Origin of the sequence: Clostridium ljungdahlii, from assembly GCF_001636845.1 — a bacterium.
Classification (GTDB): Bacteria; Bacillota; Clostridia; order Clostridiales; family Clostridiaceae; genus Clostridium_B; species Clostridium_B ljungdahlii_A.
Genome location: NZ_LITT01000064.1, coordinates 57,672 through 115,342 on the forward strand (window position 1 = coordinate 57,672; position 57,671 = coordinate 115,342).

Genomic DNA, 57,671 nt, shown 5'->3' on the forward strand with positions numbered 1-57,671 from the left:
ATTTAATATGAAGTTTTCCCCTTTTTCCGCTTCCGTTGGCAGAGTAACCTTATATATTACTTGTCCCATGAAATTTACAACAGCAGCACAAATTTTGGTACCACCTAAATCAACTCCAACTACATATTTATCTTTCAAGTTATCTTATCTCCTCTCCATATAATATTTCCATTAAAATATAATATATCACATATTTATATCATTAACTAATTTTTATAAAAAGGTATATATCTACATAAAGTTACTCAAAATAACTTAAATTAGAGTTATTAAGTTAGATTAATATACACATATTATAGATATGTATCTTTTATATATTTTGGAGGCAGTATTATGTTAGAAAAATTTGTAGATGTTTTAATTGGTAAACCACTGCCAAATGAACAAACGTCACATGAAAAATATAACATTTTGTTCGGATTAGCAATTATGGCTAGTGATGCTATTTCATCAGTTGCATATGCAGCAGAAGAAATTTTAGTCGTATTAATAGGCGTATTAGGTTTAGCCGCCTATAACTGGCTTGGATGGGTTTCATTAATGATTATAGGCTTATTGTTTATTCTCACCATATCATATGTTCAAATTATCAGGGCATACCCACAAGGTGGAGGTGCTTATATAGTTGCCAAAGAAAATTTAGGTATAAGACCAGGATTAGTTGCTGCATCTGCATTATTAATAGATTATATATTGACGGTTGCAGTAAGTGCTAGTGCTGGAGTTGCAGCAATAATCTCAGCTTTTCCTGCTTTAGAAATTCATAAGATTTCACTAGTAGTGGGATTAATTATCATACTTACTATCTTAAATCTAAGAGGTGTTAGTGAATCATCTAAAATATTTAGTATACCTACTTATTTATTTATATTGGGTATGATAACTATGATTATATATGGTTTTATAAAATACTCTATATATGGTGCAACTGCACCTATGATAAATACTCCTATTAAGGCAACGGGAGCATTAAGTATATTTTTAATTCTTAGAGCTTTTTCTTCTGGATGTTCAGCATTAACGGGATTAGAAGCAGTAAGTAATGCAGTCCCTAACTTTAAAAAGCCTAGTCAAAAAAATGCCAAAATAGTTATGATATTATTATCAAGTTTAATATTGTTTATCTTTGGTGGTACTTCACTACTTGCTAGATTTTACCATGCTATACCAACAAAAAATGTTACAGTTCTATCTCAAATAGCATTTGGTGTATTTGGCAGAAACTTTATGTACTATTTTATACAGATTACTACATCCATAATATTAATAATGGCATGTAATACAGCTTTTACAGGGTTTCCCATGCTAATGTACGTTGTTGCTAGAGATGGATTTGCACCAAGACAATTTACTATGAAAGGTAAGAGGCTAAGTTTCTCCATAGGTATTGAAGTATTATCCCTTATTGCAGGGGTATTAGTACTTATATTTAAAGCAGATGTTCACAGCCTAATTCCTCTGTATTCAGTAGGTGTTTTCTTGTCCTTTACTTTAGCACAAACGGGAATGGTGCTGCATTGGAAGAGTAGTACTGAAACTGGATGGAAAAAGCGTGCTTTAATTAATGGTATAGGTGCCATAGTAACTATAATTACAACACTTATAATTATATATGAAAAAGCATTAGCTGGTGCATGGATAGTTATTGCTTTAATTCCTATACTGGTTATTATTATGGCATCTATAAAGAGACATTATAATAAAGTGGCAGAACAGCTGAGGGCATCAAAAGAAGATATATCAAATATAGAGTTAGGTAAAAAATTTACACATATTTGTATAATTCCTATTGCAAGTTTAAATAAAGCAACGTTAAACGCTTTACAATATGCTAGGAGCATAACACCAGATGTAATAGCTTTAAATGTATCCATTGATAAAACTTCTATAGAAAAACTAAAAACTAAATGGGCTGAGTTAAATACAGATATATTACTAGTAACTAAGTATTCTCCTTATAGACAAATAATAACTCCATTGCTCAAGTATATAGAGATCATATCAAATGCAGCTTCTGAGAATGAGAAAGTAACTATAATATTGCCACAATTTATAACACATAAGTGGTGGGGAAATTTTCTTCATAATCATACAGGATTTTTGCTTAGAGAAAATTTACTGAGGAATAAAAATATTGTAGTATCAACTTATCCTTATCATTTAAATGATGAAGAACTTTAGGTGCCTGGCACCTAATGGGAATATTTTTGTCCCACTCGGTGCCAGGCACCATTATGTAAAAAGTGCTTTCACGGTTTCGTGAAAGCACTTTTTGCAAAGACTATATATGACAACTACGCCTCTACACTTTTTAATTTATCTTCATGATCTTTATGATCTATAATGGATTGGTAATACTTTTCACCCTTTTCCTTGTCATATACATGTTCCCAGTTAGCAACAAATATACTAGCTAAAGAATTTCCAACAACATTTACTACTGTTCTTCCCATATCTAAAAGACGATCAATTCCAGCTATAAAAGCAAGACCTTCTATTGGAATACCACAAGTTCCAAGTGTAGCTAACAATACTACAAAAGAGGCTCCTGGGACACCTGCTATTCCCTTTGAAGTTATCATAAGTACTATTACTAAGCTTATTTGAGCTCCAATGGAAAGATGTATACCATATAACTGTGCTATAAATATAGCTGCCATAGATTCATAAAGCGTGGAACCATCAAGGTTAAAAGTATAACCTGTAGGAACTACAAAAGATACAGTAGCACTTGGGCATCCGTACTTCTCCATTTTTGTCATCAACCTTGGAAGTACTGTTTCTGAACTAGCTGTACTAAAAGCAAGCAAAAGCTCATCTTTTAATATTCTTATTATTCTAAATATGCTATTTCCAACCAACTTTGCTGCTATTCCCATAAATACAAGTATAAAGAAAATCATACCCGCATAAACTAATATCATTAGCTTTCCTAATGGAATGAGAGATTTAAGGCCAAAATTGCATACAGTGCAGCCAATTAATGCAAATACACCTATAGGTGCAGTTTTCATAATCTGATTAGTTACCCAGAACATTGTATCTGCTACACCCTGGAAAAAGTTCAATATAGGTTTTCCTTTTTCTCCAATAGATGCAACTCCGAGTCCAAACATAACAGAGAAGAATATAATTGGAAGCATATCTCCTTTACTTAAAGAATCCATAATATTTGTAGGGAAAATATTTATTATAGTATCTACAAATCCCTTATTAGTAGCCTTTTTTGCAGTATCAACGTAACTAGCGATGTTTGTCTTAGTCAAGCTGCTCATATTTACACCTGTACCCGGATGGAATATGTTTGAAAATAAAAGTCCAACAATTAATGCTATAGTAGTCATTATTTCAAAATATATTATAGTCTTTAATGCAAGAGCTCCTACTTTCTTCATATCACCTACTCCTGCAACACCTACTATAAGACATGATACTACAATAGGTATAACTATCATTTTAATCAGCCTTAAAAAGATAGTTCCAAAAGGTTGAAGATATTTAGGTAAATTTGGATTACCATAAAAAATAGCACCAACTATAACTCCAAGTATAAGACCAATTAAAATTTGAGTGGCTAGTCCACCTTTAAGTTTTCTTTTTTTCTTTTCCATTCTAATCCCCTTCCCATCTTTTAAATAATTATATCGTTTGCTTTGTAAACGATTAATGTATGTACATATTTCCAACACCTCAATATTACAACTTGACATACAAAAAACTATATTATTATACTGAAATATATAAAAAAATTTTATCAATTTTATAAATAAAGAATATATTTGCATATACTAATTTAAATTTCAAACTAATTAAAATATATAATTAATAATATTTTTGTAGAAGTTTGTCAATCTTATTTATTTAATTTATAATATATGGGGTCTTATTTTTATATAATTAAAATGAGGTGTGTTTACTTGAGAAATACTGTATCTGCCTTAAAAGAAGATTTATTTATTTTAATATTAATAATAGTTTCAATACCAATAGTTGGAGAATTTAAATTTTTCCCATTAAATAGTACTTTTCGTGTTAGCTTCAGTCCTGTATTATTTTTATTCTTCCTATTTTGGGTTAAAAAGCTTCCCATACCTCTATATGGAATTGTAGCTGGTATATTTACTGTTATATTTAGAGTTGTTCTCGACTGCGTACTTCAAAGTGGATTTGAATTTCATCAAGCTTTTTTGATAAATTCTCCTGCATTTTTTTACTATTTAGTTTTTTCGTGTTTATTTTATTTAACAAAAATAAATAACTTACACAATAATCCTCTTTTGATGGGTGCTTTAGCTGCCTGTATAGACATACTTTCCTCAACTTGTGAACTTGTAGTGAGGTTTTTAGTACTTAGAAATTCTATTTCAGTTTATGCCTTTGGGTTGGTTTCCATAGTAGCAATTATACGATCTTTTTTTGTACTCGGGTTTTTCAACATAATAAAATTAAATGAAATGAGAACAGCCGCTAACCAGCAAAAAGAGCAAAATAGATATATGCTGCTGCTTATTTCAAACTTATATGCAGAATCTGTACAATTAAAAAAATCCCTAACCTTTGCAGAAAATATTACAAGAGACTGTTACACTTTATATGAATCTTTCAAAACCAATTATTCAAAATTGAATAGAGATGAATTGTCACAAAGCTTATTAAAAATTGCAGGTCAAGTGCATGAAATTAAAAAGGACAACCAAAGAATATATTCTGGACTTTCTAAAATGATTTTATCCGAAAATTCTAAGGACTATATGAATCTTGAAGAAATCGGCAATATAATAGTAGATACAAATAAAAAATATTCTATTGCTCTTGGAAAAAACATTGATTTTTCAATAAATATAACATCTAGCGGCATCCCTGATCTTCATATTTATACTGTACTGTCACTTATAAATAACTTAGTATCAAATTCTGTAGAGTCCATAGAAAATACAGGTACTGTAAAAATCTATATAAGCAAAATAGAAGACTTAATTAAATTTCAAGTCTCTGATAATGGCGTAGGAATACCTGAAAAGAAAAAGGATCTCATTTTTAAGCCCGGCTATACAACAAAATATAATAAGCTAGGAAAACCATCAACAGGAATAGGTCTTTCTTATGTAAAACAAACAGTTACAAATTTGAAAGGAAGAATCATGCTGGAAAGCACATATAGTTCAGGTGAAACTACTTTTACTATTGAGCTTCCAATTAAAAGTCTGATAAAGGAAGGATGATACAAACATGAGATTTTTTATTGTAGACGATGATGAAGCTATTCGTTCAATGTTATCTGAAATAATTGAAGATTACAATTTAGGAGAAGTTGTTGGTGAGGCATCAAATGGCGTCCCCATATCAAGCAGCTTTCTATGTACTAAAAAAATAGACATACTTATAATCGATCTTTTAATGCCAGTTAAAGATGGTCTTCAAACTATAAGTGAACTTGACCCTTCTTTCAAAGGTAAATCAATAATGCTATCCCAAGTAGAAAACAAAGAAATGATAGGAAAGGCTTATTCTTTAGGCGTACAATACTATATTACAAAGCCAATAAATAGGCTTGAGGTAATTGGCGTTATAAAAAAAGTAATTGAACAAATAAAAATTGAAAAATCCATAAATTATATTCAAGATACCTTAAACTTTTTAAAAATGGATACACGGGATGATAAAAACAGTTCAAAATCAAATAAAGGTATTTTAGAATACAGTGAATTTATATTAAATCAATTAGGTATAATTGCTGAAAGCGGCAGTAAAGATCTACTATCCATTGTAGAATATTTATATACCCGTGAGAACGAAAAAACTATTGAAAAGGATTTCCCATCTTTAAAAGAAATATTCACTAAAACCTCTGAAAAGAAACTTGGACAAAGTTCTTCTTCAATTGATATAAAAAAAGAGGTAAAAGCATCAGAACAAAGAGTTAGAAGGGCCGTACTTCAGTCACTAAATTATATATCCTCTCTTGGGCTTACAGACTATTCCAACCCAAAATTTGAAGAATATGCTGCTGAATTTTTCGATTTTACAGAAGTGAGAAAAAAAATGCTGGAACTAAAAAATAATACTCCCCTTAGTCAACCTATACATATAAATGTTAAAAAGTTTATCAAAGTTTTATATATAAAATCAAAAAACTACAAAAACAATGATATATAAACAGAGTTCTTGGCATCAGGTTGAGTTTTGACTCCACCTGATGCTTATTAACAGGCTTCTTAGTGCTTCAGCAGTTAGAAGGCGTTATCCTTTAGGAAAAATCGTTATCCAGGCGCGTAGCAGTGCTTATCCCCCACTTTGGTAGAAGATGGGGGTGTTAGCAATGGTAGCGATCGGATAAAAAAATAGTATCAGAATTTTTACTAAAATTCTGATACTATTGTTCTATTTTTACTAAGTACTCTATTTCTTGGGGGCTAAAATCATAAACATATTATTCCCTTCCAATTTAGGTGCTCTTTCCACTACTGAGCTTTCATCTAATTTACTTAAAAATGTGTCGAAAACTTTCCTACCTAAACTTGTATAATTATTTTGTCTCCCCCTAAACCTTATAGAAACCTTTACTTTATTTCCTTTGGTCAAAAATTTTCTCGCATTGTTTGCCTTGATTTCTATATCATTTTCCTCAATAGTAGCACTTAATCTAACTTCCTTTAACTCTACAATTTTTTGATTCTTTTTAGCTTGTTTTGCTTTTTTAGATTGCTCATAAAGAAATTTACTATAATTCATTATCTTACATACAGGTGGTTTAGCCTGCGGCGAAACTGCTACTAAATCCATACCCTGCTCTCTTGCCATATTTAAAGCATCTTTAGTATTTACAATCTCACTTTCTTTTTCTCCTACCAATCTAATCTTGTCTGCCCTAATTTCTTCATTTAAGTTATTTTTTTTATTAATAGTATACACCTCCACAAATTAAAGTTTACCTATTTACTATTATATATAAGCATTCAGTCTTGTGCAACCACAAAATATGGTTATTCATCTCATTTTCTCAATATTTTTCAATTGTAATAATAAATATGATCTTTAGTTTTCCTAATCTATATATTTTCTATTATTGCTTTAATTAGTTTTGTAAACTTTTCACTGGCATAGAGGGAATTTTTTATAACTTCTTCATGATTTAGGGCTTGTTTCAATATTCCTGCTGCCATATTAGTTATGCAGGATATTCCAATAGTTCTCATATCACTGTGATTTGCCACAATCACCTCAGGAACTGTGGACATTCCCACTGCATCTCCTCCTAATACACTTAACATCTTTATTTCAGCTGGCGTTTCATAGCTTGGCCCACTCATGTAAGCATATACTCCTTCTTGAATTGATATGTGCAATTCACCTGCCACCTTTTTTACCATTTCTCTAAGATGACTATCATATGCCTCAGACATATCTGGAAATCTAGGTCCAAATTTCTCCAAGTTCTGTCCTATTAAAGGATTTTGTCCTGATAGATTTAGGTGATCCCTTATAAGCATCAGATCTCCACTTTTATAACTTTTATTTATTCCTCCTGCAGCATTAGTTACTATTAGATTTTGAATTCCCAACATTTTCATAACTCTAACAGGAAAAGTCACTTCTTTCATTGAATATCCTTCATAATAATGAAATCTACCCTGCATGGCAGCTACTACCTTACCTTGAAGCTTTCCTATAACAAGACAGCTCTTATGACCTTCCACTGTAGAAATAGGGAAGTTTGGTATTTCACTATAAGGATATATTTTTTTGTCTTCAATTTCATCTGCAATATGTCCAAGACCCGATCCAAGTATAAGTGCTATCTCTGGTTTTAACTTTACTCTAGAACTTATATAATTTGCAGCTTCCTCTATATTTGAGCTTAAATCCGTATCATTTTTTTTAAACATTAAATGCATCTCACTTCCTCTCTGCTAAATTTTATTATAGCACAAAATTTTCAACTATTTTATAGATTTCATCCCATATATTTCTTTACAGTATTGTACTGTTTCCTGAATTGTTCTAGGGAAAAAGTCTGCCTTTACATATTCACAAACCTGTTCATCCAATACTCCCCCTCCAATTAATATCTTAACCTCTTTTCCAAACTCTGTATTTCTTATAGATTGTATACATTCCTTTAAATTTTCAAAGCAATTTGTTAAAAGACATGAAATGGCTACAACCTTAGGATGATATTCTTTAATTGCCTTAATAAATTTCTCAGTTGATACATCTGTTCCTAGATCAATTACTTTAAAATCATTACTGCTCATGGCAGTACATACTATGTTTTTACCTACATCATGTATATCTCCATAAATAGTTCCCATAACAAATACCCCATATTTAGCTGTGCCAGATGGCATTAAATCTTTAAGTATTTGTGAAACTTCTTTAAATATTTCTCCTGATATAATAAGTTCAGACATAAAGTATCTTTTTTCTTGAAATCTTTTTCCTACAATTTCAATACCCTTTTGCAAATAACCTACAATATCCATTACAGGTACATTTGCTTTTATAAGAGCATTTACTTCTTCAATGACTAAATCTTCATCAAGTTCTGCCATTGCATCTATAAGTACTTTGCTCATAAAAAATATCCCCCTCATAATTTATACTTATGTATATAAACTATCATAAATACATCCATAAAGCATCATACAATATGAAGAAATTTTAACGTAAAAGTAGACAATATGTGTAATATGCTTTTCTAATAATAAATTAACTCTTTTATTATGTCAAATAATAGGTTATTATGATACTGAGAGGTGTTTAATATGGGAATGAATCTGGGTACTTTCCTAGACAAAATAAAAAATTATAATCCTAGGTTATATATTTCACAAACAGAAGGAATAACAATTAAATATGTTAAACTCCTTGAAAAAAATCAAACTTTATTTGAGCCAGACCATTTGTATGTATGCGAAACCTTTAATTTTAAAAAAATTCCATCACAAAAAGGCGCTGTAAATATACTTTGTATTAAAATTGACGATCTTCAATATAAACCGGATAAAAATTCCATAATAAATTTAATAGTTTTAAATACTACTATGGATATATTTAAAACTTTCAATGAAATACAAAGCATCTTAATAAATTATCAGGAATTTAGTATAGCTTCAACAAAACTATTAGATGCTTTAATAAGTGGAAAAGGACTTGAATATATAGTAAATACGGGATGTGAGATTCTTAAAAACCCTATATGTATCCTAGATCTTAGCTTTAAGCTCATTGCATCTTCTAAAGATATTAAAGTAGAGGATCCTGTATGGATTGAGCTTTTAACTAAAGGCTACTGTTCCTACAACTTTGTACCTAAGTCAAATGTTCGAAATTTTATTGATGTAGTACACAAAAGCAGTTCTCCTATTTTTATAGGAAAAGATAAATTTAGAATTCCACGTATAATATCAAATATTAAAATTAACGATAAAGTAGTTGGATATGTAACTGCATTGGAATGTCAAAAACCATTTTCTAGAAATGACATAGAATTTATCTTTCTTTTATGTAAAGTAGCTGCTTCTGAAATGCAAAAAAACAGTTCCCTACAAAACATAAAAGGATTGAAATATGAAAATTTTATCATGGATTTACTCAATGGAAAAGAAACGGACAAACGAGTTATTGAAGAAAGGTCGAAATTTTTAGATTTACATTTCAAACCTAATCTCTATATACTTGTAGTAAATGTGCCTCAAAATAATTTTGTAAACATCCCTCTTCACAGGGTAAGAGATTCTATTGAATATATGCTAGTAGGAAGTAAATCTGTCATATATGAAAATTCTGTTGTCATACTAATAAGTCAAAAAAATAAAATATCAGATATTGAGCATAGTTTTAGTAAAGTCATAGACTTCTTTAAAAAAAATAATATACATGGTGGTTTAAGTAGATGTTTTCATGATCTAGCTAATACCAGAAAATACTATGAGCAATCTTTAAAAGCTATTACACTTGGTATGGGACTGAAAATAAATAAGTTTCTTTTTTTCTACGAAGATTTAGCAATATTCCACCTATTAGAAACATGTTCGTCAAAAAGTGATTTAAAAAATTTTTGTCATGATTCAATATTTAACTTAATGAGATATGATAAATCCCATAGTACCAAGTATTTAAAGTGCCTTCGTTTTTATTTGTCAAATGAGAAAAATCAGTTAAAAACATCAAAAACCTTAAATATTTGCAGGAGTACTTTAGTCCATCGTATAGAAAAAATTCAAGAAATTATGGGTGTTAATTTAAATGATGTAAAACTTACATTTCATCTCAATTTAAGTTTTATTATACTTGAATATATTGATGAATTTAAATAGGTTGTTTATATTTATCAATATAAATTTCATATCATTGGGGGTATCTTAAATGAACAATTACATAGTTACTTTTAAACCTGAAAACCGCAGAATATCTGTCTGTGAGGGAACTACCCTTAAAGAAGCTATCACAGCTGAAGGATTAGATTTCGATTTTCCCTGTGGTGGAATGGGCACCTGTGGCAAATGTAGAATTAAAATATTAGATAAAAACTTAAACGCTACAGAAAAGGAACTTAAATTTTTAGAAGGAAAAGAACTTAGTGAAGGTATACACCTTGCTTGTGAAACTAAGGTATATAGTGATATAACCGTTCAACTAAATGAAAAGAAAAATGAAGTTTATAATATACTCCAATCATCCACAGAAAAACTTTTACTATTAAACCTCTTATTGAAAAAGTTTACGTAGAAGTAGACTTGCCTTCTTTAGATAAGCAAAAATCTGATTTAAAACGTTTAAAAGAAAAATTAATGCTGAAAAAGCCAAATTATAAAAATATTAAAATAAATATTTCTGTTTTAAAGGAACTTCCCGTGAAACTTCGTGAAGCAAACCACCATATAACTGCAGTTATTCACGGCAATGAGATTATTGGTATAGAAACTGGAAATACTGAAAAGACTATGCTTGGTGTAGCTTTTGATATTGGTACCACTACTATTGTAGCTTATCTAATGGATCTACATACTGGAAAGAAACTTGCTGTTTCTTCAGCAATGAACCCGCAAATAAAGTTCGGTGCAGATGTAATTACACGTACAACTTTTGCCAACCAAAATGAAGATGGTGTTAAATTAATGCAATCCACTCTCTTAAATGTATTAAATAAATTAATTGAAGATAGTGTAAATAAAGCAAACATGTTAAAGGAGAACATATATGCAATTACCATTGTGGGAAATACCTGCATGCACCATCTACTTCTAGGTCTTACTCCAAAATATATTGCATATATACCCTATGTTCCTGTAATAAGCGAAACTCTCGAAGTAAAATCATCAGATCTTGACCTTCACATTAATCCATCAGGTAAGGTATTTGTACTTCCAAATATCGCTGGATTTGTAGGAGCAGATACTGTAGCTGTAATTTTAGCCTCAGAAATGGATAAAAGTGAAGATGTAAAATTAGCTATCGACATAGGTACTAATGGTGAAATAGTCCTTGGATCTTCAAAGAAACTTGTATCCTGTTCTGCTGCAGCAGGTCCTGCTTTTGAGGGTGCTCAAATAAGCAGCGGTATGAGAGGTGCAAAAGGCGCTATAGATCATGTAAGCTTTGGAAAATCTCTAAACTACACTGTTATAGGAAATGAAAAGCCTGAAGGTATTTGCGGATCTGCTCTACTTGATATTGTAGCGGGACTTGTAAGACTTGGAATAATAAATAAAAGAGGAAAGCTCTTATCACCTGCCGACTTTATAAATCCAAATGCAATTCCATTTAAAGATAATGTAGTAACCTATGAAGGCGCAAATGCCTTCTTAATAGTTCCTCCATCAGAGACAGCACATGGACGTGCTATTATGCTTACTCAAAATGATATAACTTCACTTCAGCTAGCAAAAGGAGCTATATCCGCAGGTATAAACATACTTATAAAAAAGTGTAATATAACTACAAATGATATAAAAGAAGTGATTTTAGCCGGTGCTTTTGGAAACTATATGAACCCCCATAGTGCCTGCACAATAGGTTTAATTCCACCAGAGCTCGAAAATAAGATACAATTAGTAGGAAATGCTGCTGGTACTGGTTCTATGCTTGCCCTACTATCAAATGAAGAATATAAGCATTCTAATACTATAGCCAGTAAAGTAACTTACGTTGAATTAGGAGCACAAAAGGATTTTAACAGAGAATTTGCTCATGGGATGCAATTTCAAGATTATAAATAGAAAGGAAAAAATTCATCAGTTTAATTAAACTGGTGAATTTTTTTCTTTCTACCTGCCTGTAGCTGCAGAATTCATTGCTTTTACATTTTCAACTTACTTTACCTCCATAATTTTTTTACAGAAATCTACTGTCTGCTGTGCATCTTTGCAGACTAAATCTGCACCCATGTATTTTCCTGCTGCCTCGTCTACAGGGCCACCTCCAACTAGAATTTTTAAATCTTTTCTAAGTCCTGCATCTTCTATTTCCTTTATACATTGTTTTACGTTATCAAAGCAAGTAGTCAAAAGGCATGAGATTCCTATTACCTTAGGCTTGTACTGTTTTATAGCTTCAATATATTTTTCTGTAGGTACATCAACTCCAAGGTCTTTTACGTCAAAGCCATTGCTTTTCATTACAGTAGTTACAATGTTTTTTCCTATATCATGTATATCATCATAAATAGTTCCCATTACAAATATGCCGTTACTTGATCCTGAAGCTTCTCCTAATCCTCCAATGATCTCTGATGCTTCATTAAACACTTCTGCAGACATAATAAGTTCAGATAAAAAATATTCCTTTTTTTCAAATCTATTACCTACAATTCCCATTCCTTCCTGTAAATCTGCTATTATATCTAATACTGGTGTTCCATTTTCCTTTTGTGCTTTTACCTCTGCCAAAACAACATCTTCATCCAAATCTGCCATTGCGTCAACTAATTTTTTATTCATTTTCATATCCTCCCTTTAATTTAAATTGAATATAATATCTATCAAGCACTTCATTATTTATTAAAATAAATACTTTGAAACTTTTTCTAACTTCTAAATAAATCATTCATTAAAAAGTATAAGTCCTACATAAGAAAGTGTATTTAATCCATTGTAATATGGAATTCCTGCGCCTTTTTCAAGTGCCATAACATCAATTCCATAAGCCTCAACAGATGAAAGGGCTTTATCTGGATATCTGCACTTTTCTCCATCAAGATAGGTGCATCTTTTACACACTGTGCAGCACCCTGCATTTAAAGCTAGAATGTTTTTAAACTCATATTTGTCTTTTATGCTGTTAACAATATTTCTAAATATTTTTTCATGAACATCTTTAGAGGCAGCCATACCTCTCCAGTCAAAAGAATTAGACAACTTATGAACTGTCTGTATTAAAAGTCCTTTTCTATACTGTCTAACTTTTTCTATTAATTCCGATATAGGGCCAATAGCTGGTGGACCCATCCAATTGGTGTCATAATTACCACAAACATTTTTCTCACAGGCTTTTCTGTAATCTTCATGGAATTTAATTTTTGATGTATCTATAACTGCTGCATAACTTGCATCTAATTCAAGTGCATCTTTAACCAACTCGTCAGAATTAATTTTCATATATTAGTTCCTCCTAAATTAGAAAATATTAAAATATATTTAATTCATGTAGCACAAAAGCTCTTCATCCAATTTTTTTAACACTACAGATTTTAAAGTTTCCTCATCAGTTCCAAAAACAATGGCTGTCATATTTACAGTAATATTTTTTATATCATAATCATTATTCTCAGAAAAGGTTTTAACATTAATTTTTTTGCCTGTAGTCGCAACCCATAAATTAAAATCCTTTTCATCCTTTACAAAGATTTTAATATGACCTATAAAATGCTTATTTTCTATGGACCACTTTCTTAAATTTTCAATCCAATGTACAAAAGATTCCTGTAACTTATCTCCTTTAGCCTCTTTTTTAAGTTCAAAAGACTCTGTATATGAAAAAACAGCTGGTACCTCATTTAATTCCCCATATAAATCTTCTTCATTTTCATCACAGTGATGATGGTGGTGATGTTCCTCACAATGGGAATGGTCATGTTCATGATTATTCATTGCTTTTAGCCACCTCTTTCCATATACTATCATTTATATCTTTATTTGCAGATACCCTATATAAACTAGCCTTTGAATTAACTTCTTTTACAGAATGTTCTATATTTTTTAATTGCTCCTCTGTAACTAGATCTATCTTATTTACAAGTATTGTACTTCCATCTGATATCTGTGATTTTATAAGTACCGGTGCTATTTCAGTAAGTTCTTCAAATCGTTCTGCATCAACTACACTTACAATCCGTATGCTTTCTATTCCCTTACCATATTTATTAAGTGTACCTAAGATTTTGCTAGGATAAGCCAGGCCCGTAGTTTCAATAATTACCCATTCGGGATCAACTTTTTCACGAAGATCATTTAAAGTAATTATGAGGTCGGCTGAAAGCTGACAACAAATACACCCAGAAAATAATTCTTTTACACTTAATCCTTTACTTTTAAGCACTTTGTCATCAATACCCGTTTCTCCAACTTCATTTTCAATTATTACAAGATTTTGCTTATTGAGGCTTTGCTTTTCAACTAAAAAATGTGCTAGTGATAATATTAAACTTGTTTTACCAGAGCCAAGAAATCCTCCAAAAATAATTAAATTCATTTAATCACACCATCCTTTTCATTGGAACTAGAGTTCAAATTATTTTTTTGAACTTCAGATCTACCATATATATGTTCCATTGAGACCGTTTCATAAGGGTTAATTATTACAAATTCATCATTCCAAGGACCAGTTAAAAGCTTTTTAATATAGCTAATTGTTCCAGGAATTACTTCCTGTTTTAATTTTAAATCTGCTGCAATCTGGTGAGTTATTTTTATAAAGTCTTCTGATTCACCAGTTTCTGTTTCAATAACTCCAAGTCTTTCATAATTCCCTAGCATTATTTTATATACCTTATCTGCTTTAGCTTTTCCAAATCTTTTTATTGTATCCTTGTATTCAGCCCATATGTTTCTTTCAGAATTCAACCATCCTTTAGTTAAAAAATAAGTTTCCTTTTCTTTTGAAATATTTTTTCGTCTTTCACTAGAGCCAAGTAATAAAGTAATACAATCATCTACTCGTGGAAAAATAACTTTATAATCTAATGATTTTAAGCCTATGACAGCATTCCCGCAGTAACCAAAAGCTAAAAGCACCTGATCTACATTTGATATACTATCTAATTTTTTTTGTATACACTCTCTTAATTCTCCTGTATTAAGGTGCAGCCCTGATTCTATCCATAATATAGGATAATCACAATGAATTTCATTAATTACCCTTTCTAATTCCTCTTTAATAGTCCTGCATGCCACCACAACAGTTCTCATGTTACTCATATAATCCTTCACGGAATGCTTTAATGAACTTTCTTGAGAACCTGTCTTGCCCAAGCAATGTTTGTGATGCAAGTAAAGCACCCCTCATTTCTTTGTTTGTTGGATCCATAATATATGAGTCCATTCCACGAGCCATAGTTTGAACCATAAATAATCTATTCAATACTTTTCTTGCTGGCAAGCTATATGATATATTACTTAATCCGCAGGTAGTATGTACTCCCGGATAACTTTTCATTATTTTTTGTATTGCAGCCAGTACTTCTATTCCATTATTTTGTCCTGCACTTATTGGTTTTATAAGTGGATCTATATATATATCATCAAGAGCTATTCCTTCTCCAGTAAGTTTTGTTATAATGGAATCTGCTATTCTAATCCTATCTTCCTGTGTCTTTGGCATTCCTGTGTTATCAATACAAAGAGCTATTATTTTGGAATTAAATTCTTTTACCAGTGGAAGTATTGTATTCCACCTTTCATCCTCTCCTGTTATGGAATTGATCATTGGTTTTCCATTTTTTACTTTCTTAAGTCCAGCTTTTAGAGCTAGAGGGTTAGGGCTATCTATACATAATGGAAGGTCTGTTGCCTGAAGAATATTTTCAACCAGCCATTCCATGGTTTCCACTTCAGTTTGCATAAATGTTCCACAGTTTACATCTATATAAGTTGCCCCTGCTTCTTCTTGTTTTTTTGCAATTTCCTGTATATAGTTTCCATCTTTTCTTTCTACAGCTTCACGTATAAGCTTTCTGCTTGTATTTATTAATTCTCCTATAATTAACATATTTTAACCTCCTTTTATTTTTATACCATTTTCATAATTTTCTAATAAACAATTTAATTAAAACATTTACAATTTAACTTATAATAATTATTTCTTTTAGCATTAAATAGCTGCTTACAAATCGCTTATTAAATATAGAATAGCACATATTTTTTTGAAATTCACCCTACATAATGCAGAATTTGAAATTGTTAATTTATACACACTGTGTACATACTTATTTTTCTAAGTAAAAATAATTCATCCATATTAAATATTTTATCCGATGACTACCTGCTCTAATACTTCCACTTCTCCAAGTGGGAGTAAAGAGCAGCTACATCCCTGGATAACGATTTCTAAGCATCAGGTGGAGTCAAAACTCCATCTGATGCCAAGAACTCTGTTTATTAAATTTAGAGGAAGAATTTCTCTGTATGATTGATTTTAAAATATTTATGAATTATTTTGAATTATTTTGAATGTTTTTGAATTAAAATGATTGTTTTTTAGAAAATTTTATATTATAATGTTTACATAAAATACATTTAATGATTAATACTAAATTTTATCTAAGAAAGAAGGTGAACAATTTTGCTAACAGAACAGCGCCACAAGATAATATTAGAGAAATTAAAGCAAAAGGAAATTGTAAAGGTTAATGATTTAGTAAACCTTTTAAATACATCTGAGTCTACTATAAGACGTGATTTAACTTATCTTGAAAATATAAATGCTCTAAAGAGAATTCATGGTGGTGCTACAATGCCAAAAGGCCGTCTCATAGAACCAACTTATAACGAAAAACAAATTCAAAATGTAGAGCAAAAAAGAAAAATAGCAAAATTTGCAGCATCTTGTATAGAAGAAGGAGATTGTATATATTTAGACGCAGGAACTTCTACTTTTGAAATAATTCAATATATAAATAAAAAATCTTTGATAGTAGTAACTAATGGGTTAAATCATATAAATGCTATTATTGAAAATAATATAAATGGATATATACTCGGTGGAAAAGTTAAAAATAGTACAAAAGCTGTTATAGGATGTGATGCACTTAAAAGTCTTGAAAAATTTAGATTTGACAAATGCTTTTTTGGGTATAAATGGCATTCACCTAAAATACGGATTTACTACTCCCGACTCTGAAGAAGCTATACTAAAAGAAAATGCCATTAAACATTCAGATCAAAGCTACATCCTTGCAGATGAGAGCAAATTTGGAGAAGTAAGTTTTGTAAAGGTAGGGAATTTAGATCAGGCTTCTATAATTACAGACTGTAAAATAGAAAATTATGAGAAGTATATACAAAAAACTAAAGTAAAGGTTGTGACAGATTAATGATATATACAGTAACCTTAAATCCTTCAATAGACTATGTTATACAAACTGATAACTTAATTTTAGGTTCCATAAATAGAGTTGTAAATGAAAAAAAATATGCCGGTGGAAAAGGAATAAATGTGTCTAGAGTTCTTAGCAACCTTGGAGCATCAAGTAAAGCATTGGGATTCATAGGTGGATTTACTGGCAAATTTATAGAGGATTCTCTTAAAGATTCTGGGATTCTTACAGATTTTATACAAGTTAATGAAGACACAAGAATAAATATAAAACTTAAATCCAATGAAGAAACTGAAATAAACGCTGCAGGACCACATATAGATAGCTGCAATTTAAATAAATTATTTAAAAAAATAGAGAATTTGGGATCTGAAGATTTTATAGTACTTGCAGGAAATGTACAAAAGTCTATACCATCCGATATATACTCTACAATTCAAGAAAAATGTGTAAACAGCAAAGTTATAGTAGATACTACTGGAGATGCCCTTACTTCTACATTAAAATATAAACCATTTTTAATAAAACCTAATATACATGAGCTTGGAGACATATTTGATATAGAAATTAAAGATATGAAAAATTGTATTTATTATGCCAATAAATTAAAAGATATGGGTGCCCAAAACATAATAATTTCAATGGGAAAACATGGTGCTCTACTTTTATGTGATGAAGGTATTTACACTGCCTCTGCACCAAAAGGAGAAGTAAAAAATTCTGTAGGTGCTGGTGATTCCGTTGTAGCTGGTTTTCTTGCCCAATATACAAGAAATTTTAACATAGTCGAAAGTTTTAGATATGGTGCTGCTTCCGGAAGTGCAACTGCTTTTTCTAAAGACTTATGTAAGAAAGAGGATGTTGAGAATTTACTTTCTGATGTACACATATCTAAACTTTAACATAAAGTAATTCTTCAGCTCAGGTGGAATTTGCTTATAGGAAATATTCTAAGTGCCTTTAGCACTTAGAATACGTTATCCTTTAAGGGAATAACTTATCCAGAGACACAGCTATCAAATAAAAAATTGTAATATATTTAAGATATTAACTCAATTGATGCAAATTGTATAAGTATTTATTTAAATTTGAAAACCTTTAATCTAACATTTTTCTTAACTCTAAAATAGAATGTTAGTATCAAATAATCCACAACTTTTCAATATTAAATATTAATTTATAATGGAGGTAAAATTATGAAAATCACTGAACTTCTAGAAGAAAGTACAATAAAGCTTAAATTAGACTCAAACACCAAATTAGAAGTAATAGACGAACTTATAAGTATACTCGATTCAGCTGGAAAATTAAACAATAAAGAGGAATATAAAAAACAAATACTTAAAAGAGAATCTGAGTTCTCTACAGGAATAGGAGAAGGTATAGCAATTCCCCATGCAAAAACAGCAGCCGTAAAAATTCCTTCCTTAGTTTTTGGAATAAAAAAGGAAGGATTAGACTACGAATCTTTAGATGGAACCGATGCCAAATTATTTTTTATGATAGCAGCAAGCGAAGGTGCTGATAATGAACATTTAGATACCCTTGCAAGATTATCCAGTATGCTTATGAATGAAAATTTCAAAAACAAACTTATAAATGCAAAGTCTAAAGATGAAGTATTAAATCTCATAGATAAACAGGAAGCTGAATATATAAAATCTAAAAATCACAGCACTGCATCTAAAGAAAGCAATATAAGTGAGTCCCCTAGTAAATTAGTATTAGCAGTTACAGCTTGTCCTACAGGTATAGCACATACATATATGGCAGCGGACGCTTTAAACAACAAAGCTAAAGATATGGGAATTGAAATTAAGGTGGAAACAAACGGATCTACTGGTGTAAAAAACAAACTCACTGATGAAGACATACAAAAGGCAGATGGCATAATTGTAGCTGCAGATAAACAAGTTGAAATGACAAGATTTAATGGCAAAAAATTAATCCAGGTATCCGTATCTGATGCCATTAAAGATCCTGAAGGACTTATAAATAAAGCTTTGATGGATGATATCCCTACATATCATTCAGATAAAAAAGTTGAAGGATCTAAATCAGATAAAAAGCAGCGAACAGGCTTTTATAAGCATTTGATGAATGGTGTTTCAAATATGCTTCCCTTCGTCGTAGGTGGAGGTATACTTATAGCTATATCATTTATGTTCGGCATTAAAAGCTTTGATCCTAAAGACCCGTCTTTTAATGTCGTGGCCAAACTATTACATGATATAGGTGGTACTTATGCATTTTCTCTTATGGTACCTGTACTTGCTGGTTTTATTGGAATGAGTATAGCAGATAGACCTGGTTTTGCACCTGCTATGGTTGGCGGTTTTATAGCAGCTAACAATGGAGCTGGATTTCTAGGTGGATTAATTGCTGGATTTTTAGGTGGTTATGTTGTTATATTACTAAAGAAAGCCTTTTCTGGACTACCTGCTTCACTTGAAGGTATAAAGCCTGTACTTTTATATCCGTTATTAGGAATACTAATTACCGGAGCTATAATGCTTTTGTTTATTGTAAACCCTGTAAAAGCTATAAATACAGCTCTGGAGCAGTGGCTTGGATCAATGGGAACAGCCAATAAAGTTATTTTAGGAATTATATTAGGTGGAATGATGGCTGTAGATATGGGAGGCCCTGTAAATAAGGCAGCTTATACCTTTGGAATAGCCATGATAGCTGCAGGTAAATTTACCCCTCATGCTGCAATAATGGCAGGTGGAATGGTTCCTCCTCTTGGGATTGCTATTGCTACTACACTTTTTAAGAATAAGTTTACAAGAGAAGAAAGAGATGCCGGAAAAACTTGTTATATAATGGGGGCTACTTTTATAACAGAAGGTGCTATACCATTTGCAGCTTCAGATCCTGCAAGAGTAATTCCTGCATCTATAGTAGGAGCTGCTGTTGCCGGAGGACTATCCATGATGTTCAATATAGGACTTCCCGCACCTCACGGCGGTATATTTGTAATACCAATAGTTAGCGGTAACCCACTCTTATATGTATTTGCTATATTAATAGGTTCTTTTGTAACTGCAGCCTTGCTTGGATTTATGAAAAAACCTTTGGATGAATGATTGTAATTACCCTCTCTCATATTTATACATTATGAGTATCTTCAATAATCATTATTTTTAGTTAATTATAAAAATATGCTTCCTTGAAATAAACAGTTTTATTATTTTAACTATTCATCACAAAGGAAGCATATAGAAATTTTAATTTTCTACTTTTCTTGCTTTAATTTCTTCTTGCATCTTTTCAAGACTATCAGGTGTAATTTTATAAAGTAACACAATAAAAATCAATCCTACTATCATGATAATTGCTGGAATTAATGCCATTCCATTCTTTATACCTGATATTAATTGGGCTGTAGGCTTCATATTTGCAACATACCCTGCGCCCACAAGAACAGCTGTTATAATAACACTTCTTAAAAATATTGCAATTTTAATTGGGAAGCTTATTAATGACATAATAAATCCTCGTGCATTTTTTCCAGTTTTCCATTCACCATATTCCACAGTAGATGAATACATAGCAACACCTAATGCATCAGGAATTCCATATCCTAAATATGCTACAAGCATCAATACTATAAATGAAACGTAATTCATTGGTAAAGCCCATACAATAAGTAATCCAATTATAAATATTAAAAGTGACAAAATATAAGTATTTCTTTCTCCAATTTTTTTAGCCAGCGGATTTGTAATAACAGCACCAAAAAGACACATTATACTGAGACCTGTAAAAAATACAGTAACTACTGCCAAATTATTAACAACATATTTAAAATAGTAAAATGCCATTCCAAAAATAATAAACCTTCCTAAATATCTTCCAAGCTCACCTAATAACAATCCTATAAGAGGTGGATTTACTACTATTTGTTTTAGCATCTCACTTATAGACATTTTTTCTTCTGCTTTACCTGTTTGAATTGAAACTCCAGCATTTGCATAGTCTTTAGTCATAAAAAATAATGTATAATAGCAAGCAATCATAATAATACCTGCAATTATAACAGTAAAAGTATATCCACTTGCAGGATTGCCGATAGCTTTGCCTATCATCAATATTAAAGGCATACTTACTAAAGAAAAACAAATAGTACCTAATGAATTAAACATACCTCTGTTTGATGCCATAGCAATTCTTTCTTCTCTTACTTCTGTCATAGAAGAGTTCATTGCTACATGTGCTGCATAAAAAATATTCCAAATTAAATGACTTACTATAAATCCTATTGAAATTATAATTGCATTTACCCCTGCAGAACCTATCTTGGAAAATTGTAAAATATAAAATAGTACTGCAAAAGGAGGTCCTATTAATAGCCATGAACGATATTTCCCCCACTTCAGGTTGGTTTTTTCCAATATAACTCCTGCAGTAGGAACCCATACAAGATCAAATATACTTGTTATCATCAATACAGTACCTGCTAAAGCTGCCGATATTTTTGCATAATCAGTTAAGAATGCAGCAAAATAATATACTTCTACATTTACAAGCAACTGAAACCCAAAGGATGGTACCCCATAAAAATTAATAATAGATTTTTTCAATTTCCTTTCCATAACATTCTCCTTTCATAATATATTTTAGAAATTAATATATGGATTCAACTAAGGTTCATTCAAAGTATAAATCTTAGTTGAATTTATACTTTACTTGCCTGTTGCAGCTGAAATCATAGCTTTTACATTTTCAACCTTAGCATTTGGAGGTATTGAACATCCACTAGATAAAATAAATCCATCTCCCATATCTTTAACAAGTTTTGAAGCATAATCATATACTTCATCAGGAGTACTAAGGACAAGCTTTGCAGCAGGCACATCTCCTTTAATACATGCAGTACTTCCGAGTACCTCTTTTATTTTATAAATATCTGTCATACCGTCTGTCTCAAATACAATCTTTCCCTTTGGAAAATCTTTAAAGTAATTGAGATCACGTTCCCAATTTCCATCAATATGGATGTCACATACAACACCCTCATCTATGATAGCATCTGCTGTTTCCTTAATATATTTCCATACAAAACGTTCCCATAACTTAGGAGAATAGAATTCACTAGCTCCACGTGCTGGAGACAAGAAGAAAACATCTGGTTTATTATCCTTTATTTGTTTTTTTATACCTTCAACTACTTCTGCCTGAATGACCTCAAGAACTGCCTCAACTTTATCCGGCATTCTAAATAAATCCATCATAAATTTGGCCATAGAACGTCCACCACTTAAATATTCGTTTACAGTTATAGCTACAGCAGGACTATATACAATAAAGCCAGCATCTTTGACATTCTTAATTGCCTGTGGTGCATACGCAAGTGCTTTCTTAATCTCGGGAACATTAACACCCAATCTGTCTTTTAAATAACCTGGCATAAAACTGCTCCAGCCCTTATTTATAATTGTGTCATAATCTTCTGGTTTCATCATTTCTGCTTCATCAATCTGCCAAAGCATGTCATCTTCAAGCTCTCGTCCTGGAAGCTTAACTCTTGACATAAATGTCAATGGAAATACAGGTCCTACACAATAAGCTGAATTTGTTCCATCCACATCTCCTAAATCTTTTAAAGAGTCTACTATTACTTTATTTGATGCTTCAATACAATCTTTTCCACAAATATCTGCCAATTTTAGTCCCATATGTCTAGCAGCAAAGGCATCATTCATAAGTATAACAGGTGTTCTATCTGTTTTTTCTAATGCTAGTGTTTTTCTAAATCTATTTAAGCGTTCTTTATATAACTCCTCTGTCGTTTTCATATTACTTCACCCCCATGATTTTTTTACAAAAATCTACAGTCTGCTGTGCATCTTTACAAACTAAATCTGCTCCCATGTATTTTCCTGCAGCTTCATCTACAGGTCCTCCTCCAACTAGAATCTTTAAATCTTTTCTAAGTCCTGCATCTTCTATTTCCTTTATACACTGTTTTACATTGTCAAAACATGTAGTCAAAAGACAAGATATTCCTATTACCTTAGGTTTATATTGTTTTATAGTCTCAATGTATTTTGATGTAGGTACATCAACGCCTAAATCCTTTACATCAAACCCATTGCTCTTCATTACTGTAGTTACTATATTCTTTCCTATATCATGTATATCATCGTAAATAGTTCCCATTACAAATATGCCCTTGCTTGATCCAGATGACTCTCCCAATCCTCCAATAATCTCTGAAGCTTCATTAAAAACTTCTGCTGACATAATGAGTTCGGATAAAAAGTATTCCTTTTTTTCAAATCTGTTTCCTACAATTCCCATGCCTTCCTGTAAGTCTGCTATTATATCTAATATTGGTGTCCCATTTTCTTTTTGTGCCTTTACCTCTGATAAAACAACATCTTCATCTAAGTCAGCCATTGCATTAACCAATTTTTCATTCATCATACTTCCCCCTTTAATAAAAATTAAATATTTGTGTTAACTTATGTTAACATTAGAATATCATGCATATTTTCCTAATTCAACTTACATAGTGTTTAAATTTATCACATTTATTTATACATTATGAATATTCTTATTAAATACTATTTTCAGCAAATTGTGAAAATATAATAAATAATAAAACGAACTATAAAAAATAGCCCCCTTATTCAATCAATATCAATCCATAACAATTCAATTCATTTTTGCTTTCATTTTTATCACCTTGTAATACCTCTATAGGGAAACCACTTTTCCTTACAGTTGCAAATACATCTATACCACAAGCTTCCATAGAAGGTCTTGCTTCCTGTGGATGTGCACAATGTTCCATATTGCATTTCTCACACAATCTGCAAGGCCCTGCACCAAATCCGAATGCCTTATAATAACCTGAAAGGAAAATTTCATTTTCTAATTTATTTATAATTTTTGTAGTAACTGCAAGATCTAATTTAGATTGCACAATCAATCCAGTACTATAACAATCAATTATATTTTGAGTTTCCTTATAAGAAGGAGTCTTTGGAGGACAGCAATAACTTGTATTATAATTTTTACAACCATACCTACACTTTAATATTGTCCATGCCCCTGTTTGTATAGTATCCGTACTTATTATTTTAGCATTATAGGCCCCAAGTTCCTTTGCTTTTTCTACATATTTTGTCATGTCATCTTTCATTTTAAATTTCTCCTTTTCCACAAATATGATTTTTACATATATAAATTATAACATTTCACAATTAGTGTGGTTAATTTATCCTAATATCTGATGCTGCTTTTTTGCATAAAATGATTTTAAGAATTCATATTTAAAATTTTTATGTACTTTCTTATGTATAAGTTAATTCCTTATTCCTAGCCATGTACTCTAAAATCATATAATAATTTAAAATTTACTTAGAATGTGATATTATACTTATATGACATTCTACTAATTTAAAAATTCATAAATCAATTTTAACAAAACTTAAATTATAAAAAGGAGAATTTATATGAAATACTATTCACTTATGGCTATCGGGCTGTATTTACTTATCTTACTTTTAATAGGCTATTATTCTTACAGGAAAACCCACGACATTTCAGACTATATGCTTGGGAGTAGAAGTCTAAGCCCTATGGTTACAGCATTATCCGCTGGTGCAAGCGACATGAGCGGTTGGATGCTTATGGGGCTTCCTGGTGCTGTATATACTACAGGTATTTCCAGTATGTGGCTTGGAATTGGTTTAACTATAGGAGCTTATTTTAATTATCTCTTATTAGCTCCACGTTTTAGAATTTATACAGAAGTCTCAAATGACTCTTTAACTGTTCCAGATTATTTACAAAACAGATTTAAGGATAATGCTAATATGCTGAGGCTTGTATCCGGAATAATAATTCTCGTTTTCTTCACTTTATACGTTTCTTCAGGTATTGTAGCCGGCGGAAAATTATTTAGGGACATCTTTGGATTTACATATACATCAGGGGTAATAGTTACACTGTCTATAGTTGTAATATATACATATTTTGGTGGCTTTTTAGCAGTAAGTCTCACTGACTTTTTCCAGGGAAGTCTTATGTTTGTAGTTCTTGTCATGGTACCTGTAGTTGCATACATGAATATAGGGGTAGATCCCGGAACTTTTGTAAGTAAAGTAAAACATATTAATCCAGCACTATTTGACATACTTAGAGGAACAAGTTTCTCTACTATTATTGGATTTTTAGCTTGGGGACTTGGTTACTTTGGACAACCTCATATTATTGTACGTTTTATGGCAATAAAATCTGCAAAAGAATTAAAATCTGCAAGAAGAATAGGTATAAGCTGGATGGCTATTGGACTTTTAGGTGCAATAAGCAGTGGACTTATAGGTCTTGTATATTTTACAATGCACAATCAGCCTCTAAAAGATCCTGAAATGGTATTTTTGCGTCTTGGTGATATATTATTCCATCCATTTATTACAGGTATAATACTATCTGCAGTACTTGCTGCTATTATGAGTACTATTTCTTCCCAGCTTTTAGTTTGCTCTAGTTCTATTACAAAAGATTTTTACCTTACATTTTTAAATAAGGAAGCACCTGAACACACTCAGGTATTTATAGGAAGAATATCTGTACTTGTCGTTGCCGCTGTTGCAGTTTTATTTGCTTATGTTCCAAATAAAACCATCTTAAGTATAGTAGGACAGGCATGGGCAGGTTTTGGTTCTGCTTTTGGTCCAACTCTTTTAATAAGTCTCTACTGGAAGAGAATGACAAAATGGGGAGCTTTATCTGGAATGATTGTAGGTGGTTTGACTGTTATAATATGGATTGTATCAGGGTTATCTGCTCATTTATATGAGATGATTCCTGGCTTTACCTTATCTCTCATATCCATCATAGTTGTAAGTCTTTTGACTAAAAAACCTGATGAAGCCGTAAATAAGGAATTTGAGACCATGGAAGAGAAGTTGAATTTAATGTAATTATTTAAATAAGAGATACTTAATGTTGTAAAGTTAGGTATCTCTTATTTTATTACCATCATACTCCTCATATAGTATTATTTATGTTGACATTGTTGGTCTATAATGATAGACTCAAAATATAACAAGTCTATTACTATAGACCGAAAGGAGATATATCGTGGAACAGTTCAACCTTTGTGAAAGTGAATATCGTTTTGCAAGTATTGTTTGGGAAAATGAGCCTATTGGCTCTGGTGAACTTGTAAAACTTTGCAAGCAAATTCTTGGCTGGAAAAAGTCTACAACATATACAGTTTTGAAAAAATTATGCTGTCGCAAAATATTGAAGAATGAAAATACAATAGTAACGTCAGTGATAAAACAAAAACAAGTACAGAAATTCGAAAGCGAGCAATTTATAAACAAGACCTTTAACGGCTCACTTCCTCAATTTATAACAGCATTTATGAATGATAAAAAATTAAGTAAAAAAGATGCTGAAGAGCTTAAAAATCTAATCGACAGTTACGAGGAGGAGTAGAAATGGAACTTTTACTACAAAGGTTATTTGTTGATGTAGTCAACATGAGCCTTACAGCAAGTTATGTTATCTTATTTGTTCTTGCTGCCAGATTAGTTTTAAAAAGAGCTCCTAAAATGTTTTCTTACGTCCTATGGATAGTTGTACTATTTCGGCTCATTTGTCCTTTTTCCTTTTCCTCTGCTTTCAGCTTTTTACAAGGAGCAAGTTTAGATTCAGGCAAAATGGAGTATATTTCTTCAAATATTGTGATGACTCCTCAACCACAGATTGATAATGGAACGAAAATGGCAAATTCGTCCATTAGCACCACTCTACCTGCTGCTATAAGTCATACCAGTGCTAATTCCATTCATATGGTTCTATTTGCCTTTTCAGTTATTTGGTTTTTAGGTATCTTACTACTAATTATTTACAATATAGTATCCTATGTGAGGCTGAATCATAAGATTTATACTGCAGTACTTGTAAAAAATAATATATTTGAATGTGAAACTATTTTATCTCCCTTTGTACTTGGATTTATAAAACCTAAAATATATCTGCCTATAGGACTTAACAAAGTAGAACAAAGCTATATTCTAAAGCATGAGCAAATCCATATAAAAAGATATGACTATATGATAAAGCTTATTGCCTTTTTAACATTGTGCCTTCACTGGTTCAATCCTCTTGTATGGCTTAGTTTTATGCTCATGAGTAAAGACATGGAAATGTCCTGTGACGAGCAAGTGCTAAAAGAACTAGGTACAGATATAAAAAAAGATTACAGTACGTCCCTATTATCTATGTCGATAAATAATAGGGCTATAAAAGGAATCCCCATTGCCTTTGGAGAAAATAATACAAAGACAAGAATTAGGAATGTCCTTAATTACAAAAAACCTGTTTTTTGGGTACTTTTAACTGCAGTAATTGCTGTTATATGTGTCAGCATTGGGCTTATGACCAATCCAAAAAATATTCAAAGCTCTCAAAACGACTTTGCCAAAAAAATATATAAATACCGAACTCCCTACACGGGGGATAATGGCAAAGTAGTTACTATAGTAAAAAATTTGATTGTGCCAGAAATATTAACCTATAAAAAAGTACAACTTTTTACAGATAAGGAGCCATACGCTATACAAATAACTTATCAAACCACCCGACAAGCCAAACGATGTTTTTTAACAAAAGATAATCAAACTGTTTTTGATCAAAATGCTGCTTTAATTTTTGCTTTAATAGGTAACGTAAAACAAGTAAACTTCATCTTAAGTAATGACGGTGATTATGATCAAACGATCCAGCGAACTAGAACCTGGGCAAATAGTACTATGAATAAAGATGTATATGGGAGCTCTTCTACCCTTGAAGGATTCATTACTTTATACAAAAATATCATGAATAAGTTTATAACATATAATTCTCTTCCTACTTTACTTGAAAGCGGTAAAGAAACAAATATTAAAAGTATGAATAATATTTTACAAACATCCAATTACGATAAAGTAAAAGTAAATAATCAATTCTACTATATGTATAAAAAAGATGGAAAATATTATGTAGAAAAGCCTCATAAATTTATCAATGAACTCACAGAAGAAACATATGAAAAGATTTATACACTAATTGTCTCCCAACACCGCTATGAAAATATTAAACATGAACTACTTCTTGATTCAAGAAAATACTCCATGCAAAATACCCTTAAAGACAGTTGTATTCTTGATGGTGATGGCTGCATTAACTCTGGTGGTGAACTAGCAAATAAGTTTATTTCTGATACTCAAAAGGGTAAAAAGTCATCTCTTAAAATTGTTCACCCTACAGGAGCTGGTTATGCAATCTTTACCAAAATAATTTATGATGGTAAAAGCTATTATGGAGTTGAGTATACTTTAATGAATTCATATACAGGTAACCACAGTTGTTATTATGAATTTAACTATAAATATCTGAAAACATTTGACTTTTCAGGCTATAAATTTGCCTATTTATTGCAAAATAATAATGTAACATTTGGGAATATAGATAAAAGTATATCCTCAAAAAATTCCAATGACTGGATAGACTTTCACTCTCTTTTTTCTTTTATAAAATAAACAGAATTCTTGGCATCCGATAAATATGGGGTTGTTACACTAAAATCTAATGTAGCAACCCCATCATCTAACTTTAATTCTTTTTAAATGTTGTAAATTTAATACTCATCCACCCAAAAATCAATCCAATGAAATTTGCTCCTGTAATCCAAATTGCTGCATTAAGCAGAGCAGGCATTCCTTTAACTGCCATATATGCTCCTGCACCATAGCCTACAAACATACATGAATAAGCATTAAATGATATAAGCGAAATATTCAAGGCAGGTATTTTTAGTGATATCATTAATAAAAATACTGTAATAAAAACTGAAACTATCGTAGCTGCCATAGCTGGCATAAAGCCACTAAATACATTTATAAGGACAAATGCTAAAATTGCAAGTATCGATCCGGTAATCATCGGTGGTATTCCCTTTCCAATAAGGTCTGGAGTTGCTCCTAAACTAAAATACCATGCCCAACCTATAAACAAAGCCCAAACAGGAACTTTTAAATACATAAAGAGACATGATACTGCTGCAAAAACTGCTACCGATACATCTAATGCTCCAATTTTTTTCATCTCTACTCCCCCTCCTACGTTTATCCAAAGTATCCATTCAGGTTTGTAACTGTTACACCACTGCTTTCTAATGATTTTCTAACTGCAGTTGCCACCATAGCCGCATTAGGTGAATCACCATGAATACATACTGTGCATCCATTGACATCAATTATTTTTCCATCAATTGTATCAATTTTTCCTTCTTTTGCAACCTTAACTGCTCTATCAGCTACTTCCTGAGGTGAACGGGCTTTTTTAACTCTTTCAAGCATCCAGTTCCCATTTTCATCATAGCCAAGATCAATCAAAACTTCTGGTGCTGTCTTTAAACCTCTCTTTTCTGCACGTTTTAAAGCCTCACATCCTGTATGAAGCATGATATAAAGATCTTTATTATATTCCTCAATGGTGTCAAGAAAAGTATCAATATACTTCTCCTGCTCACCAACCATACGGTACAATATTCCATGAGGTTTTACATGCTGCATTTTAAGATCGTGTAATTTTAAAAATGCATCCATTGCTCCTAATTGATATAACATATCGGATCTAAGTTCTTCAGCTGAAATATCCATCTGCCTTCTTCCAAATCCTTGCCTATCAGGAAGACCTATATGTGCACCTACTGCTACTCCATATTTTTTTGCCCATTTTATGGTACTTTCCAAGACAAGGGGATCACCGGCATGAAAGCATGTTGCAATATTTGCAGATGTTACATAAGGCATAAGTGCTTCATCATCTCCAAGAATATAACGTCCGAAGCTTTCGCCCATATCAACATTAATATCTATCTTCATACTGCTTCACCTCCATTAAACTTCTAAAATAATCATAGGAGATCCTATATCCATTTCATCCCACTCAGCAACAAGAATTTCTTTTACTACACCTGCTTTTTCTGTCTGGCAGCTCATTTCTGTTTTCATACAGTTAATAACCGCAAGCTCCTGTCCTTCTTCAACTTTGTCACCAACATTTACTACTACTCGAGCTACAAGCCCAGGCATATGTGCTTTTAATGTATATTCCATAATTTTACCCTCCTGTTTTTTTATTTTTTGTTTTTACTAATCAATAACTAAATCTGCTGCTTCAAACATTGCTTCTCTCTCTTTACGTGCTTTTATCGCATCTTCTACAGTAACCAGCTTAAGTTTTACTTTATCTCTTGCAGGTATCCCCTGTCCAATTTTCCAGAGATCTGCATTAATAACATTTGCAACACATACAAAGCCACCTAATGTAGGTCCATCTGCAATAAGCAGAGAAGGGGTATTTCCAGTTACATTAACCGCGCCGCGCATATTGTAACCATGATCAACAATATTTGAAGGGTGGCTTCCGCCTTTTCCACCATCCTCACGTGCCCAAAAATAATCTGGTACTTCCTGCAAACGATAAGCCGCTCTGTTTGCATTATGTGAGATTTTCATTGGTGTACTAAACAAATAATCCATTCCGCTTTCCGTTACATAGTCAGGTACTGAATTAGGTCCTGGAATAGTTCTTAATTCCCATTCATTCACGTATTCAGGTATATACTTAGGATTTAATTTTCTGCCAGCAATTCCTGAAGCATCTTTTCTATTCACCTTTATAACGTCATCTTTTGCAAGCTTGCGTCCTTCAAAACCGCCGTAGCTTCCAAAAAGACAAGTTGATTTACTTCCAAGATATTCTGGAACATCAATTTCTCCTGCTATACACACATAAGCTCTGAAACCCGCTTCTCCAAAGTGTGAAAATTTAAGTATATCACCTGCTTTAACTGCAATTGCTTCCCACATTGGTACAGCACTTTCATTAATTGTAGGGCTCATGTCACTTCCTGTTATTGCAATAACTCCGTCTTCTACAATTTCAAACTGGCAATAACCACCGGCGATTTCTAAAGCTGCGTCACCTTTTTTATTTCCTAAAATTAAGTTTCCAAGCTGTAATGCAAGGCTGTCCATTGCACCTGCGGCAGCCATTCCAAGTCCCATGTATCCAAGTCTTCCTGGCCAATCTTCTACCAAAACTTCAATTCCACCATTTATAACTTTAATCATATTTTTTACCTCCTTCTTACATTATTTATTAGAGCTTAGGTGCTATTTTGGAGCCTTGTTCCTGGCGCCTCGCAAATTCTTTGGCACCTTTAACAACTTCTGGTTTTGCAAGGAATTCAAGATAATCCTTAACAACAATCTGACTTTCCTGAATATCATATACGTAATCTGTTTTTTCATGAACATGATCATATATATCTAATATTTCTTTTTCTGAAACCTCTACGAATTTTATGCGATCCCCTGATGGACGGTATAAAAATGGTCCGTCTTTAAATTGTGGATGTTTCATTGATAACTGAAATGTAGGAATAGTACGTCCAAATAATTGATATCCACCACCAGTTGCTGTAGTATAGGTAAATAAGCAAGCTCCACCTATACCAACTGCTCCTTCTGGGGTCCATATACGCGGAGGATTGTATTTTGGTACAATCATTTTGCATCTTGGATCCATTGGCCAGAAAAAGCCACCACCCGGCCAGAAGCCGCATCCGCTATTATACCAATAAGTATCTAATAACATATGTTTAATATCGTCTACAGTGCATCCATTGCATAGAGCCATGTAATCAAGATTATATCCATCCTTGCAGTTTGGTGCATCAGGACGAATCTGTTTTAAATACATTTCAACTGCCTTTTTAGTTTGACTATCCTCAAAAGCAATTGGCAATGTAATTATTCTTGAATCAATTACCATATCATCAACACCAGCAATAGATTCTTCTGCATCTTTAATCTTGTCAATAAGTTCTTGTGGGGAAATAACGGTAGGATCAAAATGTATCATATTTGCTCTTAAACTTGGTAATGTCTCAATTAATCCCTTGATATTCATTTTCTTAACCTTTGCATCCACTGCCAGGATTCTAAAGGAATCCAGCAGTTCCGCCCTCTGTTCATAACCATATTCCACTTGAATAAAGCCATCACCTGCCTGGCGGAATAATATTTCAATTCTGTCACCTTTAGCAGGAAGAGTATCAATAATAACATCATACTTGCTCATACTTTTTCCTCCCTTTTTACATTTAATTATTGATTCAATTGTATAATTTACTTATAATAGAAAAGTGACTTACTTTTGCATACACTTACAAATTGCTTTTTCAAAAATATCTAATCCTGCTTCAAGCTGCTTGTCTGTAATTACAAGTGGTGCTAAAAAGCGGATAACATTTCCATAAACACCTGAGTTCTCAATCATAAGTCCATTTTGGACTGCTTCTTGAATAACTGCTGATACAATTTCAGGATTTGGATCTTTCTTTTCTTTGTTTTTTACAAATTCTATTCCAACCATTCCTCCGAGTCCTCTTACATCTCCAACAATCTCATACTTTTCTTTCCATTCCATATAGCGTTTCATTACTTTCTTACCTATTTCCATAGAGCGGTCAGCCAAATTATCTCTTTCCATAATTTCTATCACTTTTAATGCTGCTGCACATGCTACTGCATTTCCACAGAAGGTTCCTCCAATTGTTCCAGGTCTTACTGCCTCCATAACCTCTTTCCTTGCTGTTATTGCACTTAATGGCATACCAGCCGCAATAGACTTTGCAGTTGCTATTATATCTGGAGCTGCTCCTGCTTCCTTCCAATATTCAGAAGCAAACATTTTACCTGTACGGCAGAAACCGCATTGTACCTCATCTGCAACAAGCAATATACCATATTTATCACAAATAGTTCTTACTGCTTTAACCCATTCAATCGGAGCTGGAATAAATCCGCCTTCACCCTGAAGTGGTTCTACTACTATGGCTGCTACATACTCTGGTGGTGAAGCTTGATCAAATACTTTTTTAATACTTTCTATATAATAATTAATGGTTTCACTCTCTGGCATTCCTTCAGGCCTTCTATATAAATATGGGAATTCTGCACGATACACACCATCTGGAAAAGGTCCCATTCCATAGGCATAAGATTTTTTCGATGTCATTGCCATGGTCATAACTGTACGTCCATGAAATGCTCCTGAAAATACAATTATATTTGGTCTCTTTGTAAAAGCTTTTGCTATTTTTACTGCATTTTCATCAGCCTCTGCTCCGCTATTTGCGAAAAACGTTTTTTTATTTTCTCCCTTTACAGGAACAATGGAATTCATTTTTTCTGCCAGCTTAACATATCCTTCATGTGTAACAATATTAAACATACCGTGGAAGTATTTTTCTGACTGTTCTTTCACAGCTTCAACCACTTCTGGATGTGAAAATCCAATATTCAGTACGCCTACACCGCCAGTCCAGTCAAGAAAATAATTTCCATCAACATCCTCAATCATCGCACCTTCTGCCCTTTTTATTACAACAGGATATACACATTTAATCGCGGAAGGTACTGCCTCTGACCTTCTTCGTATTACTTCTGCTGCTTTCGCCCCCGGGACCTGATCAGTTATTATTTGGGGTAATTCTTCCTTCAACATTTTTAAGCCTCCTTAAACTGGTAACTAATTTTTTAAACATGGCATTTTGTATTAAATTATTTAATTGTTAAATTGTCAATTTTAAATCATGTAAACTGTTACAATTTTTTATAGTCATTTTTGCAAGAACTAAATTAATAAAATTCAAAATAAAAATTAAAAGCATAATATTCACTTCTTTTTCATCAATATTGAATGATTAAATACTACAATATTTCATTTTGCATAACAATAGCATATGAACACAAACTTTATTTATCTAATTTGTGCTGAATATACATAAGGCGCATGGATGAAGCTTTCCCATATCTTTTTTTCTTTGATATTGTATATTTTTTTAATAAAATATTATAAATTGTGTGATAAATTATTAAAAAAACTAAATAACTATTTATAATTTGTTAATTTTAAAAGGTGATATTTACGAATTATTGTTAGTTTTAACTACTACATGCCTAGTAAATTACTATCTGGGAAAAACTTATATTTGAAATGTTCAATTTAACATAATGTTTATCTTATATGGTTTTTCCAACATATAACAAGAACTATCTCATCTATATTTTAATATTGATAAGATAGTTCTATATTTTATCCGATGACTACCTGCTCTAATACTCTCACTTTCCCAAGTGAGAGTAAAGAGCATCTACATCCCTGGATAACGATTTTCCCTAAAGGATAACGTCTTCTAAGTGCTGAAGCACTAAGAATCCTGTTAATAAGCATCAGGTGGAGTCAAAACTCCATCTGATGCCAAGAACTCTGTTTATCACACATTTACAATCTCATATATTCTTTAATATAAAAGGCCATCCTTAAATTAAATTTATCCTCCGTTGAGGTTAAATCTTTTTTTAACAGGTCATGTATTTTTTTCATGCGGTAATTGATGGTATTGCGATGGTTATATAGGAAATTTGCAGTTTCCTGAATGCTGCCGTCAAAATCCAAATATACTTTCAGAGTTTTTAGCAGTTGAGTGTTATTTTTCCTGTCATAATCTATTATGGGATCAAGCATTTCAAAATATATATTTTGAAGTAATTCTTTATTAGATACAGAACTCAATATGCGAAATATACCAAGCTCATCAAAATACACACAGTCCTTATTTGAATCTTTAGCTGTTTTTAACGCATAGGAAGCAGTAGAGTAGCTAAAATAAAGTTTTGATAATGAAGAAACTTTTTCACCTATTCCTATTTGTGGTCTTAATATCGATGAGTTTAAAGTTATTTCATTATCAACTATTTCAAAATAGTTTTCCATAAGATTATTTAGCAATTTTTTTGGGCATTCCTGCAGAATCAAAATATAATAGTTATTTTTTAAAAATATGTGATATTTTATTGACAAAAGATTAATACAATTTTGTAATTTCAGCGGTGAACTAATATTAGTTATTTTAGCTGCATAATAAGAAGATTCTGTAGGATAACCATTTGAATTTAAAAGAGGAATATAATTTTTAACATTTTGAGAATCGAATATTATATTATAAAACAGCTTAGACAAAGTATTTTCCAGGTACTTATCCATAAATATCTTATTACAGTAATCCTGCATAATATCAGAAATATGTATTTCCCAAGGCATTATAAAAAGAGGAAAATTTTCTGAATTGCACAGTTCAATAACTTCTCTAGAAATATCCTTAATAAGAATATATTTATCAGTATTTATTAACAAACCGCTGCATTTTCGGTAAATTAATTCTCTAATTAATTCATAAAGCCAGCTTATTTTTGTTCCAGCTGACAAACCAGTAGTAATAACTAATTCATTTTCTCTTAGAAAATCTGCATTTTCTATATCTTCAGCAAGATATACCCATGTTATATCATTTATGAGGCCTTTTTTCCCTGCAATTAACTTGATCTTATATATTTCTTTTGAAGATGAATAAAATTCAGATAAAAGATAACTCATATTTTGACTCCCTTTTATAATTTAAAATTGATTTTTTAATAGTATATCATAAATTTTTTTATTTGTTTTGTACTCACAGCATAAAAAAATTAGGAAAATTTGTGTTTGTTTACTGTTGTCATAAAATTTAAAATATGCTATAGTTTAATCTAACAAGGACATGGCAATGTATCTGTTAGAGTTATTTTGCCATGTCCTTGTTTTTTATCTGCATAATTGTAAGCTGTTATGAGTGGTTATTATAGAACTGCATCAATAAAACAATAATTTATTTAAAAGGAGTGCTAACATGATAAAAAAAATTTTAATTGCAAATCGCGGTGAAATTGTAAACAGAATTATTCATACATGTAATAAACTTAACATTGAAACTGTTGTTGTATATTCAGACGCTGATAAAAATGCTAATTACATTAACAAAGCTTCAGAAAGCTATAATATCGGCCCCTCTGCACCTGTTAAAAGTTATTTAAATATTGATGCACTTGTAGCTGTTATTAAGAAATCAGGGGCAGATGCAGTACATCCCGGATATGGATTTTTATCAGAGGCAGCATCATTCGCTAATGCAGTTGCTGCTGCAGGTGCAAAATGGATCGGACCTGACCCTTCGATTCTAGAAAACATCGAATCCAAATGTTATTGCCGTATTATTGCTAATAAATTAGGGGTTCCGGTTACACCAGGAACAATTAAGCCAATTTCCAGTGTAAAAGAAATTTATGATACTGCAGAGAAAGTGGAATTGCCTATTTTACTTAAATTGGACAAAGGCGGTGGAGGTAAGGGAATAGAAAAAATTACTTATTTTGAATCTGAAAAAGTTACACAGGCTATTTTCGAAAGCATGCAGAGAATAGGAAATATGGCATTTGCAAGCGGAGATATTTACATTGAAAAAGCAGTACTATCTCCAAGGCACATAGAAGTACAGTTTATATCAGATGACTATGGAAATGTAGTCTGTTTAGGAGAAAGAGAATGTTCTATTCAGAGAAGATATCAGAAGATTATTGAAGAATCACCGTCAGCTGTAGTTACTGAAGAAGACAGAAAGAAACTTTATTCATATACACAAAAAATAATCAAGGAAATGAAATATTCTGGAGCAGGCACCATTGAATATTTAAGAGGTGCTGATGGAAACTATTATTTTATGGAGATAAATGCAAGACTTCAAGTAGAACATCCAGTATCTGAATATGTTGTAAATATGGATTTAGTAGAAAATCAAATTCATGTTGCAAACGGAGAAAAATTGCCATTTAAGCAGGAAGATATTAAACTAAAAGGACACAGCATTGAATGCCGTATTTATGCAGAAGACCCCAAAACATTTAAACCTTCTCCAGGTACAATTACAAGTTTATCTTTTCCTGATACGTCAGATGGAACTGTTCGTATAGAGCATGCTATTCATGAAGGATACAAGATTTCTCCATTTTATGATCCTATGCTCTGTAAACTTGTGGTTTGGGAAAAAGATAGAAATACATGCATTACCAATATGATAAAAGCATTGAAAGACTTTAAGCTAGAAGGAGTTTCTACAACCATAAATACTGATATTGCAATAATGCGAAATAAAAACTTTGTCTCCGGCAACTTTACCACAGCCTTTCTAGAAAATGAAAAAGTAAATATCGGATTAGAAAATTATGTAATAACTATTTCCCGTCAATTTGGGAGTCTGGGACGTCCCATTGCTAAAAAAATGGCTGAATTGTTAGGTGTTGAATATTACGACAGGGATATCGTAGAAGAAGCTGCAAAAAAGATGAATTTGCCTGTATCTACTATTGACAGTGGAGAAGAAATAGATAAAAATGAATACAAAAAAATGAAATTTCCACTAGGAACTAGTTCAGAAAAGATACAGGAAGAAATATTTGAAGCCCAAAAGAAAATCATCTGTGATCTGGCAGATAAATCATCCTGTATATTTGTAGGAAGATGCTCTGACTATATTTTAAGAAACCATTCAAATCATTTCAGCATATTTATCTATGCTCCATATGAGATACGAAAGGAAAATTGTATCAATATACTTCATATAAAGCCAGATGAAGCTGATAAGTTGATTAAAGAAGTTGATGAAGCACGTCAGCTATACAGCCTAAGTTATGCAAAATCATACAGTGATAATGTACTTTACAAAGACATTTTAATTAACAGCAGCCTGTTCGGCGGAGTTGATGAAACAGCAAAGGTATTAGTTAACATGATTAGAAAGAAATTTAATCTTGCTTAGTGGAAATGGGTATAGATTTGTGTAAAAAGCAAATCTATACCCATTCCAAATTTAAAGAGCTGAAGATTGTAAAAAGTATCCAGAGTATAAGTTAATTTTTCGTTTGGGAACTTTATACGCACTCTTGTGATACATCACCTTCTATGCTGCTTATAATTACAACTTGATCCGGCAAATCTTCAATTTCAATTTTAATTTCTGTAGATTCATCTACTATGCCTTTATTAAAATTTTTAAGATACTCATAGAGATTACATGAGTTAATATGACTGTTCTCATTTACATTCACAGTTAATTTATTTACTCTTAAAAATTTTTTTGATTTACAACATTCCATTAAACCCTTGGATATCTTACTCAATAATATGGTATTATCCATGTCTGTGTCCCTCCTCTAAATTTAATTTTCATACCCCCCTTACGGCATTTCATCTATAATTTAAAATAAGTTCTTTACTTCAAATATTAATTTTGTATTCCCATCTTTTAAAATATACTTTGTCTATATTAAGTATATAATTTATATTTATTAATATTCCTATTTATAAGTAATATTAACAAATATAAAAATATCCTTTTGCCTTTAATATAGTGATTCTAATTGAAATTTTAACTTATACATAAAATATACTAACAAAATTGAAATCACACTTAAAAACTTTTTTTATAAGTCTTAGTAAGGTATTTTAGAAAATCTTAGAAGCTTATATATGTCTGAGGTACGAGTTTATATAAGCTTCTTTAGATTTTCTAAATACCGAGCTTTAGACTTATAAAAAGTTTTTAGTGTGATGAAATTTGTTAGTATATGGCTAGTATAAGTAAACCTTCAAACTAGAAACTCTATATATTTAAGACAAAAGAGATATTTTTTATTATAAGTTTTCATTTAATCTTCCAGCTTACTTCCCCTTTGAAGTGCAGTAAGTCCAGTACGTATAATTTCCTTTATTCCATAAGGCTTCATTAGTTCAATAAAAGCAGATATCTTTTTTTCATTTCCGGTTATTTCAATTATCATACTTTTTTCATTCATATCTACTATTTTGCCTCTAAAAGTATTTACAGTCTCCATAATTAATAATTTATTACTGGTTTCTGCAGAAACTTTTATAAGAGATAACTCCCTATAAACAGATGCATCGGGGTTTAATTCTATTACTTTTATAACTTCAATCAATTTATTTAGCTGCTTACTTATCTGTTCAAACATATAGTCGTCTCCAATGGATACAATAGTCATTCGTGATATTTCAGGATCTCCTGTAACTCCTACAGTAAGACTGTGAATATTATATCCCCTTCTACTAAAAAGTCCGGCTACTTTACTTAAAACACCTGAATGATTTTCCACTAATACTGACATCACATACTTTTTTATAGTAATCACCTCTTTCTAAAAAGTTCTCTCATGAGGATCTACAATGCACTCTATTAAAAATGCCTTGCTTGAATCTAATGCTTCTTTAAAAACCCCTTCAAATTCAACATCATTTTCTACTCTCTTAGCTGTCAATCCATAGGCTTCTGCAAGCTTAACAAAATTTGGATTAGTCCTAAAATTCACTCCAAACTCTCCATCATATTTGTTATCTTGTATTTCTCTAACCATACCAAGTCCTGAGTTGTTAAACAACACTATAATAATTTTTAGATTGTTTTCGGCAATAGTCCCAAGTTCAAAAAGACTCATTTGAAATCCACCATCACCTGCAAAAGCTATAACTTGTTTATCAGGACATGCGATTTTAGCACCAATAGCTGCTGGAAGAGAATATCCCATAGTTCCAAGGCCTCCAGAAGTTAAAAACTTTCTATTCCCTGCCATCCTAAAGTTACGGGCACACCACAACTGATTTTGTCCTACATCTGCTGTTAAAATAACCTCTTCTCCTAATGTATCAGAAACAGTCTTTAATACATATTTGGGATTAACTTTATCTGTAGGCTTTCTTTGTATCTGCAAATCTTTCTTCCAATTTTTAATTTCTTCCATCCATTCTTTCGTCTGTGGAGGTACTATTTCCTTATTTAAATCTGATAAAATATTTGCACAATCACCAACTACTGGAATATAAGTGTTCAGAATTTTACCTATTTCAGCAGGATCGATATCTATATGAATTATATCTGCATCCTTTGCAAATTTTTTTACCCCACTAATAGTTCTATCTGAAGCTCTAGCTCCAATCAGTATTAGTACATCTGCATTTTGTACAACTTTATTAGCATAAGCAAATCCATGAGTACCTATTAACCCTATATAATAATCGCTGTTTTCATTTATACATCCTTTTCCCATAAGAGTATGGACAACAGGTATATGTGACTTTCTAACAAATTGCTCCAGTTCTTTTTGTGCATTTGCCAGTATAACTCCGCCACCTGCACAAATAAGAGGTCTCTTGCTAACTTTGATTCTATCTATTATTTTCTTTATTTGACCAGAGTGTCCTTTAACAGTAGGTTTGTATCCTCTTATATTTACACTTTCAGGATATTCAAAATCAATATCTTCTTCCATTATATCCATGGGTATATCCACAAGCACAGGTCCTTTTCTACCAGTTTCAGCTATATAAAATGCTTCCTTTATAGTCTTAGGTATGGATTTAGCATCTCTTACAAGAAAATTATATTTCGTAAAAGATTCTGTAGCACCTGTGATATCTAATTCTTGAAATACATCCCTTCCGATTAATGTAGACTTAACCTGACCCGTAATAACAACAAGAGGAATGGAATCCATATATGCAGCAGCAATGGCAGTAATGAGATTAGTTGCGCCAGGTCCTGATGTAACTATACAGACTCCCACTTCTCCAGTTGACCTAGCATATCCACTAGCAGAGTGTCCTGCAGCTTGTTCCTGTCTTACTAATATATGCTTCACATCTGATTTTCTCAAAGCTTCATATATAGGAACCACTGCAGCACCAGGATACCCAAATACTATATTTACATTTTCTTTTTTTAAACATTGGATAACTGCTTCAGCAGCTTTCATAGCCATCTCTCCTTGTAAATTCAATTTAATAGGATTTTTGGGTACAAAAAAACAGACTCCTTATGGGGTGAGAAGTCTGTTCACGGTACCACCCAATTTTATTACTCAATTTAATAACGGCAAAGCCGGCTCAGCCTACTAATTTCAGCTTACAGCTCAAGGGTGAGTTTCAATATTATATATCTGTGAGTTTACACCAAAGCTCTCACTCTCTTTAAAATATTATAATATCTACTTATCCCTTTCAAAGCTTTCATATATTAATACGTATTTTATACTTTCTAATCTACATTTACAAATAGTTTTTTAAAATTAAATTACTTAAATCAAATTTAAACTTGATACACACTAAGTATTGATAATTCAAAGTAATTAATATAGGTAATTTTAGATTAAAAATTAGCACAAAAAAACAGCCTTTCTCTTGAGGCGAGAAGTCTGTTCGCGGTACCACCCAATTTTATTACTTAATTCAATAACGATTCACACCGGCACAGCTTACTATAATTTCAGCTTACAGCTCAAGGGTGAGTTTCAATATGAAATATTTATGGGTTTACACCAGATCCCACTCGCTTTAAAATATACATCATATTTAATAGTCCCTGTCAAAGCTTTTATTATTTAAATATGAGTATATGTTACTATAAAACAATTTAAATGTCAATAGTTTATTCTGAATTTTTATTAAATAATATATTTACTCAACTTTCACATATATGAAATCTTTTTAAAGAACAAAGTTCAAAGTTCAAATATCAAGTAAGGATAATTTTCTTCCTAGCGTCAGAAAATATTAAAATTATAGATTTCCTGAGGTACGAGGGAAGTCATCTTTATCTGTTCTTTGTTATTTGAACTTTGTTATTTTCAAAAGCTTTACTTCTCAAAGTTTTTAAACTACAAAAGTTGAGTATATTTACAAATTAAAAGTACATTAAAAAACTCTGATTATTTAAGAACTGCGCCTGTATTTGCAGAAGTAACCAATTTTGCGTACCTTGATAAATATCCTGTTTTTATCTTAGGTTCAGGCTTTACATAGTTCTTTCTTCTCTTTTCAAGTTCTTCCTCACTTACTTTTAGCTCTAACTTTTTATTTGTAATATCTATAAATATAGTATCTCCTTCTTCTACAAGTCCTATTAGTCCACCTTCCATAGCTTCTGGTGATACATGTCCTATAGATGCCCCTCTTGTAGCTCCTGAAAATCTTCCATCTGTTAAAAGTGCTACATCTTTATCTAAACCCATACCTGCTATAGCAGAAGTTGGTGAAAGCATTTCTCTCATTCCAGGTCCGCCCTTTGGTCCTTCATATCTTATTACAATTACATCACCTTTATTTATTTCATTGCCAAATATAGCCTTAACTGCTTCTTCTTCAGAATTATATACTCTAGCTGGTCCTTCATGTACCATCATTTCTTTTGAAACTGCTGATTCTTTAACTACAGCTCCATCTGGTGCCAAGTTTCCTCTAAGTATTGCTATTCCACCTTCGTTGCTGTAAGCATTGTCTACATTTCTTATGACTTCATAATCAAGCACTTCAAAATCCTTTATAGTTTCTCCTACAGTTTTTCCAGTAACAGTAAGTGCATCTTCATTTATAAGACCCTTTTTAGAAAGTTCATTCATAAGAGCTGGTATTCCCCCTGCCAGATGAAGATCTTCCATATGATGTTTGCCACTTGGACTCAATTTTGTAAGACAAGGTGTGTGTTTACTTATTTCATGAAATAAATCCAAATTAAGTTCTATACCTGCCTCATGAGCAATTGCTGGAAGATGAAGTACTGTATTTGTAGATCCTGCCATAGCCATATCTACCGTTATAGCATTTTTAAATGCATCTAAAGTTAGTATATCTCTTGGTCGTCTATCGTTCTTTACACAATCCATTACATACATTCCTGCATATTTAGCCAATTGATTTCTCTCACCAGTTTGTGCAAGGGCACTTCCATTTAGAGGTAAACCCATTCCAAGCACTTCTGTAAGACTGTTCATACTGTTTGCTGTAAATAATCCTGAGCAGGAACCGCATCCAGGACAAGCTCTTTTAGCTTCTTCTTCAAGTTCCTCCTCTGTTACTTTTCCATCGCTGCAAGCTGCCACCTTTTCAATACAAGTGCTAAAATCAAGTGCTTTGCTATTTAGCTTACCTGCCCTCATAGGTCCCCCACTTACTACTACAGCTGGTATATTAAGTCTTGCAGCTGCCATAAGCATTCCAGGTACAATTTTGTCACAGTTAGGAATGAGTACTAACCCGTCAAAACCATGAGCTGTTGCCATAGCTTCAATTGAATCTGCTATTAGTTCTCTTGAAGCAAGAGAATACTTCATTCCAACATGACCCATTGCAATTCCATCGCAAACTGCAATAGCAGGAAACTCTATAGGAGTACCCCCAGACATTGCTACTCCAAGTTTTGCAGCTTTTGCTATTTCATCTAAATGCATGTGACCTGCAACTATTTCGTTTTGTGAATTTACTATTCCTATAAGAGGTCTTTCAATTTCCTCTTTTGTATATCCCATTCCATACATAAGTGCTCTTGCTGGAGCTGCCTTAATTCCCTTTTTTACTGAATCACTTCTCATTTTTAGTATCCTCCTTAATTCTGGAAATTTTTCGTAAAAAAATAACCGCCTGCCTAGGGCAAGAAGCTTTGCGGTACCACCCAATTTTTTAATTCTAATAACGGTAATACCGACACAGCTTACTAATTTCAGCTTGCAACTTAGGAGTGATTTTCAAAAGTTTCGTATTTATAAGTTTTCATCTTACACACATTCTCTAAAAATACTCCACTATTTACTCTTCTCCGTCATAGTTTTTATAATACATAATACATAATATATAATTTCATAATAATTTTCGCACATTTTATATTTATAAACCCCTCTTATCTACAAGTAATATCTACCTATAATTATTTTGCCCCTAAAAAGATAGATATTTACATTACAGTGATTAGGGGAAAGTACCCCTAATTTCTCCTGTAAACTTAAGTCATCCGCTAAATGATAAGCCCCCTTATTCATAAGCGTTATTCATAGTAATTTTTTATTGATATACTGTTAAAATATTACCCCAATTTAATAAATATTTTAATACTATCAAATGAACATTCTACTTTTTAACTACTCATTATCAGGATTTTCATTGATCCATGACATCATTGATCTAAGTTCTTTTCCAACCTTTTCTATTGGAGCATCTTGTTCCATTCTTCTTCTTGCTGTAAATCCTGGTCTTCCTGTTTGGTTCTCAAGAAGCCATTCTCTTGCAAATGTTCCATCCTGAATCTCTTTAAGAACTTTCTTCATCTCAGCTCTTGTATTTTCATTGATTATTCTCTTACCTATCTTATAATCTCCATATTCAGCAGTATCACTTACAGAATATCTCATTCTAGCTAATCCGCCTTCATATATCAAGTCAACTATTAACTTCATCTCATGTAGGCATTCAAAGTATGCATTTTCAGGAGCATATCCAGCTTCAACTAATGTATCAAAACCAGCTTTGATAAGTTCTGCAACTCCTCCACAAAGTACTACTTGTTCACCAAACAAATCAGTTTCAGTTTCAACTTTAAATGTTGTAGTCATAACACCTGCTCTAGTTCCGCCAATTCCTTTTCCATAAGCTAAAGCAATTTCTTTTCCTTTTCCACTGTAATCTTGATATACTGCATATAGACATGGAACTCCATTGCCTAATGTATATTCTCTTCTAACTATATGTCCTGGTCCTTTTGGAGCAATCATCAAAACATCTACAAACTTAGGTGGTACTATCTGATTAAAATGAATGTTGAATCCATGTGCAAAGAACAATGCATTTCCTTCTGATAAATTATCCTTTATGCTTTCTTCATAAATTTGTTTTTGCTTTTCATCTGGTAGAAGTACTGTTATAATATCTGCTTGTTTAACAGCTTCAGCTATTTCATATACCTTAAATCCATAATCTTCAGCCTTTTTCCATGATTTACTACCTTTATATAAACCGACTATTACATCGAGTCCACTTTCTTTTAAATTCAAAGCATGTGCATGTCCCTGACTTCCAAAACCAAGTATAGCTATCTTCTTTCCTTTCAAGAGATTTAAATCTGCATCCTCATCATAATAAACTTTTAATTTTTCCATAATACTTTCCTCCTGAATAATCTATTTATACTATTTATATATATTGAACTTCTTAATACTTTAAATATTTAAATAATATATTACTTGATGCTTAAAAAATGATTTTTAATTCGCATAATTAAGAATTTTATGACTATTGCAAGTGCACACATTCTATATTCTATAAATTATTTAACTGTAAAATAATTTATTTCAATTTTAAGAACCAGCATTTGAACAATTACCACTAATTTTTTGTATAAAAAAACAACCAACATTCTCTGCTTGGGGCGAGAAGTTTGGTCGCGCGGTACCACCCAATTTTTTACTCAAAGTAATAACGGTTTTACCGGTAAAGCCTACTTAGTTTCAGCTCACGACTCCAAGGCTACCTTCAATAGTCATATTTATGAGTTTTCACCAAAATCTCACTCTCTTAAGAAATACTTCCTATTTACTCTTCCCTATCATTGTCTTTGTACTCTACAATTGTACCAATTCAAAATATCAATTAGAAATAGCCCCCATGGATATAACTAATAAATATCATTTATTTTATTAATACTAAAATAAACCTAATTGGTTTTAAATCACTTTGAAAAATTTATTTATTTTTAAAATTTACTTTATCAATATTTAGTGTATGTGACGATAATAATACCTTATGAGAATAATGTCAATAGTTTTTTTAAACTTTTTTTGTTTTTTTATTGCACTATGTTTTTCTTACATTATATTACCGTAAAAAATATTTTTCATAATTTCATAAAAGCAAATACTCAATTTAACCTTTTAGCTTTTTAGAACTTATTGTTTAGGCTTATCCAAATATTTAGCCAAGCTGAAGATTGTAAAAATATTTGGATTGTAGCTTGATTTTCTATTTAGGATTTCTTTATAGAGTTAATTATATGTTTCAAAAAAATTGTTGACATACATATTTTTTTATAGTATAGTTAGTGCAAATAAAAAAACGATGACGGAGAAGAGTAAACAAAAATATGCTTTCAGAGAATGGGGATTTGGTGGGAACCCATAAGCTACAGTTGTTGAAAATCACTCCTAAGTTGCAGACTGAACTTTATATAAAGTAAGTTATGCCGGCACAGCCGTTATGTATACGAGTAATAATTTGGGTGGTACAGCGACAGACCTTCGCCCCATTGGGGTGTATGTCTGTTTTTTTATACTCTATTTTAAGTTTATTTGTTTTTTAGCTTTATTTTATCGAAAAAAGTTTAGTGTGTGTATGTAATTTAAATATTAAAATTTAATACTAATGTATTTTCATATTTATCTTTTTTATCCGATGACTATAAAATTGCAATTGTATTTTAATTTACTTTTACGTGTTTACTTTATTATTTAGTAGTGTATAATTTTATTAATTTTAGAAATAAGTGTATTATATAATCATTTCAAATTAAATTTTCAACTAAACTTAATATATCCTTGTTAAGTGAAAAGCTGATAATTGAAAGTGAAGAGTAAATGATAACTTTTCTCCTCTATATTACAAAAATTCAAAAGTAGTATTATGGGAAGAAAGTCATCCATAACCTTCAATTCTTAACTCTCGACTCTCAACTATATTATAGCCATATATATAGGAATAACTATCAAACTTAAGGCTGTTGTCAATGATGTAACTACTGCTGCATATTCATAATCAGCACCATATGCCTTTGCCACTATAGAAGTATTCGTCATTACCGGCATAGCAGCTTGTATTATAAACACTTTTTTCATAAGCTCAGGTATAGGGAAGAAACCTGCCAGAAATATTATTAAAACTGGTGATATAATGAACCTTCCTATTAGAACAAAAAATATATCTTTACTCATCTTTATTTTCTTTATATCCACATAGTAAATTGTTATTCCTATAAACAACATAGAAAGTGGTGTTGTCATATCTCCAAAGTATTTACAGGTATCCATAACAAACTTAGGAAGTTTTATTCCACAAAATATAAATATCATTGCTATTATAAATCCCATAAGTGGAGGAGAAAATATTCTATTTAAAGTTTCCTTTGAAAAAATACTTGTTTTTTTATCAGCTTGTCCATCTGAGCTTATTCCATAAGCACCTATTGTCCAAAAAAAAGTAGTATTTGCTATATAGTATAAAAGCACATAGGGAACACTTTTTGAACCGAACAATGCCAAATTTATAGGCAGTCCAATAAATATGGAGTTAGATACAAAAAACATAGACCGAAATGTACCAATTCTCTCCTTTTTCACCTTTATCATCTTAGAAATCAATATAGCTAGTATATAACCTATAGCCATAGATAAAACTGGTATAATAAGCCCTTTCCCTATATGATCTAATTTATCTCTTGTAAAGTTACCCATTAAATTAGAAATCATAAGGCAAGGAAGGGCTACATTGCACACTAATTTTGAAAATACTTTTGATATGTTCTCATTAAGCCATTTAAATTTTGTAAGCACATATCCTGTACATATCATAATTACTATGCTAAGCACACTTCCAATTGCATTTAATATTACCATCTGTTCATCCCACCATCTTCATCTTTAAATTTACCAAGTGCATCCGCTAATGCAAAAGATGACAGCTTTTGTCCAAAATTGCAGCTGTGGTACACGTAAGTATAGTTATTAATATAAAATTTTACAGTAATATCATAAACGTCATATTACATAATATATCCTTTTTTAATTAAGGTCAACTCACTTGTCTTATACTTCCTAATTTGGTCAGCAAAAAACTGAGTTATATATGGTATAACTCAGTTTTTACGATGGCTTCAATTAAATTAATGTGACTCACTATTTATTAACTTTTCAGAGCTAGAGACTATCTCCTGACTCTTAGCACTTATCTCTTGGATAGTTTCCGATATAGTTAATATATCGTTATTTATATTATCCATTTTACTCTGGAGTAAATCAGATACTTCAATAACCTTTAAAATAGATTGCATCATTGCATTTTCTTCATTTTTAGTAGATTGTGCAGTAGTTTTAGATTGCTCTGCTAGCTTTTTTACTTCATCTGCTACTACTGCAAAACCTTTTCCATGTTCATTTGCCCGTGCTGCTTCTATTGCGGCATTTAGCGAAAGTAAATTAGTCTGCTCTGAAATAGCCACAATACTATCTGATGAATCCGTGAATTTACCTAATTTTTCGTTTATCTGATGAATATTTTCCTTTAACTTACTTGATATATCCATTATTGACTTTAATTCTTCTACTATATCTTGAATTGCGGATGCACTTTCCTCATTTCCTTTACTTACTTCATTTATAGCTGCCAATAGAGTATTTGCAAATTTAATTATTTCATCTGATTTTCGTTGTCTTTCCTCAGCTAGTACAGTTATTTTGTTTATAGACTCTTTGACCTCTTTATTTTTTTCTTCCAGTTCGCTATATTCCATATTGATTTTTTTCTTCACATAATAAATACAATTTTCCTTAGAATTTATACCATTAAAAATCATCTTTACCATTTCCTTGCAAGTAGTATATCCACAAGCAGAACAGTTAAATTCTTTTCCTAAAGTTGTAGTTTTCATCATCTCATTAAATATGTTGTCATAATCTTTTTGAGTAGGTTCAATTATTTTTTTAACCTTCTGTGCAGTATACTTTCTTACGAAATCGTTTAAATTAAGATTTTTATCAAAGTACTCGTCTATTGATTTGATTTTTTTCTTAAGTAAACCAGTTTTTTCCTTTAACTTTTCCATCTTCATATTATGAAACCTATATTGAATATCATATTCCGTTAAATTATTTAAGGAAGCTGTACCTATATTGCATCCATTTTTGCAATTTAAAATATCCAGTAAACTAGGTAGAAGCTTATTAGCTTTAACTCTATCAGAATACTTATTCAAATACTCGATTGCCTCTTTATGTCCCTCTACTTGAAGAACATGTAATTCTTCAGTCCTAGCTTTTACATTTGCTTTTAATCCGCCTGGTAAACTATAAACAACCCCCAGAGAAGCAGGAACATTATCAAATTCAACTTCATCGTAATTGTTCAAATTAACATTATTATCTCTCAAATAATCTAAAATCTTTTTATAGGTTACATTATATTTCACATACCCATCTGTATTCTTATCATTTATTTCAATTAACTTGCCAATACAAGGTGACAGAAAAGCTATATCTTCACATATACGCTTATATTTTTTCAAATAAACAGCAGTACACATCATAGGACTGTGTATAGGCGCTAAATATTCTATTAATTCGGGCTTATATTTTTCAATATAATTAACCACGATAGGACAGGGCTGCGATATTAAAGAAGAAATATTATTCTCCTTCATTGCTTTTAGATAAGCCCAGGTAGTAATATCTGCACCAAAAGAAACATCATAAATTATAGATACTCCCAAAGATTTAAGATATCCAAAAAATTTCTTGTAATTTTTAATATTAACTATAATAGATGGTGCAGCTATTACTGTTACTTTTTTACCCTTTTTCAAATCCTTAAAAAAGTTTTCAGTACTATCTTTAAAATCTCTAGCCCCATGTTCGCAAACCTTTACACATTCACCGCACCCAATACATCTTTCCTCATCTATGTAAACCTTACTTACACCATTTTCAGTTATTGTAACATTTGCACCAAGAATAGGACAAGTTCTTATACACTTATTGCAACCTGTACATTTTTCTTTTAAAACAGTTATAGGACTTTTATTCACACTAAAACCCCCTCAATTTCCCCCTAAACTTCAATGAATTTTACTTGAAACTGAATCCTATTCTATTTTACAATAAACTAATTGGTATAACAATGCTATAATGATAATATTTACCCATTTTTTAAAAAAGCGTAAAAAAATATACCCTTAAAATGCTATAAAACTCACCTATTCAATTAACTTTATTATATTTAAAAGTGTCCTGTTAACAGGAGTATCTACACCATATTTCTCTCCTAACTTACAAACAGTACCTGCAAATATATCAACTTCAGTTTTTCTGCCATATACAATATCCTGACACATTGAGGTCCTGCTGTCACGTCCTAGAGTATTCAACACTTTTTGCCATTCTTCTATATCATTTTTGCTTAAATTAACTCCTACTTTTTGTGATAATTTTACCACTTCCCACATTGCAGATTCCATAAGTTCTTTAGCCTCATTTTTAGTTTGAAATACACCATAAGTTGCCCTAAGAACTGCTGAGGTTTGATTTATACCTACATTTACCATAAACTTATACCACAGAGCACGCATCATGTCTTCTGGAATTTTATAAGGAATTTTTGCATTGTCAAAGAGAGTCTTTACTTTCTGTACTTTTTCTGAATAAATTTTATTTACCTTTTCTCCAAAGGTTATGTTTCCAATATTAGAAAAACTGATATTGTTTTCCTTACGATTTCCATCAATGCCAATGCATAAGGCATAAAGCATCTTATCCATTCCATATTCTTTTCCTATAATTTCCTCACTAGTAATGCCATTCATGAGAGAAATTATGATAGTATTTTCTCCTACATGGTTTCTCATATCACAAATAGCTTGAGTTAACTGATTTGACTTTACGGAGACAATAATCAAATCTGCTGGCTGGCATTTTTCCTTTGGATCTATATACGTAAAATTATACTTTTTCCCGTTAATTATAAATCCACTTTTTTTGTACCTTTCAGCTCTTTCTTCTCCAGCTATAAATTTTATTCCTTCTGGATTAAAATCATACAATTTACTGGTGTAGGCACATCCAATAGCTCCTAATCCAATGGCAGATATATTTTTTATGGTTTTCATACTACACACATCTCCTTTTTCAACGTTATACTGGAAATTTAATATTCAAAAAGCCTGTGCTACTCACAGCACATAATGAGCTAACACAGACTCTTATTAGAAATTGATATAACTTCTAATCCACTATATTTCCAGGACTCAAAATACTATTTGGGTCAAAAGCTCTTTTGATATTCTCCATGATATTTATTTCAGCCTGACTAAATTGAAGAGGCATATGCTTCTTTCTAGTCTTTCCTGTACCATGCTCTGCTGTTATTGTTCCACCATACTTTATTGCAGTCTTGTATATCTCTTCTTTAAGCTGCTCATAATTAGCAGGGAGTTTGCCATTGTCACCCATGATAAAGTTGTGAATATTTCCATCTCCTATATGGCCAAGAGATACAATTTCATTGCCATACTCTTTAGTCAACCTTTTTACATCATCAAAGAAATCAGGTACAGAAGACGGTGGTACAGCTACATCCATAATATCTGCTATATTATCCTTATAAGGGCCATATGCATTGCTTCTTATCTGCAAAAGATGCCTCTGATCCTTTTCAGTTTCCGCTACAATGCTATCTACAGAACCATGTTTTTCACATATTTCTACAAGTTTTTCACTATTAGAATACAAATCATCTTCACTACATTCATCCAATATGAACATCAAATCTACAGAGCCTTTAGCTGCAGGCCAGGTAGTTCCAAGCTGCTCTGCTGCCTTTTCAGATATTACTCTATCCATGTATTCAATGGCAAGAGGTGTGATTCCCTCTTGCAGTATTTCAGGTACTGCATCACAGGCATCTCTTTGGCTATTAAATGAAACCAGTAATGTTCCATTGCATTTACTTCTTGCATATAATCTAAGTGTTACTTTTGTAATAATTCCAAGGGTTCCTTCACTTCCTATCATAAGCTGAAGTAAATCATAACCCATGTTATTCTTTAGTAATTTACCACCTAAAGTAATTATCTCTCCTGTTGCAAGAACCACTTCCAACGCTTTAACATGATTTCTCATAATTCCATGCTTTACAGCCCTTGTACCACCTGCATTTGCTGCAACCATGCCTCCCACTTGTGCACCTTCATCTCCCGGATGTACAGGAAAAAATAATTTGCCATTCTTATTTAGTTCTTCAAGTAGTTGAGATAATGTTGCTCCAGATTCTAAAGTAATCATAAGATTCTTTTCGTCAAATTCAACAACCTTATTTAGTCTCTCCAAGGATAAAATAATGCTTGGCTGTGTTGGTATCGCTCCAGCAACTACTCCTGTACCGCCGCCCCTGACGATTACAGGCAATACTTCCTTATTTACATACTTTAACACTTCTGATATTTCCTCAGGTGAAGCTGGTTTAACTACCACACAATCTTTACATGCTTCTGGACGAAGTAATGTTTCGGTCTCATCATAAAGATAACCCTGCATTTGAGATAAATCATTAGTAACCCAATCATCTCCTACAACTTTCCTTAAACTTTCAACTACTTTTTCTGGTGAATTTTTTATTAAATCAGTATTCATTTTTAATGCCCCCTTTTTTTATTCTAACAATCTACAACTTCTAAACTTACCTGCTTTATTTTACTAATTAAATCAGGTAATACCTTGTACATATCATCTACTATTCCGTAGTCAGCTACATTAAATATCGGAGCTGACGGATCTGTATTAATTGCAACAATAAAGTCTGATTCCTTCATTCCTGCCAAATGCTGTGGAGCCCCTGAAATTCCACAAGCTATATATAATTTAGGTTTTACCCTGTTTCCACTGTATCCTACCTGGAAGTCCTTAGATATAAATCCATCATCAACTATCTCCCTGCTAGCTCCTACTACACCAGAAAGTAAGTCAGCAAGTTCTTTTATCATAGCCATATCTTCTGCCTTCTTTAATCCTTTGCCTGCTGCAACTACAACACTTGCATCAGAGATGTTTACTTCCTGGGATTTCAATTCTTTTATAACTTTTACAAGTTCATTTTCAGGCTTAACTGCATCTACTTTTACAATTTCACCTTTTCTATTTTCATCTCTCTTGCTTTCATTAAATTCCTTATATCTTACTGTAGACATCTGTGGGTATGTGTCTGACTTTATATGTGCCAATATATTCTCACTAAAGGCAGGCCTTATTTGTATAAGTCTTTCATCTTCATCTATTTCAAGGCCTGTACAATCTGCCGTAAGCCCTGTTTCAAGAGAAGCTGCAAGCCTGGGTGCCAGTGATCTTCCAAGACTTGTTGCCCCTATTAAACAAATTTCAGGTTTAATTTTCTTAATCAAATTTTCCAGGTTAGTTTTATAAACTGTCTCTTCCGGTGCATTAAATATATCATCCTCAACATAAAATACCTTATCTGCACCCCTGTATATAAGTTCCTCAGCTTTAATACCACAAGGTCCTAAAAGTACACTGTACACAGGTATATCTAACTTACCTGCAAGTTCCCTAGCTTTTCCAAGAAGTTCATAACTTACTTTATGAATTTCCCCTTTTTTTTGTTCTGCAAATACTAAAACTCCATTATATTCCTTTTCCATATCATTATGCCTCCAAAATCTTCTTTTTTCTAAATATACCTATAAGTTCATCTTCTGCCTTTGCTGCATCTGCTTCTCTATAAATTTTTCCTTGTCTTTTCTGTATTTTTGGTACTTCTATCTTTTTAACCTTTGTAGGTGATCCTTTAAAGCCAACTTTATCAACATCTGTATATTCCTTTAAATCTTCAAACTTTAAAGTCTTTATCTCAGCTTTTCTAGCTTTCATTTTATTTTTAAAGGTCGGAAGCCTTGGTTCATTTATATCTTTAGTAACTGTAATTAGAGCTGGTAACTTTACACTCTTTAAATAAGTTCCTTCCCATATTTCAGAACAAACTTCAATTTTATCATCACTTGCATCTGTAATTTTGCTTACATAACTTGCATGAGGTACATCCAAAAATTCTGCAACTTCAGGTCCAACCTGACCTGTATCTCCATCCACAGTTTTTTCTCCAGCAATCACCAAATCGCAGCTGCCTATTTTTTTTATTGCACTTGCAAGTATAGATGATGTGGCCTTAGTATCTGACCCTCCAAATTTTACATCGCTTATAAGAATTCCTTCATTAGCACCTCTTGCAATGCATTCCCTTAACGCCTGATCTGCACTTGGAGGTCCCATACTTACTACTGTAACCCTAGCGTCAATTTTTTCACTTATTTGTACTGCTGCTTCCAGTGCATTTAGATCAAATGGATTGATCTCTACACCTGCAGATTTACGATCCACTACTCCCTTTTCTCTGTCAAATTTTACTTTTTCCATATCAGGAACCTGTTTAATTAAAACTACAATATTCATTACCAAGTCTCCATCCCTTCTGTAAATTTTTTAAATTAACTGATATGCTGTCATACTTATATCTGGCAAAGCTTCACCGCGTTATCAATGTAAAGGTGGCAAATAAAACAATATCCACTACACCTTTAACCTATCCTTTTGGTGTATAAAAAAAACAGCTCTCTTTCGCTGGGGCGAAAAAGTCTGTCGCGGTACCACCCAATTTCTACTTAATTCATATAACGGCCTATACAAAGCCGGATCAGCTTACAATACGTTCAGCCTACAGCTCCAGGGTGATCCTAGATATGTATATTTATGAGATTTCACCTTGCCCCACTCTCTTTAAAATATTTAACATATCTACTAGTCCTGTCATTGCTTTTATCTTTAAACACGAGTTTACTATAAGTTTAAGTCAATGTCAATAAAGAATCCCAATGATTTCATAATTAATTTATTTCTATTTTAACTTTACTTCCACCCATCCCTGCCTCTGCAGGAGCAACTATAAGCTTCACAGGCATCCTATCTTTAATTGATTCAAGATGACTTATTATACCTATGGACAACCTATCATTATGAATTTTCTCCAGGGAATCCATAACCACCTCCAGGAGGTTATCATCAAGAGTTCCAAAACCTTCATCCAGGAAGAATAGTTCTAGCGGCGCACTTCCCTTTAATTGTATTTGGGAAGATAGTGCTAGTGCCAGTGCCAGTGATGTTACAAAAGTCTCTCCCCCAGATAAAGTAGATGCATCTCTTTGTGCTCCACCATTTTTATAATCCCTTATAATAAATCTGCCATCCTTATCAACTTCCAATCCATAATTCCCACAGGTAATTTCCTTTAATCTCTTGTCTGCTTCTATGGATATATATTTCAGCTGATTCTGAGCTACAAATTCCACAAACTTTTTTCCTTTGAACAGTTTATCCAGATCATCTAAAAGACTTAATTCATGTTCTAGTTTTTGTTTTTTATTTAAAAGTTTTGTAAGCTGCCCTATTTTTTCGTCTATATCTTTGACTTCCCTTTCAAGCTCTATTTTGTCCTTTTTTAACTTTTCTAAAGTTTCAGTATTTTTATCCCTAGTATTTTGTATTTCAATCCATCTGTCTTCACTTAAACTCCTGTCACCTATTTTTGTATTAAGGTTTTCTATAGTACCAATTATTTTAATAATCGCATTTCTATATTGTTCTATTTTAAGCTTAAGTTCCTCAATTTTATCTTTAGACATATAGTTATTTTTAGCCTCAACTATATTTTCAACTTTTTCTTCTGATAAGGCCTTTCTTAAATTTTTCAGGTCATCTGTACATCTCTCATTTAAGTTAACTAAATTTTTCTGAACTGCTATTATGCTGCTGCAGCATTCATTATACTGCTTTTCTATTCTTTTACTGTTTTTTTCTACTTCCTCATATTCATACTCTATTTTTTTTATGTTACCTGATATTTCTCTTTTTAAATTTTCTAAGTCTTTCCTACCACAAGCTTTATCTTTTATACTATTTTCTTTTTCCATTATGCTTTTATTTTTTTCTACGAAGGTAGCACTGTTTTTGCTTAACTGCGTCTGTAAAGTCATTAGTTTTTCATTTAAGCTCTCTTTTTTTCTTTGTTCAATTTCTAAATCTTTTCTTAGATTTTTTATAACATTTTCAAGTAATGTTCTACTTTTCTCCTTTTTAAGGATTTCCTCATTCTTTTCTTTAAAATTACAGATACCAAGTTCTTGTTTCAATAATTCATATTCATTATTTATTTTTGCACACTTCTGGTCTATTTTCTGAAAACTTTCCTGTAACTTTTGAAGCTGAGAACTGTTTTCTACCTTTCTCGTAACTGATTTACTGTACTCAATTTCTATGATATTTTTATCTTGATTTAAAATTTTAATCTTATTTTCCAGAGCTATTTTTTTATTATTGAATTCATCCACAGCTTCCTTTAAATTATTAAACTTACTTTCAATGTCTTTTAAAGGAAATGCTTTAAAATTTTCACCTAATTCTTTCATTTTTTTCTGTCTGTCTGCTGTATTTTCTTTTTGTACTTTAATATTCGTATCTATTTTCACTATTTCATTACTTAGTGTATTACTTTTTTGAATTTTTGCATCCAAATCAAGTTTTAGCTCTTTCAAATTACTTGAATCTAAAATTATAACATTTTCTACAACATGATGAACCGATCCACATACAGGACATGGCTCTCCTTCTACTAAAGATTCCCTCAAAGTATGTGCCAAATTTTCAGCTTCAATCTTTTTTACTTTTTTATCTATTTCTTCAATTTCATTTTCTAAATTACCTTTTTCATTTTTCTCTTCTTCAAGCTCAACTTTAAGCTTTTCTATCAAAGTATTGCTGCTGCGTAAATCATCTTCATATTCATAATATTTACTCCATTTGTCTCTTGCATCTGTTAAATTTTTCTGCAAAGCTAAAAGTGAGTTTTGATCCCCAGGACAGTTCTCTATTAAATTATTAAGTAACTTATTATTATCTTCTAATAAATTGGACTTTTCTTTATTTTTCTTAGCTAGTATTTCACTTTTCTTTTCTTCAGTTTCAATACTCGATTTCAAGCTTTCCATATCCCTAACTGCATTTTTTTTCTGTTCACCAATGCTTTCAAGATTGTTCAAAATCATTATGCCTTCATTAATCTTTTTCTTATACTCTTCAGGAATTTTCAAAACCTGCATTTTATTTTCACTATATTTTATCTGAGAGTTTATCCTACTAATGTCTACCTCACTTTTTTCTATAGTCTTACTGTTAGTTTGCAAATCTTGTTTTAAAATTGCAATATTTTTTTCTAATTTTTCTTTATCATGAAGTAATATATTTAAAACTGACTTTTCTTCTATTGCCTCAACAACCCTTTGTTCCTTTATTTTTAAATTAGGCAATTCATTATTTCTTTTGTTTTTGGCATTCTCTAATTTACTCTCTATTTCATTTTTATTATTTTTTATATATTTCATAGTATCATTTAAAATCAAAAGTTCTTTTTCTATATTTTTAATTTTTGAGAGCGTATTTTCATATTCATCAACATAAGGTTTTACTTTTGCTGC

At 31.7% G+C, this 57,671-nt stretch carries 44 protein-coding genes, 2 pseudogenes and 6 other annotated features (2 of these 52 cut by a window edge); of the genes and pseudogenes, 12 read left to right on the forward strand and 34 right to left on the reverse strand.

The features are described from left to right. Positions 1-138: the 5' end (the start) of an ROK family protein gene (locus WY13_RS19200; protein ID WP_063557168.1), read on the reverse strand. 822 nt of this gene lie to the left of the window's left edge; only the first 138 of its 960 coding nucleotides appear in the window; its start codon is at positions 136-138; its stop codon lies off the left edge, out of view. A 195-nt stretch (positions 139-333) separates the two neighbouring features. Here WY13_RS19200 and WY13_RS19205 point away from each other — a divergent pair, with 195 nt between their 5' ends. Continuing rightward, on the forward strand, positions 334-2,181 hold the full coding sequence (locus WY13_RS19205; protein WP_063557169.1) for an APC family permease: 1,848 nt from the start codon (positions 334-336) through the stop codon (positions 2,179-2,181). 113 nt (positions 2,182-2,294) lie between these two features. Here the strand turns inward: WY13_RS19205 and WY13_RS19210 are convergent, their stop codons facing one another. Then, positions 2,295-3,611: a cation:dicarboxylate symporter family transporter gene (locus tag WY13_RS19210; RefSeq protein WP_063557170.1), complete on the reverse strand. Its 1,317-nt coding sequence runs from the start codon at positions 3,609-3,611 to the stop codon at positions 2,295-2,297. A gap of 306 nt (positions 3,612-3,917) precedes the next feature. Between WY13_RS19210 and WY13_RS19215 the strand changes: the two genes are divergently transcribed. Both WY13_RS19215 and WY13_RS19220 read left to right on the forward strand, forming a co-directional pair. Next, positions 3,918-5,222: a sensor histidine kinase gene (locus tag WY13_RS19215; RefSeq protein ID WP_192845063.1), complete on the forward strand. Its 1,305-nt coding sequence runs from the start codon at positions 3,918-3,920 to the stop codon at positions 5,220-5,222. A 7-nt stretch (positions 5,223-5,229) separates the two neighbouring features. Further along, on the forward strand, positions 5,230-6,156 hold the full coding sequence (locus tag WY13_RS19220; RefSeq protein WP_063557172.1) for a response regulator: 927 nt from the start codon (positions 5,230-5,232) through the stop codon (positions 6,154-6,156). 243 nt (positions 6,157-6,399) lie between these two features. On the opposite strand, the gene infC is transcribed toward WY13_RS19220, so the two are convergent. From infC to WY13_RS19235, 3 genes are all read right to left on the reverse strand, one after another. Next, positions 6,400-6,918: a translation initiation factor IF-3 gene (gene infC, locus WY13_RS19225; protein WP_063557173.1), complete on the reverse strand. Its 519-nt coding sequence runs from the start codon at positions 6,916-6,918 to the stop codon at positions 6,400-6,402. A 131-nt stretch (positions 6,919-7,049) separates the two neighbouring features. Further along, entirely contained in the window at positions 7,050-7,895 is an 846-nt protein-coding gene (locus tag WY13_RS19230; protein WP_082848575.1) for a purine-nucleoside phosphorylase, read from the reverse strand. Positions 7,896-7,940: 45 nt separating this feature from the next. Further along, positions 7,941-8,576, reverse strand: coding sequence for a cobalamin B12-binding domain-containing protein (locus tag WY13_RS19235; protein ID WP_063557174.1), 636 nt, complete (start codon positions 8,574-8,576; stop codon positions 7,941-7,943). A 189-nt stretch (positions 8,577-8,765) separates the two neighbouring features. Between WY13_RS19235 and WY13_RS19240 the strand changes: the two genes are divergently transcribed. Next, positions 8,766-10,319 carry a PucR family transcriptional regulator gene (locus tag WY13_RS19240; protein ID WP_063557175.1) on the forward strand — a complete coding sequence of 518 codons (1,554 nt, stop codon included), beginning with the start codon at positions 8,766-8,768 and terminating at the stop codon, positions 10,317-10,319. Between the two features lie 49 nt (positions 10,320-10,368). Beyond that, positions 10,369-12,221, forward strand: a pseudogene (locus WY13_RS19245) (ASKHA domain-containing protein). Between the two features lie 93 nt (positions 12,222-12,314). Here the strand turns inward: WY13_RS19245 and WY13_RS19250 are convergent. The 6 genes from WY13_RS19250 to WY13_RS19275 all read right to left on the reverse strand — a co-directional run bounded on the left by WY13_RS19250 (position 12,315) and on the right by WY13_RS19275 (position 16,206). Beyond that, positions 12,315-12,941, reverse strand: a complete 627-nt coding sequence (locus WY13_RS19250; protein ID WP_063557176.1) for a cobalamin B12-binding domain-containing protein — start codon at positions 12,939-12,941, stop codon at positions 12,315-12,317. 102 nt (positions 12,942-13,043) lie between these two features. Beyond that, positions 13,044-13,598, reverse strand: coding sequence for a DUF2284 domain-containing protein (locus WY13_RS19255; RefSeq protein ID WP_063557177.1), 555 nt, complete (start codon positions 13,596-13,598; stop codon positions 13,044-13,046). Positions 13,599-13,637: 39 nt separating this feature from the next. Further along, positions 13,638-14,090 carry a hypothetical protein gene (locus WY13_RS19260; RefSeq protein WP_063557178.1) on the reverse strand — a complete coding sequence of 151 codons (453 nt, stop codon included), beginning with the start codon at positions 14,088-14,090 and terminating at the stop codon, positions 13,638-13,640. Beyond that, positions 14,083-14,691, reverse strand: a complete 609-nt coding sequence (locus WY13_RS19265) for a GTP-binding protein (protein WP_063557179.1) — start codon at positions 14,689-14,691, stop codon at positions 14,083-14,085. Before WY13_RS19265 ends, WY13_RS19260 begins: the two co-directional genes overlap by 8 nt. Further along, the gene (locus WY13_RS19270) at positions 14,688-15,416 is read right to left on the reverse strand and encodes a DUF1638 domain-containing protein (RefSeq protein ID WP_347459596.1); all 729 of its coding nucleotides are present in this window, start codon (positions 15,414-15,416) and stop codon (positions 14,688-14,690) included. The genes WY13_RS19265 and WY13_RS19270 overlap by 4 nt, the downstream gene beginning before the upstream one ends. Beyond that, positions 15,409-16,206, reverse strand: coding sequence for a methyltetrahydrofolate cobalamin methyltransferase (locus tag WY13_RS19275; protein ID WP_063557180.1), 798 nt, complete (start codon positions 16,204-16,206; stop codon positions 15,409-15,411). Before WY13_RS19275 ends, WY13_RS19270 begins: the two co-directional genes overlap by 8 nt. 573 nt (positions 16,207-16,779) lie before the next feature. Here WY13_RS19275 and WY13_RS19280 point away from each other — a divergent pair. The 3 genes and pseudogenes from WY13_RS19280 to WY13_RS19290 all read left to right on the forward strand — a co-directional run bounded on the left by WY13_RS19280 (position 16,780) and on the right by WY13_RS19290 (position 20,622). Then, positions 16,780-17,530: pseudogene (locus WY13_RS19280) on the forward strand (DeoR/GlpR family DNA-binding transcription regulator). After that, positions 17,530-18,435, forward strand: a complete 906-nt coding sequence (gene pfkB / locus WY13_RS19285; protein ID WP_063557181.1) for a 1-phosphofructokinase — start codon at positions 17,530-17,532, stop codon at positions 18,433-18,435. The pseudogene WY13_RS19280 and the gene pfkB overlap by 1 nt, the downstream one beginning before the upstream one ends. Before the next feature lie 294 nt (positions 18,436-18,729). Continuing rightward, a complete protein-coding gene (locus WY13_RS19290) occupies positions 18,730-20,622 on the forward strand; it encodes a PTS fructose transporter subunit IIABC (RefSeq protein ID WP_063557182.1) in 1,893 nt (630 codons plus the stop codon). A 141-nt stretch (positions 20,623-20,763) separates the two neighbouring features. Here the strand turns inward: WY13_RS19290 and WY13_RS19295 are convergent, their stop codons facing one another. The 4 genes from WY13_RS19295 to WY13_RS19310 form a co-directional block, all read right to left on the reverse strand. Next, on the reverse strand, positions 20,764-22,131 hold the full coding sequence (locus tag WY13_RS19295; protein WP_063557183.1) for an MFS transporter: 1,368 nt from the start codon (positions 22,129-22,131) through the stop codon (positions 20,764-20,766). 90 nt (positions 22,132-22,221) lie between these two features. Continuing rightward, positions 22,222-23,334, reverse strand: a complete 1,113-nt coding sequence (locus WY13_RS19300) for a uroporphyrinogen decarboxylase family protein (protein WP_063557184.1) — start codon at positions 23,332-23,334, stop codon at positions 22,222-22,224. A 1-nt stretch (position 23,335) separates the two neighbouring features. Continuing rightward, positions 23,336-23,962, reverse strand: a complete 627-nt coding sequence (locus WY13_RS19305) for a cobalamin B12-binding domain-containing protein (protein WP_063557185.1) — start codon at positions 23,960-23,962, stop codon at positions 23,336-23,338. Positions 23,963-24,167: 205 nt separating this feature from the next. Continuing rightward, complete coding sequence (locus WY13_RS19310) at positions 24,168-24,686, reverse strand: DUF2284 domain-containing protein (RefSeq protein WP_063557186.1); 519 nt, start codon at positions 24,684-24,686, stop codon at positions 24,168-24,170. A 313-nt stretch (positions 24,687-24,999) separates the two neighbouring features. On the opposite strand from WY13_RS19310, the gene putP reads away from it, so the two are divergent. From putP to WY13_RS19325, 3 genes are all read left to right on the forward strand, one after another. Continuing rightward, on the forward strand, positions 25,000-26,472 hold the full coding sequence (putP, locus tag WY13_RS19315; RefSeq protein ID WP_063557187.1) for a sodium/proline symporter PutP: 1,473 nt from the start codon (positions 25,000-25,002) through the stop codon (positions 26,470-26,472). Positions 26,473-26,632: 160 nt separating this feature from the next. Further along, the gene (locus tag WY13_RS19320) at positions 26,633-26,995 is read left to right on the forward strand and encodes a BlaI/MecI/CopY family transcriptional regulator (RefSeq protein WP_063557188.1); all 363 of its coding nucleotides are present in this window, start codon (positions 26,633-26,635) and stop codon (positions 26,993-26,995) included. Positions 26,996-26,997: 2 nt separating this feature from the next. Further along, the gene (locus WY13_RS19325; protein WP_063557189.1) at positions 26,998-29,082 is read left to right on the forward strand and encodes a M56 family metallopeptidase; all 2,085 of its coding nucleotides are present in this window, start codon (positions 26,998-27,000) and stop codon (positions 29,080-29,082) included. Between the two features lie 73 nt (positions 29,083-29,155). Here the strand turns inward: WY13_RS19325 and WY13_RS19330 are convergent, their stop codons facing one another. From WY13_RS19330 to WY13_RS19360, 7 genes are all read right to left on the reverse strand, one after another. Next, complete coding sequence (locus tag WY13_RS19330; protein ID WP_063557190.1) at positions 29,156-29,647, reverse strand: DUF1097 domain-containing protein; 492 nt, start codon at positions 29,645-29,647, stop codon at positions 29,156-29,158. Positions 29,648-29,667: 20 nt separating this feature from the next. Continuing rightward, positions 29,668-30,429 (reverse strand): 5-oxoprolinase subunit PxpA, encoded by a 762-nt coding sequence (locus WY13_RS19335; RefSeq protein WP_063557191.1) that lies wholly within the window; start codon positions 30,427-30,429, stop codon positions 29,668-29,670. A 15-nt stretch (positions 30,430-30,444) separates the two neighbouring features. Next, positions 30,445-30,663, reverse strand: coding sequence for an acetyl-CoA carboxylase biotin carboxyl carrier protein subunit (locus tag WY13_RS19340; RefSeq protein WP_063557192.1), 219 nt, complete (start codon positions 30,661-30,663; stop codon positions 30,445-30,447). Between the two features lie 36 nt (positions 30,664-30,699). Then, on the reverse strand, positions 30,700-31,683 hold the full coding sequence (locus WY13_RS19345) for a biotin-dependent carboxyltransferase family protein (protein WP_063557193.1): 984 nt from the start codon (positions 31,681-31,683) through the stop codon (positions 30,700-30,702). Positions 31,684-31,711: 28 nt separating this feature from the next. After that, positions 31,712-32,695 carry a 5-oxoprolinase subunit B family protein gene (locus WY13_RS19350; RefSeq protein ID WP_063557194.1) on the reverse strand — a complete coding sequence of 328 codons (984 nt, stop codon included), beginning with the start codon at positions 32,693-32,695 and terminating at the stop codon, positions 31,712-31,714. Positions 32,696-32,764: 69 nt separating this feature from the next. Beyond that, on the reverse strand, positions 32,765-34,123 hold the full coding sequence (gabT, locus tag WY13_RS19355) for a 4-aminobutyrate--2-oxoglutarate transaminase (RefSeq protein WP_063557195.1): 1,359 nt from the start codon (positions 34,121-34,123) through the stop codon (positions 32,765-32,767). A 780-nt stretch (positions 34,124-34,903) separates the two neighbouring features. Next, positions 34,904-36,055, reverse strand: a complete 1,152-nt coding sequence (locus tag WY13_RS19360; RefSeq protein ID WP_063557196.1) for a PucR family transcriptional regulator — start codon at positions 36,053-36,055, stop codon at positions 34,904-34,906. 289 nt (positions 36,056-36,344) lie between these two features. Here WY13_RS19360 and WY13_RS19365 point away from each other — a divergent pair, with 289 nt between their 5' ends. Further along, positions 36,345-38,306 carry a cytidylate kinase family protein gene (locus WY13_RS19365; protein ID WP_063557197.1) on the forward strand — a complete coding sequence of 654 codons (1,962 nt, stop codon included), beginning with the start codon at positions 36,345-36,347 and terminating at the stop codon, positions 38,304-38,306. 112 nt (positions 38,307-38,418) lie between these two features. On the opposite strand, the gene WY13_RS19370 is transcribed toward WY13_RS19365, so the two are convergent. The 12 genes from WY13_RS19370 to WY13_RS19425 all read right to left on the reverse strand — a co-directional run. Next, positions 38,419-38,685, reverse strand: coding sequence for a hypothetical protein (locus WY13_RS19370; RefSeq protein WP_063557198.1), 267 nt, complete (start codon positions 38,683-38,685; stop codon positions 38,419-38,421). Between the two features lie 510 nt (positions 38,686-39,195). Next, a complete protein-coding gene (ilvN, locus tag WY13_RS19375; protein ID WP_192845064.1) occupies positions 39,196-39,672 on the reverse strand; it encodes an acetolactate synthase small subunit in 477 nt (158 codons plus the stop codon). 30 nt (positions 39,673-39,702) lie between these two features. After that, a complete protein-coding gene (ilvB, locus tag WY13_RS19380) occupies positions 39,703-41,313 on the reverse strand; it encodes a biosynthetic-type acetolactate synthase large subunit (RefSeq protein WP_063557199.1) in 1,611 nt (536 codons plus the stop codon). Between the two features lie 60 nt (positions 41,314-41,373). Then, positions 41,374-41,570: a binding site (T-box leader), on the reverse strand. Between the two features lie 165 nt (positions 41,571-41,735). After that, positions 41,736-41,934 (reverse strand) — a binding site (T-box leader). Positions 41,935-42,264: 330 nt separating this feature from the next. Next, positions 42,265-43,923, reverse strand: a complete 1,659-nt coding sequence (gene ilvD, locus WY13_RS19385; protein ID WP_063557200.1) for a dihydroxy-acid dehydratase — start codon at positions 43,921-43,923, stop codon at positions 42,265-42,267. A 51-nt stretch (positions 43,924-43,974) separates the two neighbouring features. Then, positions 43,975-44,163, reverse strand: a binding site (T-box leader). Between the two features lie 303 nt (positions 44,164-44,466). Then, positions 44,467-45,480 (reverse strand): ketol-acid reductoisomerase, encoded by a 1,014-nt coding sequence (gene ilvC / locus WY13_RS19390; RefSeq protein ID WP_063557201.1) that lies wholly within the window; start codon positions 45,478-45,480, stop codon positions 44,467-44,469. Positions 45,481-45,742: 262 nt separating this feature from the next. Further along, positions 45,743-45,939 (reverse strand) — a binding site (T-box leader). A gap of 487 nt (positions 45,940-46,426) precedes the next feature. Continuing rightward, positions 46,427-46,625 (forward strand) — a binding site (T-box leader). Positions 46,626-47,046: 421 nt separating this feature from the next. After that, positions 47,047-47,985, reverse strand: coding sequence for an AEC family transporter (locus WY13_RS19395; protein WP_063557202.1), 939 nt, complete (start codon positions 47,983-47,985; stop codon positions 47,047-47,049). A 266-nt stretch (positions 47,986-48,251) separates the two neighbouring features. Next, positions 48,252-50,168, reverse strand: a complete 1,917-nt coding sequence (locus tag WY13_RS19400) for a [Fe-Fe] hydrogenase large subunit C-terminal domain-containing protein (protein ID WP_063557203.1) — start codon at positions 50,166-50,168, stop codon at positions 48,252-48,254. A 168-nt stretch (positions 50,169-50,336) separates the two neighbouring features. After that, positions 50,337-51,245: a ketopantoate reductase family protein gene (locus tag WY13_RS19405; RefSeq protein ID WP_063557204.1), complete on the reverse strand. Its 909-nt coding sequence runs from the start codon at positions 51,243-51,245 to the stop codon at positions 50,337-50,339. A 115-nt stretch (positions 51,246-51,360) separates the two neighbouring features. After that, complete coding sequence (locus WY13_RS19410; protein ID WP_063557205.1) at positions 51,361-52,767, reverse strand: FAD-binding oxidoreductase; 1,407 nt, start codon at positions 52,765-52,767, stop codon at positions 51,361-51,363. Positions 52,768-52,790: 23 nt separating this feature from the next. Then, positions 52,791-53,789: an electron transfer flavoprotein subunit alpha/FixB family protein gene (locus WY13_RS19415; protein ID WP_063557206.1), complete on the reverse strand. Its 999-nt coding sequence runs from the start codon at positions 53,787-53,789 to the stop codon at positions 52,791-52,793. A 4-nt stretch (positions 53,790-53,793) separates the two neighbouring features. Next, positions 53,794-54,597 carry an electron transfer flavoprotein subunit beta/FixA family protein gene (locus tag WY13_RS19420; RefSeq protein ID WP_063557207.1) on the reverse strand — a complete coding sequence of 268 codons (804 nt, stop codon included), beginning with the start codon at positions 54,595-54,597 and terminating at the stop codon, positions 53,794-53,796. 166 nt (positions 54,598-54,763) lie between these two features. Then, positions 54,764-54,964: a binding site (T-box leader), on the reverse strand. 64 nt (positions 54,965-55,028) lie between these two features. Further along, positions 55,029-57,671, reverse strand: the 3' portion of a protein-coding gene (locus WY13_RS19425) for an AAA family ATPase (protein WP_063557208.1). It continues 852 nt past the right edge of the window; the window shows 2,643 of its 3,495 coding nt (coding positions 853-3,495); the start codon falls outside the window, past its right edge — the gene reads right to left on this strand; the stop codon is at positions 55,029-55,031.

Coding starts and splice junctions, on each gene's coding strand:
- ilvN (WP_192845064.1), bottom strand. CDS start 39,672: ATGTCAGTATTAGTGGAAAATCATTCAGGTGTTTTAAGTAAAGTAGCC.
- WY13_RS19395 (WP_063557202.1), bottom strand. CDS start 47,985: ATGGTAATATTAAATGCAATTGGAAGTGTGCTTAGCATAGTAATTATG.
- WY13_RS19295 (WP_063557183.1), bottom strand. CDS start 22,131: ATGGAAAGGAAATTGAAAAAATCTATTATTAATTTTTATGGGGTACCA.
- WY13_RS19230 (WP_082848575.1), bottom strand. CDS start 7,895: ATGCATTTAATGTTTAAAAAAAATGATACGGATTTAAGCTCAAATATA.
- WY13_RS19310 (WP_063557186.1), bottom strand. CDS start 24,686: ATGAAAGATGACATGACAAAATATGTAGAAAAAGCAAAGGAACTTGGG.
- WY13_RS19325 (WP_063557189.1), top strand. CDS start 26,998: ATGGAACTTTTACTACAAAGGTTATTTGTTGATGTAGTCAACATGAGC.
- WY13_RS19205 (WP_063557169.1), top strand. CDS start 334: ATGTTAGAAAAATTTGTAGATGTTTTAATTGGTAAACCACTGCCAAAT.
- WY13_RS19365 (WP_063557197.1), top strand. CDS start 36,345: ATGATAAAAAAAATTTTAATTGCAAATCGCGGTGAAATTGTAAACAGA.
- WY13_RS19255 (WP_063557177.1), bottom strand. CDS start 13,598: ATGAAAATTAATTCTGACGAGTTGGTTAAAGATGCACTTGAATTAGAT.
- WY13_RS19210 (WP_063557170.1), bottom strand. CDS start 3,611: ATGGAAAAGAAAAAAAGAAAACTTAAAGGTGGACTAGCCACTCAAATT.
- WY13_RS19305 (WP_063557185.1), bottom strand. CDS start 23,962: ATGAATGAAAAATTGGTTAATGCAATGGCTGACTTAGATGAAGATGTT.
- WY13_RS19410 (WP_063557205.1), bottom strand. CDS start 52,767: ATGAATACTGATTTAATAAAAAATTCACCAGAAAAAGTAGTTGAAAGT.
- WY13_RS19405 (WP_063557204.1), bottom strand. CDS start 51,245: ATGAAAACCATAAAAAATATATCTGCCATTGGATTAGGAGCTATTGGA.
- WY13_RS19335 (WP_063557191.1), bottom strand. CDS start 30,429: ATGAAGATAGATATTAATGTTGATATGGGCGAAAGCTTCGGACGTTAT.
- WY13_RS19265 (WP_063557179.1), bottom strand. CDS start 14,691: ATGAATTTAATTATTTTTGGAGGATTTCTTGGCTCTGGTAAAACAAGT.
- WY13_RS19360 (WP_063557196.1), bottom strand. CDS start 36,055: ATGAGTTATCTTTTATCTGAATTTTATTCATCTTCAAAAGAAATATAT.
- WY13_RS19275 (WP_063557180.1), bottom strand. CDS start 16,206: ATGTTAATTATAGGAGAATTAATAAATACAAGCAGAAAGCTTATACGT.
- pfkB (WP_063557181.1), top strand. CDS start 17,530: ATGATATATACAGTAACCTTAAATCCTTCAATAGACTATGTTATACAA.
- WY13_RS19370 (WP_063557198.1), bottom strand. CDS start 38,685: ATGGATAATACCATATTATTGAGTAAGATATCCAAGGGTTTAATGGAA.
- WY13_RS19250 (WP_063557176.1), bottom strand. CDS start 12,941: ATGAATAAAAAATTAGTTGACGCAATGGCAGATTTGGATGAAGATGTT.
- ilvC (WP_063557201.1), bottom strand. CDS start 45,480: ATGGAAAAATTAAAAGTTTATTATGATGAGGATGCAGATTTAAATCTC.
- WY13_RS19240 (WP_063557175.1), top strand. CDS start 8,766: ATGGGAATGAATCTGGGTACTTTCCTAGACAAAATAAAAAATTATAAT.
- WY13_RS19345 (WP_063557193.1), bottom strand. CDS start 31,683: ATGATTAAAGTTATAAATGGTGGAATTGAAGTTTTGGTAGAAGATTGG.
- gabT (WP_063557195.1), bottom strand. CDS start 34,123: ATGTTGAAGGAAGAATTACCCCAAATAATAACTGATCAGGTCCCGGGG.
- WY13_RS19415 (WP_063557206.1), bottom strand. CDS start 53,789: ATGGAAAAGGAATATAATGGAGTTTTAGTATTTGCAGAACAAAAAAAA.
- WY13_RS19350 (WP_063557194.1), bottom strand. CDS start 32,695: ATGAGCAAGTATGATGTTATTATTGATACTCTTCCTGCTAAAGGTGAC.
- WY13_RS19235 (WP_063557174.1), bottom strand. CDS start 8,576: ATGAGCAAAGTACTTATAGATGCAATGGCAGAACTTGATGAAGATTTA.
- ilvD (WP_063557200.1), bottom strand. CDS start 43,923: ATGAGAAGTGATTCAGTAAAAAAGGGAATTAAGGCAGCTCCAGCAAGA.
- WY13_RS19220 (WP_063557172.1), top strand. CDS start 5,230: ATGAGATTTTTTATTGTAGACGATGATGAAGCTATTCGTTCAATGTTA.
- WY13_RS19340 (WP_063557192.1), bottom strand. CDS start 30,663: ATGGAATATACATTAAAAGCACATATGCCTGGGCTTGTAGCTCGAGTA.
- WY13_RS19270 (WP_347459596.1), bottom strand. CDS start 15,416: ATGAGTAACATGAGAACTGTTGTGGTGGCATGCAGGACTATTAAAGAG.
- WY13_RS19420 (WP_063557207.1), bottom strand. CDS start 54,597: ATGAATATTGTAGTTTTAATTAAACAGGTTCCTGATATGGAAAAAGTA.
- ilvB (WP_063557199.1), bottom strand. CDS start 41,313: ATGAAAGCTGCTGAAGCAGTTATCCAATGTTTAAAAAAAGAAAATGTA.
- putP (WP_063557187.1), top strand. CDS start 25,000: ATGAAATACTATTCACTTATGGCTATCGGGCTGTATTTACTTATCTTA.
- WY13_RS19300 (WP_063557184.1), bottom strand. CDS start 23,334: ATGAAAACGACAGAGGAGTTATATAAAGAACGCTTAAATAGATTTAGA.
- WY13_RS19290 (WP_063557182.1), top strand. CDS start 18,730: ATGAAAATCACTGAACTTCTAGAAGAAAGTACAATAAAGCTTAAATTA.
- WY13_RS19260 (WP_063557178.1), bottom strand. CDS start 14,090: ATGAATAATCATGAACATGACCATTCCCATTGTGAGGAACATCACCAC.
- WY13_RS19330 (WP_063557190.1), bottom strand. CDS start 29,647: ATGAAAAAAATTGGAGCATTAGATGTATCGGTAGCAGTTTTTGCAGCA.